Annotated in this window: 49 protein-coding genes (2 of these 49 running past the window's edge); 27 read left to right on the forward strand and 22 right to left on the reverse strand. The window is 67.4% G+C overall.

Annotated elements, in window-relative coordinates; all coding sequences use genetic code 11:
* A protein-coding gene (locus tag VQ067_RS05270) for an OPT family oligopeptide transporter (protein WP_003132610.1) crosses the window boundary here: on the forward strand, positions 1-510 show its 3' portion. It extends 1,527 nt beyond the left edge of the window; only the last 510 of its 2,037 coding nucleotides appear in the window; its start codon lies off the left edge, out of view; its stop codon occupies positions 508-510.
* A 108-nt stretch (positions 511-618) separates the two neighbouring features.
* On the opposite strand, the gene betT is transcribed toward VQ067_RS05270, so the two are convergent.
* The 3 genes from betT to VQ067_RS05285 all read right to left on the reverse strand — a co-directional run bounded on the left by betT (position 619) and on the right by VQ067_RS05285 (position 4,699).
* Positions 619-2,580 carry a choline BCCT transporter BetT gene (betT, locus tag VQ067_RS05275; protein ID WP_003119234.1) on the reverse strand — a complete coding sequence of 654 codons (1,962 nt, stop codon included), beginning with the start codon at positions 2,578-2,580 and terminating at the stop codon, positions 619-621.
* 189 nt (positions 2,581-2,769) lie between these two features.
* A complete protein-coding gene (locus tag VQ067_RS05280; RefSeq protein WP_010793402.1) occupies positions 2,770-3,744 on the reverse strand; it encodes a sigma 54-interacting transcriptional regulator in 975 nt (324 codons plus the stop codon).
* Positions 3,745-3,919: 175 nt separating this feature from the next.
* The gene (locus VQ067_RS05285; RefSeq protein ID WP_003093057.1) at positions 3,920-4,699 is read right to left on the reverse strand and encodes a MetQ/NlpA family ABC transporter substrate-binding protein; all 780 of its coding nucleotides are present in this window, start codon (positions 4,697-4,699) and stop codon (positions 3,920-3,922) included.
* A 437-nt stretch (positions 4,700-5,136) separates the two neighbouring features.
* Between VQ067_RS05285 and cioA the strand changes: the two genes are divergently transcribed.
* From cioA to VQ067_RS05300, 3 genes are read left to right on the forward strand one after another with little or no spacing between them, the layout of a single operon-like run.
* Positions 5,137-6,603, forward strand: coding sequence for a cyanide-insensitive cytochrome bd quinol oxidase subunit I (gene cioA / locus VQ067_RS05290; protein WP_003093054.1), 1,467 nt, complete (start codon positions 5,137-5,139; stop codon positions 6,601-6,603).
* A gap of 3 nt (positions 6,604-6,606) precedes the next feature.
* Positions 6,607-7,614 carry a cyanide-insensitive cytochrome bd quinol oxidase subunit II gene (gene cioB, locus VQ067_RS05295; RefSeq protein WP_003093053.1) on the forward strand — a complete coding sequence of 336 codons (1,008 nt, stop codon included), beginning with the start codon at positions 6,607-6,609 and terminating at the stop codon, positions 7,612-7,614.
* Positions 7,615-7,627: 13 nt separating this feature from the next.
* Positions 7,628-7,798 (forward strand): DUF2474 domain-containing protein, encoded by a 171-nt coding sequence (locus tag VQ067_RS05300; protein WP_003093052.1) that lies wholly within the window; start codon positions 7,628-7,630, stop codon positions 7,796-7,798.
* Between the two features lie 274 nt (positions 7,799-8,072).
* Here the strand turns inward: VQ067_RS05300 and VQ067_RS05305 are convergent, their stop codons facing one another.
* Positions 8,073-8,861, reverse strand: a complete 789-nt coding sequence (locus VQ067_RS05305; protein ID WP_003137733.1) for an AraC family transcriptional regulator — start codon at positions 8,859-8,861, stop codon at positions 8,073-8,075.
* A 101-nt stretch (positions 8,862-8,962) separates the two neighbouring features.
* Between VQ067_RS05305 and VQ067_RS05310 the strand changes: the two genes are divergently transcribed.
* A complete protein-coding gene (locus tag VQ067_RS05310; RefSeq protein WP_023097246.1) occupies positions 8,963-10,144 on the forward strand; it encodes an MFS transporter in 1,182 nt (393 codons plus the stop codon).
* Positions 10,145-10,200: 56 nt separating this feature from the next.
* Here VQ067_RS05310 and VQ067_RS05315 read toward each other — a convergent pair whose 3' ends face one another.
* Positions 10,201-11,376, reverse strand: coding sequence for an acetyl-CoA C-acyltransferase (locus VQ067_RS05315; protein ID WP_015502389.1), 1,176 nt, complete (start codon positions 11,374-11,376; stop codon positions 10,201-10,203).
* A gap of 181 nt (positions 11,377-11,557) precedes the next feature.
* Between VQ067_RS05315 and VQ067_RS05320 the strand changes: the two genes are divergently transcribed.
* From VQ067_RS05320 to VQ067_RS05335, 4 genes are all read left to right on the forward strand, one after another.
* The gene (locus tag VQ067_RS05320; protein ID WP_003453903.1) at positions 11,558-13,240 is read left to right on the forward strand and encodes a fatty acid--CoA ligase; all 1,683 of its coding nucleotides are present in this window, start codon (positions 11,558-11,560) and stop codon (positions 13,238-13,240) included.
* A gap of 211 nt (positions 13,241-13,451) precedes the next feature.
* Positions 13,452-15,377, forward strand: a complete 1,926-nt coding sequence (locus VQ067_RS05325; protein ID WP_015649519.1) for a DUF1302 domain-containing protein — start codon at positions 13,452-13,454, stop codon at positions 15,375-15,377.
* A gap of 60 nt (positions 15,378-15,437) precedes the next feature.
* Positions 15,438-16,805 (forward strand): DUF1329 domain-containing protein, encoded by a 1,368-nt coding sequence (locus VQ067_RS05330; protein ID WP_003103009.1) that lies wholly within the window; start codon positions 15,438-15,440, stop codon positions 16,803-16,805.
* Positions 16,806-17,137: 332 nt separating this feature from the next.
* Positions 17,138-19,858 carry a LuxR C-terminal-related transcriptional regulator gene (locus VQ067_RS05335; protein ID WP_033991738.1) on the forward strand — a complete coding sequence of 907 codons (2,721 nt, stop codon included), beginning with the start codon at positions 17,138-17,140 and terminating at the stop codon, positions 19,856-19,858.
* 31 nt (positions 19,859-19,889) lie between these two features.
* On the opposite strand, the gene copA1 is transcribed toward VQ067_RS05335, so the two are convergent.
* Positions 19,890-22,268, reverse strand: coding sequence for a copper-translocating P-type ATPase CopA1 (gene copA1, locus VQ067_RS05340; protein WP_023132483.1), 2,379 nt, complete (start codon positions 22,266-22,268; stop codon positions 19,890-19,892).
* Between the two features lie 503 nt (positions 22,269-22,771).
* Between copA1 and VQ067_RS05345 the strand changes: the two genes are divergently transcribed.
* Complete coding sequence (locus VQ067_RS05345) at positions 22,772-24,163, forward strand: PhoH family protein (RefSeq protein ID WP_003093038.1); 1,392 nt, start codon at positions 22,772-22,774, stop codon at positions 24,161-24,163.
* A 116-nt stretch (positions 24,164-24,279) separates the two neighbouring features.
* The gene (locus VQ067_RS05350) at positions 24,280-25,056 is read left to right on the forward strand and encodes a CHAD domain-containing protein (RefSeq protein WP_033991333.1); all 777 of its coding nucleotides are present in this window, start codon (positions 24,280-24,282) and stop codon (positions 25,054-25,056) included.
* Between the two features lie 9 nt (positions 25,057-25,065).
* On the opposite strand, the gene VQ067_RS05355 is transcribed toward VQ067_RS05350, so the two are convergent.
* A complete protein-coding gene (locus VQ067_RS05355) occupies positions 25,066-25,248 on the reverse strand; it encodes a hypothetical protein (protein ID WP_003159363.1) in 183 nt (60 codons plus the stop codon).
* Between the two features lie 162 nt (positions 25,249-25,410).
* Positions 25,411-25,839 carry an arsenate reductase ArsC gene (locus tag VQ067_RS05360; protein WP_003093032.1) on the reverse strand — a complete coding sequence of 143 codons (429 nt, stop codon included), beginning with the start codon at positions 25,837-25,839 and terminating at the stop codon, positions 25,411-25,413.
* Between the two features lie 217 nt (positions 25,840-26,056).
* On the opposite strand from VQ067_RS05360, the gene moaC reads away from it, so the two are divergent.
* The 10 genes from moaC to VQ067_RS05410 all read left to right on the forward strand — a co-directional run bounded on the left by moaC (position 26,057) and on the right by VQ067_RS05410 (position 35,836).
* Positions 26,057-26,539: a cyclic pyranopterin monophosphate synthase MoaC gene (gene moaC, locus VQ067_RS05365; protein WP_003093030.1), complete on the forward strand. Its 483-nt coding sequence runs from the start codon at positions 26,057-26,059 to the stop codon at positions 26,537-26,539.
* The gene (gene moaD / locus VQ067_RS05370) at positions 26,536-26,787 is read left to right on the forward strand and encodes a molybdopterin converting factor subunit 1 (RefSeq protein ID WP_003093027.1); all 252 of its coding nucleotides are present in this window, start codon (positions 26,536-26,538) and stop codon (positions 26,785-26,787) included. Before moaC ends, moaD begins: the two co-directional genes overlap by 4 nt.
* 4 nt (positions 26,788-26,791) lie before the next feature.
* Entirely contained in the window at positions 26,792-27,244 is a 453-nt protein-coding gene (moaE, locus tag VQ067_RS05375) for a molybdopterin synthase catalytic subunit MoaE (RefSeq protein ID WP_003093025.1), read from the forward strand.
* A 100-nt stretch (positions 27,245-27,344) separates the two neighbouring features.
* Positions 27,345-27,902 carry a molybdenum cofactor biosynthesis protein B gene (moaB, locus tag VQ067_RS05380; RefSeq protein WP_015502392.1) on the forward strand — a complete coding sequence of 186 codons (558 nt, stop codon included), beginning with the start codon at positions 27,345-27,347 and terminating at the stop codon, positions 27,900-27,902.
* Complete coding sequence (locus VQ067_RS05385; RefSeq protein WP_003114306.1) at positions 27,899-29,122, forward strand: molybdopterin molybdotransferase MoeA; 1,224 nt, start codon at positions 27,899-27,901, stop codon at positions 29,120-29,122. The genes moaB and VQ067_RS05385 overlap by 4 nt, the downstream gene beginning before the upstream one ends.
* Before the next feature lie 114 nt (positions 29,123-29,236).
* Positions 29,237-30,232, forward strand: a complete 996-nt coding sequence (gene ubiU / locus VQ067_RS05390) for a ubiquinone anaerobic biosynthesis protein UbiU (protein ID WP_031685393.1) — start codon at positions 29,237-29,239, stop codon at positions 30,230-30,232.
* Between the two features lie 11 nt (positions 30,233-30,243).
* On the forward strand, positions 30,244-31,134 hold the full coding sequence (locus tag VQ067_RS05395) for a U32 family peptidase (RefSeq protein WP_003132621.1): 891 nt from the start codon (positions 30,244-30,246) through the stop codon (positions 31,132-31,134).
* Positions 31,128-31,643, forward strand: a complete 516-nt coding sequence (ubiT, locus tag VQ067_RS05400; RefSeq protein ID WP_003137750.1) for a ubiquinone anaerobic biosynthesis accessory factor UbiT — start codon at positions 31,128-31,130, stop codon at positions 31,641-31,643. Before VQ067_RS05395 ends, ubiT begins: the two co-directional genes overlap by 7 nt.
* A gap of 251 nt (positions 31,644-31,894) precedes the next feature.
* Positions 31,895-33,457: an alkaline phosphatase D family protein gene (locus VQ067_RS05405; RefSeq protein ID WP_021265235.1), complete on the forward strand. Its 1,563-nt coding sequence runs from the start codon at positions 31,895-31,897 to the stop codon at positions 33,455-33,457.
* A gap of 36 nt (positions 33,458-33,493) precedes the next feature.
* The gene (locus tag VQ067_RS05410) at positions 33,494-35,836 is read left to right on the forward strand and encodes an endonuclease/exonuclease/phosphatase family protein (RefSeq protein WP_034019494.1); all 2,343 of its coding nucleotides are present in this window, start codon (positions 33,494-33,496) and stop codon (positions 35,834-35,836) included.
* Positions 35,837-36,026: 190 nt separating this feature from the next.
* Here VQ067_RS05410 and tsiT read toward each other — a convergent pair whose 3' ends face one another.
* From tsiT to VQ067_RS05440, 6 genes are all read right to left on the reverse strand, one after another.
* Positions 36,027-36,746, reverse strand: a complete 720-nt coding sequence (gene tsiT, locus VQ067_RS05415) for a type VI secretion system immunity protein TsiT (RefSeq protein WP_033991328.1) — start codon at positions 36,744-36,746, stop codon at positions 36,027-36,029.
* Positions 36,743-37,528: a type VI secretion system effector protein TseT gene (gene tseT / locus VQ067_RS05420; RefSeq protein WP_003143063.1), complete on the reverse strand. Its 786-nt coding sequence runs from the start codon at positions 37,526-37,528 to the stop codon at positions 36,743-36,745. The genes tsiT and tseT overlap by 4 nt, the downstream gene beginning before the upstream one ends.
* Positions 37,525-37,908, reverse strand: a complete 384-nt coding sequence (locus tag VQ067_RS05425) for a hypothetical protein (protein WP_022579765.1) — start codon at positions 37,906-37,908, stop codon at positions 37,525-37,527. The genes tseT and VQ067_RS05425 overlap by 4 nt, the downstream gene beginning before the upstream one ends.
* Complete coding sequence (locus VQ067_RS05430; protein ID WP_003110911.1) at positions 37,901-38,428, reverse strand: DUF4123 domain-containing protein; 528 nt, start codon at positions 38,426-38,428, stop codon at positions 37,901-37,903. Before VQ067_RS05430 ends, VQ067_RS05425 begins: the two co-directional genes overlap by 8 nt.
* Positions 38,425-38,820 carry a PAAR domain-containing protein gene (locus VQ067_RS05435; protein WP_003093006.1) on the reverse strand — a complete coding sequence of 132 codons (396 nt, stop codon included), beginning with the start codon at positions 38,818-38,820 and terminating at the stop codon, positions 38,425-38,427. The genes VQ067_RS05430 and VQ067_RS05435 overlap by 4 nt, the downstream gene beginning before the upstream one ends.
* A 384-nt stretch (positions 38,821-39,204) precedes the next feature.
* Positions 39,205-40,788: a peptide chain release factor 3 gene (locus tag VQ067_RS05440; RefSeq protein ID WP_003093004.1), complete on the reverse strand. Its 1,584-nt coding sequence runs from the start codon at positions 40,786-40,788 to the stop codon at positions 39,205-39,207.
* 220 nt (positions 40,789-41,008) lie between these two features.
* Between VQ067_RS05440 and ivy the strand changes: the two genes are divergently transcribed.
* Complete coding sequence (gene ivy, locus VQ067_RS05445) at positions 41,009-41,470, forward strand: lysozyme inhibitor Ivy (protein ID WP_003093002.1); 462 nt, start codon at positions 41,009-41,011, stop codon at positions 41,468-41,470.
* Positions 41,471-41,565: 95 nt separating this feature from the next.
* Here the strand turns inward: ivy and fecA are convergent, their stop codons facing one another.
* The 4 genes from fecA to mdrR1 all read right to left on the reverse strand — a co-directional run bounded on the left by fecA (position 41,566) and on the right by mdrR1 (position 46,456).
* Complete coding sequence (gene fecA / locus VQ067_RS05450; protein WP_019484967.1) at positions 41,566-43,920, reverse strand: TonB-dependent Fe(3+) dicitrate receptor FecA; 2,355 nt, start codon at positions 43,918-43,920, stop codon at positions 41,566-41,568.
* A gap of 94 nt (positions 43,921-44,014) precedes the next feature.
* Positions 44,015-44,968 carry a FecR domain-containing protein gene (locus VQ067_RS05455; protein WP_003110908.1) on the reverse strand — a complete coding sequence of 318 codons (954 nt, stop codon included), beginning with the start codon at positions 44,966-44,968 and terminating at the stop codon, positions 44,015-44,017.
* Complete coding sequence (locus VQ067_RS05460) at positions 44,965-45,474, reverse strand: sigma-70 family RNA polymerase sigma factor (protein ID WP_003092999.1); 510 nt, start codon at positions 45,472-45,474, stop codon at positions 44,965-44,967. Before VQ067_RS05460 ends, VQ067_RS05455 begins: the two co-directional genes overlap by 4 nt.
* Positions 45,475-45,574: 100 nt before the next feature.
* Positions 45,575-46,456, reverse strand: coding sequence for a transcriptional regulator MdrR1 (mdrR1, locus tag VQ067_RS05465; protein ID WP_003132628.1), 882 nt, complete (start codon positions 46,454-46,456; stop codon positions 45,575-45,577).
* Between the two features lie 125 nt (positions 46,457-46,581).
* On the opposite strand from mdrR1, the gene VQ067_RS05470 reads away from it, so the two are divergent.
* The gene (locus VQ067_RS05470) at positions 46,582-47,484 is read left to right on the forward strand and encodes a DMT family transporter (protein ID WP_003132629.1); all 903 of its coding nucleotides are present in this window, start codon (positions 46,582-46,584) and stop codon (positions 47,482-47,484) included.
* A gap of 16 nt (positions 47,485-47,500) precedes the next feature.
* Here the strand turns inward: VQ067_RS05470 and VQ067_RS05475 are convergent, their stop codons facing one another.
* Both VQ067_RS05475 and VQ067_RS05480 read right to left on the reverse strand, forming a co-directional pair.
* Positions 47,501-48,478 carry a 2-hydroxyacid dehydrogenase gene (locus VQ067_RS05475; protein ID WP_003092995.1) on the reverse strand — a complete coding sequence of 326 codons (978 nt, stop codon included), beginning with the start codon at positions 48,476-48,478 and terminating at the stop codon, positions 47,501-47,503.
* A gap of 94 nt (positions 48,479-48,572) precedes the next feature.
* Positions 48,573-49,526 carry a LysR family transcriptional regulator gene (locus VQ067_RS05480; protein WP_003092994.1) on the reverse strand — a complete coding sequence of 318 codons (954 nt, stop codon included), beginning with the start codon at positions 49,524-49,526 and terminating at the stop codon, positions 48,573-48,575.
* 245 nt (positions 49,527-49,771) lie between these two features.
* Between VQ067_RS05480 and VQ067_RS05485 the strand changes: the two genes are divergently transcribed.
* From VQ067_RS05485 to VQ067_RS05500, 4 genes are read left to right on the forward strand one after another with little or no spacing between them, the layout of a single operon-like run.
* Entirely contained in the window at positions 49,772-51,262 is a 1,491-nt protein-coding gene (locus VQ067_RS05485; protein WP_031655928.1) for an efflux transporter outer membrane subunit, read from the forward strand.
* Positions 51,259-53,454 carry an FUSC family protein gene (locus VQ067_RS05490; RefSeq protein WP_003119252.1) on the forward strand — a complete coding sequence of 732 codons (2,196 nt, stop codon included), beginning with the start codon at positions 51,259-51,261 and terminating at the stop codon, positions 53,452-53,454. Before VQ067_RS05485 ends, VQ067_RS05490 begins: the two co-directional genes overlap by 4 nt.
* On the forward strand, positions 53,444-53,644 hold the full coding sequence (locus VQ067_RS05495) for a DUF1656 domain-containing protein (RefSeq protein WP_003082823.1): 201 nt from the start codon (positions 53,444-53,446) through the stop codon (positions 53,642-53,644). The genes VQ067_RS05490 and VQ067_RS05495 overlap by 11 nt, the downstream gene beginning before the upstream one ends.
* Before the next feature lie 36 nt (positions 53,645-53,680).
* A complete protein-coding gene (locus VQ067_RS05500; protein WP_003113767.1) occupies positions 53,681-54,589 on the forward strand; it encodes an efflux RND transporter periplasmic adaptor subunit in 909 nt (302 codons plus the stop codon).
* 127 nt (positions 54,590-54,716) lie between these two features.
* Here the strand turns inward: VQ067_RS05500 and VQ067_RS05505 are convergent, their stop codons facing one another.
* Both VQ067_RS05505 and VQ067_RS05510 read right to left on the reverse strand, forming a co-directional pair.
* The gene (locus tag VQ067_RS05505; RefSeq protein WP_003113768.1) at positions 54,717-55,880 is read right to left on the reverse strand and encodes an osmoprotectant ABC transporter ATP-binding protein OsmV; all 1,164 of its coding nucleotides are present in this window, start codon (positions 55,878-55,880) and stop codon (positions 54,717-54,719) included.
* Between the two features lie 12 nt (positions 55,881-55,892).
* Positions 55,893-56,048, reverse strand: partial view of an ABC transporter permease gene (locus VQ067_RS05510; RefSeq protein WP_033991326.1) — the 3' end only. The gene runs 507 nt beyond the window's last position; the window shows 156 of its 663 coding nt (coding positions 508-663); the start codon falls outside the window, past its right edge; its stop codon occupies positions 55,893-55,895.

Raw genomic sequence — 56,048 nt, forward strand, 5'->3', positions numbered from 1 at the left:
GCCGCGCCGCAGGCGACCCTGATGACGGCGATCGCCAGCGGGATTTTCCACGACGCGCTGAACTGGAACATGATTCTCATCGGCGTCGCCCTGGGCATCGCCCTGATCCTCGTCGACCTGCTCCTGCGCCGTACCGGCAAGGCCTGCCTGCCGGTGCTGGCGGTGGGCCTGGGGATCTACCTGCCGCCGACCATCGGCATGACCCTGGTGGTCGGCGCGCTGATTTCCTGGCTGCTGGAAAATGCCCTGAAGAAGCGCGCGGCGGCAGCCGGGGTCGACGAAGAGACCTATGCCGAAGAGCCGAAGCGACGCGGCGTGCTGCTGGCCTCGGGGCTGATCGTCGGCGAGAGCCTGATGGGCATCCTGCTCGCCGGGGTGATCGGCGCCACCGGCGAGGACGCGCCGCTGGCGCTGGCCGGCGCCGGCTTCGCGGGCATCGCCCAATGGCTGGGACTGGTGGTATTCGTCGCGATCTGCGTGCTGTTCTACCGGCGAGTGCTGGCGCGCTGAGGGATTCGTGGCTGCACGGGGAGGGGATGTTGCCGCTAGCGTCATTCCCTGCGGTCAGGGACGGAAGATGAGGGAAGGGGCGCCCTGCGCGCGCCCCTTTTCCTGCGCTCAACGCACCAGGTGCAGGAACTGCAGGTGCCGCTCGTACTGGTCGAGCATGTCGTTGATGATCTGCTCCTTGGTGTAGCCCATCAGATCGTAGTCCTGGCTACCTTCGGCGAGATGCACCTCGGCACGGAAGTAGCGGCGATTCTTCAGGTGCAGGCCGCCCATGCCGGCACGCGCGAAGGACGGCGTGAAGTAGCCGCGCATCAGCACCTGGTAGAGGAACCGATGCTGCTCGCCATGACCGATCTCCAGGCTCAGCGAGGCGTTGCCCGGGTCGAGCTGGGCGTCCACCGCCAGGCCCTTCTCGCGGAACACCTCGGAAACCTCGCTGATCGCCGGGCGCACCACATCGTTCATGAAGCGGTACACCTCGTCCCGCGAGGGGAAGTGCACGGCCTGCGACAGGCGTCGCTTCCAGCCGCCGGAGCGCTTGCCGTTGCCGCTCATCAGCGGCGCCAGGGAGTGGCTCCGCGCCCGCTGGCGCTGCGACTCCATGTAGAAGGCCTTGTGCAGGCCCCACATCATCAATAGCAGGATCAGCGAGAAAGGCAGGGAGGTCAGCACCACCGCCGACTTCAGCGCGTCGATGCTGCCGGCGAACAGCAGCCCTCCGGTGACCAGCGCGGTGACCGAGCCCCAGAACACCCGCAGCCACTTCGGTCCGTCGTCGTCGGCGCTGCCGCCGTGGGCGGAGAGGGTGGAGAGGACCACGGTGCCGGAGTCCGCCGAGGTGACGAAGAAGACGAAGCTGACCAGCACAGTGACGGTGATCACCGCGCGGCTCCAGGGGTAGTTCTGGAGCATCTGGTAGAGGGCCATCGACGGCTGCTCGATGGCCACCCGGCCGAGTTCGCTGGCGCCGCCGAGGGCCTGCTCCAGGGCGCTGTTGCCGAAGATCGACATCCACGCCAGGGTGAAGCCGAGCGGGATGAACAGCACGCCGAAGACGAATTCGCGGATCGTCCGGCCGCGCGAGATGCGCGCGATGAACAGGCCAACGAAGGGCGCCCAGGCGATCCACCAGGCCCAGTAGAACACCGTCCACGAGCCCAGCCAGTCGCTGGGACCGCCGTAGGCGTAGAGGTCGAAGCTCTTGCCCGGCAGGTGGCCGAGGTAGTCGCCGACGTTCTGCACCAGGGTGTTGAGCAGGTGCTGGGTCGGACCGGCGAACAGCACGAACAGCAGCAGGCTGCAGGCCAGCAGCATGTTGATGTCGGAGAGGATGCGGATGCCCTTGTCGACCCCGGAGACCGCCACCGAGATCGCCGCGCCCATCATCAGCACGATGAGCGCCATCTGCACCGGGTGGGTATGCGGGATGGCGTACAGGTAGTCCAGCCCGGAGTTCAGCTGGAGCACGCCGAAGCCCATGTCGGCGCCGAGGCCGAACACCGTGGCGATGATGCCGAAGCAGTCCACCGTGTAGCCGATCGGCCCGTTGATGCGCTTGCCGATCAACGGGTAGAGCGCCGAGCGCAGGGCCAGTGGCAGGTTGTGGCGGTAGGCGAAGTAGGCCAGGGCCATCGCCACCAGGGCGAACACGCCCCAGCCGTGCAGGCCCCAGTGCAGGAACAGCAGTTCCATGGCCTGCCGCGCGGCTTCCTGGGTACCGGCCTCGCCTTGCGGCGGCTGGAGGAAGTGGGTCAGCGGTTCGGATACGCAGAAGAAGAACAGGGTGATGCTGATGCCGGCGGCGAACAGCATGCCGGCCCAGGACAGATAGCTGAATTCCGGCTCGTCGTGGTCGGCACCGAGCTTGATCTTGCCGTAGCCGGAAAGCGCGGTGACCACCACGAAGATCAGGTACAGCGTCATCGCCAGCAGGTAGTACCAGCCGACGGTCTGCGAGGCCCAGGTCTGCGCGGCCAGCAGCCATTCGCCGGCGCGCTGGGGGAAGCCGATGACCACTGCTGCGAACAGCAGGATCAGGATCGCCGCACCGTAGAACACCGGGGGATTCATGCGGATGGGCGTGGGGGTGGAGGGGGTGGCGGAGGGCGATTGTGCGTCAGTCAAAACAGGCTGGTCTCCTCGTCCTTAATTTGATCAAGCGTTCAATATAAACACGATCGAGGGCCCGGGAGCCAATCCTTCGGACGTATGGAAGCCTTCGGCGCCGCGCTTTTCCCGCACGTTCGCCGAAGGATTCCTTCAGTTCGCCGCCAGTCCCAGGCGCCGCCTTCCCGCCTCCTCGTCGCCGCCTGCCTGCTCGGTGGCCAGTTGCAGGAGCAGGGCCTGTACCTGCTCCAGCGACGGCGCTCCGGCTTGGCCGAGCAGGCGCCGCAGACCGGCCAGCGATGGGTCTGGCGTTGCCCCGCCAAAATTCAGATGCTGCGGCAGGATTTCTTCCTTGTCGCTGACCAGCAGGGCGAAGTGGACGACGTTTTCCAGCTCGCGGATGTTGCCTGGCCAGGGATAGCTCTCGAGGATCCGCTGGGTCTCCACGCCGATGGCCGGCACCGGCAGGTCCAGGCGCTGGGCATAGACACCGACGAAGTATTCCGCCAGCGGCAGGATGTCTCCCGGACGTTCGCGCAATGGCGGCAGGCTCAGGCGGCCGTCGTGCAGGTACTGCTGCAGGCCGGCCAGGAACTTGCCGGCGCGCACCGCCTGGTCCAGGTCGACGCTGGTGGCGGTGACCAGGCGCACGTCATGTGGAATCGGCTGCTGCGCGCCGACCCGCAGCACCTCGCGTTCCTCCAGCGCCTGCAGCAGCCTGGCCTGCAACGTCAGCGGCAGGTCGCCGATCTCGTCCAGGTACAGGGTGCCGCCATTGGCCGAACCGAACCAGCCGGCGCGGCTGCCGACCGGGCCGTTGTGGGCGCCGGGGGCGTAGCCGAACAGCTCGGCTTCGGCGTGGTTGCGACTGAGGGCGCTGCAACTGACCGCGACGAACAGACCGGCGCGTTCGCTGTGGCGGTGGATCTGCCGGGCGAGCAGCTCCTTGCCGGTGCCGGTCTCGCCTTCGATCAGCACCGGCTGGCCCTGCGGCGCGAGGCGCTCGAGTTCTTCGCGGACCCGGTGCGAGCGTGGGTCGAAGAACACCAGGGCCTTGGCGCGGATGCTCAGCGGACTGCGGTCGGCGTCGGGGAAGGTCAACGGCGCGGGGCGTGGTTTCTCGCTCATGGGTAACTCCTTGACGGCACGGGGCGCCTCCAGCGCCTGCGCCGCGACGACGGACCGGGACGGCTGCGGGCGGGGGCCGTTGCGGAAAAAGAAACGCCGGTGCAAGCCATGCGACACCGGCGTGAACAAGGGGCGCTGCAACGGCGCCCAGCGTGGGAGTCGGGACGGGCTGGGGTCAGAAGGCCGGGACCACCGCGCCGGCATATTTCTTCTCGATGAAGGCTTTCACTTCCGGGCTGGTCAGCGCGGCGGAAAGCTTCTTCAGGGCGTCGCTGTCCTTGTTGTCCGGACGCGCCACCAGGTAGTTCACATAGGGCGAGTCGCGGTCTTCCAGGACCAGCGCGTCCTTGGCCGGGTTGAGCTTGGCCTCCAGCGCGTAGTTGGTGTTGATAAGGTCCAGGTCGACCTGGTCCAGCACGCGCGGCAACAGGGCCGATTCGAGTTCCTTGAACTTCAGGTTCTTCGGGTTCTCGGCGATGTCCTTGGGCGTGGCCAGGGCGTTGTTCGGGTCCTTCAGCTTGAGCAGGCCGGCCTTCTGCAACAGCAGCAGGGCGCGCCCGCTGTTGCTGCCTTCGTTGGGGATGGCGACGGTGGCGCCGTCGGGCAGCTCGGCCAGCGACTTGTATTTCCTCGAATAGCCGCCGAAGGGTTCGACGTGTACGCCGACCACGGTGACCAGGTTGGTGCCCTTGCCTTTGTTGAAGTTCTCCAGGTACGGCAGGGTCTGGAAGTAGTTGGCGTCCAGACGCTTCTCGGCGACCTGCACGTTGGGCTGCACGTAGTCGGTGAACACCTTGATCTGCAGGTCGACGCCTTCCTTCGCCAGGGTCGGCTTGATGAGTTCGAGGATTTCCGCGTGAGGGATCGGCGTGGCGGCGACGATGAGCTTTTCCGCGGCGCTGGCGGAAACGCTGATGACGGAGGCCAGGGCAGTCAGCAGGAGCAGTTTTTTCATTCTTCGATCCTTGTAGGGCGATGTCCGCCGCTGCGCGCAGGGCGGTGAAGGAGGGGCGCCAACACGCGAGGGGCGGCTTGAAGGGGAGAGTAGCGACTCTTTTTATTCCATAAAAATATTATTTGTTTATTTTTATATTCTATTAATGAATATGCGAGAGCTGAGGCAATTTGTCTCGCGACAACCGACCACAGCAGGACGGTCTAGGCTAACGGGTAAGATTTTCGTACCGAATTGCTCTGCATCAAGGCGGGTGGTCCGGGAATCTGCTTGCGACCCTTCCCGCATTCCTGCCATCCAGGGCTGCGGTCGCTTTCCAATGACAAGAACGATAGCTGAAGGATGTGTTCCAAAACCTTGCGTAGCGTTGCGCGTGAGGAAGCACGGCCGAATCCGCACGTAAGCCGGAAGGGCCGAGAACCTGAAGAGGAGTTGCCATGTTCGGATTGGAGGCTATCGACCTTGCCCGCATCCAGTTCGCGTTCACCGTGTCCTTCCACATCATCTTCCCGGCGATCACCATCGGGTTGGCCAGCTACCTGGCCGTACTGGAAGGCCTCTGGCTGAAAACGAACGAAGAGGTCTACCGCGACCTCTATCATTTCTGGTCGAAGATTTTCGCGGTCAACTTCGGCATGGGCGTGGTGTCCGGGCTGGTCATGGCGTACCAGTTCGGCACCAACTGGAGCCATTTCTCCGACTTCGCCGGGTCCATCACCGGTCCGCTGCTGACCTACGAGGTGCTCACCGCGTTCTTCCTCGAGGCCGGTTTCCTCGGCGTCATGCTGTTCGGCTGGAACCGCGTGGGACCGGGCCTGCATTTCTTCGCCACGGTGATGGTGGCGATCGGCACGCTGATCTCGACGTTCTGGATCCTCGCTTCCAACAGCTGGATGCAGACCCCGCAGGGCTTCGAGATCGTCGACGGTCGGGTGATCCCGGTGGACTGGGTGGCGGTGATCTTCAACCCGTCGTTCCCCTACCGCCTGCTGCACATGTCGGTCGCCGCGTTCCTCGCCACCGCCTTCTTCGTCGGCGCCTCGGCCGCCTGGCACCTGCTGCGCGGGCGCGACAACCCGGCGATCCGCAAGATGCTCTCGATGGCCATGTGGATGGCGCTGATCGTCGCCCCGGTACAGGCGCTGATCGGCGACGCCCATGGCCTCAACACCCTGGAGCACCAGCCGGCGAAGATCGCCGCGATGGAAGGCCACTGGGACAACAGCAGCGGCGAGCCGACCCCGCTGATCCTGTTCGGCTGGCCGGACATGCAGCGCGAGGAAACCCGCTTCAAGGTGGAGATCCCGGTGCTCGGCAGCCTGATCCTCAAGCACAGCCTGACCGAGCCGATCCCGGCGCTGAAGGACTTCCCGCCGGAAGACCGGCCGAACTCCACCGTGGTGTTCTGGTCGTTCCGGATCATGGCCGGCCTCGGCATGCTGATGATCCTGGTCGGCGTCTGGAGCCTGTGGCTGCGCTGGCGCGGCCAGGACAAGCTGTTCAACTCGAAGGCCTTCCTGCGCCTGACCCTGCTGATGGGACCGTCCGGCCTGATCGCGATCCTCGCCGGCTGGTTCACCACTGAGATGGGCCGCCAGCCCTGGGTGGTCTACGGGCTGATGCGCACCGCCGACGCCTCCTCGGCGCAGAGCGTGACGCAGATGAGCCTGACCCTGCTGACCTTCGTGGTGGTGTACTTCTCGCTGTTCGGCGTCGGTATCGGCTACATGATGCGCCTGGTGCGCAAGGGCCCGGTCACCCATGAGGGACGCGAGACCAACCCGGGAGGCGCCGGGCAAAAGCGCACGCCGGCGCGGCCGTTGTCGGCCGCCGGCGAAGGTTTCGACGAAGAGCACGACGGCCACGCGCAAGCGGCCGACCGCGACCAGGACAAGAGGAACTGAGACATGGGTATCGATCTTCCCCTCATCTGGGCGGTCATCATCATCTTCGGCATCATGATGTACGTGGTGATGGACGGCTTCGACCTGGGCATCGGCATGCTCTATCCGTTCTTCAAGGACAGCGGCGACCGCGATGTGATGATGAACACCGTGGCGCCAGTCTGGGACGGCAACGAGACCTGGCTGGTGCTGGGCGGCGCGGCGCTGTTCGGGGCCTTCCCGCTGGCCTACGCGGTGGTCCTGTCGGCGCTCTACCTGCCGTTGATCTTCATGCTCGTCGGGCTGATCTTCCGCGGCGTCGCCTTCGAGTTCCGCTTCAAGGCCAAGCCGGCCAAGCAGCACATCTGGGACAAGGCGTTCATCGGCGGTTCGCTGGTGGCGACCTTCTTCCAGGGCGTGGCGCTGGGCGCCTTCATCGAAGGCATCCCGGTGGAGAACCGCAGCTTCGCCGGCGGTTCGCTGGACTGGATCGCGCCGTTCCCGCTGTTCTGCGGCCTGGCCCTGATCGTCGCCTACACCCTGCTCGGCTGCACCTGGCTGATCATGAAGACCGAAGGCCGCCTGCAGGAGCGCATGCACGACCTGGCGCGCCCGCTGGCGCTGGTGCTGCTGGCGATCATCGGGGTGGTCAGCCTGTGGACGCCGCTGGCCCATGCCGAGATCGCCGCACGCTGGTTCAGCCTGCCGAACCTGTTCTGGTTCCTGCCGGTGCCGATCCTGGTCCTGGTGACCTTCTATGCGCTGCTGCGCTCGGTGGCCAACAACGACCACGTGAAGCCGTTCGTGCTCACCCTGGTGTTGATCTTCCTCGGCTACAGCGGCCTGGGGATCAGCCTGTGGCCGAACATCATCCCGCCGGCGGTGAGCATCTGGGAGGCCTCGGCGCCGCCGCAGAGCCAGGGCTTCATGCTGGTCGGCGCGCTGTTCATCATTCCCTTCATCCTCGGCTACACCGCCTGGAGCTACTACGTGTTCCGCGGCAAGGTGAAGCACGGCGATGGCTATCACTGAGGAGGCGCCGCATATGGTCCGTACGCCGAGTCATCCCGAACGAGATAGCGCGGCCAAGCCACCGCTCTGGCGACGCCTGGCCTGGCTGGCGGGTATCTGGACCGCCAGCGTGCTGGCCCTGGGCGTCGCCGCCTGGCTGATGCGCCTGTTCATGAGCGCGGCGGGGCTGGGCGTCCCGCACTGATCGACGATCCCATCCGGGCGCTCCGGCGCCCTTTTCCGAGAGCCCTCCGCTGGAGGGCTTCTTTTTGTCCGCCGATCCGCCAGTGCTCGGTGTTGCGCCGTAGGGCGTCAATCCTCGCGTTCCCGCCTTGCACCATGGCGGATAACCGCGCTGCGGTTATGCGCCCTACGGGAGCCTTGGCGGCGGATGCGCCCTAGCGGCGCCTTGGTAGGGCGGATAACGACGCAGGCGTTATCCGCCGAATTGCCATGGCTTGGCGTTGCGCCGTGGGGCATCAGTCCTCGCGGCCCCTGACCCGTGCCAGTTGCTCCAGTCGCCCCAGGTAGTCGCGCGGGGTTTCGCCGAGCAGGCGGCGGAACATGCTGCTGAAGGCCCGCGTACTGCCATAGCCGAGGTCGCGGGCGACCACCTGCACGCTGTCGCCGGCCAGCAGGCGCGGCAGGGCTTCGGTCAGGCGCAGTTGCTGGCGCCACTCATGGAAGCTCATCTGCAATTCCTGGGCGAACAGCCGCGCCAGGGTGCGCGAGCTGGCGCCAACCCGCAGGCCCCAGTCATCGAGGGTCAGCCCCAGTTCCGGCTGTTTCAGCAATGCCTGGCAGATCGCCTGCAAGCGGCGGTCGCGGGGCATCGGCAGGTACAGCGGCATCCGTTCGAGGTTGGCGATCTCGCTGAGGATCAGCCCTTGCAGGCGCTGGCGGAAGTCGTCCAGGCGCGGCTGGCTCTCGAGGTGGATGGCGCGCAGGATCATTTCCCGCAGCAGCGGCGTCACCGCCAGTACGCAACAGTCGCTTAGCGGTGTCGGCGTTTCGGGTTGCTCGATGAACAGGGTGCGCATGTGCACCTCGCCGGACATGAATATCTCGTGCTCCACCCGGGGCGGAATCCATACCGCGCGGGTCGGCGGGATCACCCAGGCGCCGTGGTGGGTGGCCAGGCGCATCAGGCCGCGAGCGGCGTAGAGGAACTGCGCCTGCGGGTGGAAATGCCGCCCCAGGTGATGGCTGTCGGGGAAGTCGAGGGAGATGGCGGCCAGCAGGCCGTCCGGGCGGTGCTCGATCAGCATGCCCGTTTCGATGACCTCGCTGTCCTGTCTGCGCTTTTCGGTCAACCTATCATGCCCGGGTCATGACGCCCATTCCTCACCGACCATTCAGACCGCACGCCATGAACCGACCTCGAACCGTTATCCGCTTCATCAACGCCGCGCATGTCATCGACCACATGTTCATGCTGATCTTCCCCGCCGCCGTGCTCGGCATGGCCGGCAGCTTCGACCTCGACTACGCCGGTCTGATCGGCCTGTCGCTGGGCGGTTTCATCGCCTTCGGCGCCTGTTCGCTGCCGGCCGGCTGGCTGGGCGATACCTGGAGCCGGCGGCGGATGATGCTGCTGTTCTTCTTCGGTATCGGCGCCGCCGCACTGCTCACCGGGCTGGCCGGCAGCGTACCGATGCTGGTGACCGGGCTGACCCTGATCGGGGTATTCGCCGCGATCTACCACCCGGTCGGCACCGCGATGCTGGTGGCACACGCGGAGAACCGCGGCCGCGAGATCGGCATCAACGGCATGTGGGGTAACCTCGGGGTCGCCTTCGCCGCGCTGCTTACCGGCTTTCTCACCGCGCACTTCGGTTGGCGTGCGGCGTTCATCCTGCCCGGCGGGGTGGCCGTCCTGCTCGGCATCGGCTTTTTCTTCTGCGTGCGCGAGGAGCCATCGCCGCACCTGTCGGCCAAGGCCGCGGCGCGTGGCGAGGACAGCGAGGGTCTGTCGATGCGCCGGGTGTTCGGCGTGCTGGCGCTGGTCACCGCCACCGGCGGGGTGGTGTTCAACGCCAGCACCGTGACCTACCCGAAGCTGTTCCAGGAGCGCCTGAGCGACTTGCTGGCGTCGCCGCAGACCCTCGGCGTGGTGGTCAGCCTGGCCTATGCCTTCGGCGCGGTGGCGCAACTGATCATGGGCCGCCTGATCGATCGCCTGAACCTGAAGTTGCCGTTCGTCTTCCTCACCTTCTGCCAGGTGCCGCTGCTGCTGGCCCTGGCCTACGGCCACGGCAGCGCGGTGGTGCTGTTCGGCGCGCTGTTCATGTTCGCGGTGTTCGGCCAGGTGACGGTGAACGACGCGATGGTCGCCCACTTCGTCGCGCCGCAGTGGCAGGCGCGGGTCTTCGCCCTGCGCTATTTCCTGTCGTTCGGCGCCAGCGCGGCGGCGATCCCGATGATCGCCTACCTGGAGCCACGGCAGGGGCTGCTGGGGTTGTACCTGGTGCTGGCGGGCTTCGCCGCGCTGACCTTCGCCGCGGCGCTGGTGTTTCCGCGTCCGGCGCGCAGCGCCGCGGTGGGCACCTGAGGAAGAGGGCGCCCGGACAGTGCGAGCCGGCCGGGCGCCGATGGCTCAACGCCGTATCAGAGCAGTTCGAGCGCCACGGCGGTGGCTTCGCCGCCGCCGATGCACAGCGAGGCGACGCCGCGCTTGCCGCCTTTCTGGCGCAGGGCGTTGATCAGGGTGAGGATGATCCGCGAGCCGGTGGAGCCGACCGGATGGCCCTGGGCGCAGGCGCCGCCATAGACATTGACCTTGGCATGATCGAGGCCGTGTTCGCGCATGGCGAGCATGGTGACCATGGCGAAGGCTTCGTTGATCTCGAACAGGTCGACGTCGTCCTTGTTCCAGCCGGTCCTGGCGAACAGGTTGGTCATCGCGCCGATCGGCGCCAGGGTGAACTCGCTCGGGTCCTGGCTCTGGGTGGCATGGCCGACGATTCGCGCCAGCGGCTTCAGGCCACGGCGCTGGGCTTCCTCGGCGGTCATCAGGACCAGCGCGGAGGCGCCGTCGGAGATCGAGCTGGCATTGGCGGCGGTGATGGTACCGTCCTTGCGGAACGCCGGCCTGAGGCTCGGGATCTTCTCCAGGTTGGCGGTCAGCGGTTGCTCGTCGTCCTTCACCACGCTCTCGCCCTTGCGGCTGGTGACGGTGACCGGGACGATTTCCGCCGCCAGCGAGCCATCGGCGATGGCGGCCTGGGCGCGCTTGAGCGATTCGATGGCATAGGCGTCCATCTCCTCGCGGGTCACGCCGTACTTGTCGGCGGTCTCCTGGGCGAACGAACCCATCAAACGGCCGGTACGGGCGTCCTCCAGGCCGTCGAGGAACATGTGGTCCTTGATCTCGCCGTGGCCCATGCGCAGGCCGCTGCGGGCTTTCTCCAGGACATAGGGCGCGTTGGACATGCTTTCCATGCCACCGGCGACCATCACCTGGTTGGTGCCAGCCTTGAGCAGGTCGTGGGCCAGCATCACCGCCTTCATCCCCGAGCCGCACAGCTTGTTGATGGTGGTGCAGCCGGTGGCGGCGGGCAGGCCGGCCGCCAGCGCGGCCTGGCGGGCCGGGCCTTGCTTCAGGCCGGCGGGCAGGACGCAACCCATGATCACTTCCTGTACGTCCTCGGCGGCGATGCCGGCGCGCTGCACCGCTTCGCGGATCACGACGGCACCCAGGTCGACCGCGGAAACGCCGGCCAGGCTGCCCTGGAAGCCGCCCATGGGAGTACGGGCGCCGGCGACGATGACGATATCGGACATGGAACGTTACCTCTTGTTCTGGATAGGGTCTGAACGATTCAGTGGGCGGATTCTATCTTGTGACCGGGAGGCTCCGAAAGGTCACGGGGCAAATCACTCTTTTGACTGATGAACAAAGCCCGCCGACGGCTCTAGAGTCGGCCTCATCCTGACAACGAACCCGCTCCCAGGTGTACGCCCCATGCTGAAGACCCGTCTCATCCCGGCCGCCGCCGGCGCTTATCAGTATCCGTTGCTGATCAAGAGCCTGATGCTTTCCGGCCGTCGTTACGAAAAGAGTCATGAAATCGTCTACCGCGACCAGGTGCGCTACAGCTACGCCACCTTCAACGAGCGCGTCGCGCGCCTGGCCAACGTACTCAGCGAGGCCGGGGTGAAGGCCGGCGACACGGTGGCGGTGATGGACTGGGACAGCCATCGCTACCTGGAATGCATGTTCGCCATCCCGATGATCGGGGCGGTGCTGCATACCATCAATATCCGCCTCTCCCCGGAGCAGATCCTCTACACCATGAACCACGCCGAGGATCGCTTCGTGCTGGTGAACAGCGAGTTCGTCCCGCTCTACCAGGCGGTGGCGGGGCAGCTGGCCACGGTGGAGCGGACCATCCTGCTCACCGACGGCACGGAGAAGAGCGCGGAACTGCCCGGCCTGGTCGGCGAATACGAGTCGCTGCTGGCCGCGGCCAGCCCGCGCTACGACTTCCCCGATTTCGACGAGAACTCCATCGCCACCACCTTCTACACCACCGGCACCACCGGCAATCCGAAAGGTGTGTATTTCAGCCACCGGCAACTGGTCCTGCACACCCTGGCGATGGCTTCGACCATCGGCAGCCTGGACAGCATCCGCCTGCTCGGTACCAGCGACGTGTACATGCCGATCACCCCGATGTTCCATGTCCACGCCTGGGGCACTCCGTACGTGGCGACCATGCTCGGGGTCAAGCAGGTCTATCCCGGGCGTTACGATCCGGAACTGCTGGTCGAACTGTGGAAGCGCGAGAAGGTCACCTTCTCCCACTGCGTGCCGACCATCCTGCAGATGGTGATGAACGCCAGGGCTGCCCAGGGCGTGGACTTCAAGGGCTGGAAGGTGATCATCGGCGGGAGCGCGCTGAACCGCTCGCTCTACGAGGCGGCCAAGGCGCGCGGCATCCAGCTGACCGCCGCCTACGGCATGTCGGAGACCTGTCCGCTGATTTCCTGCGCCTACCTCAACGACGAACTGCTGGCCGGAAGCGAGGACGAGCGCACCACCTACCGGATCAAGGCCGGCGTGCCGGTGCCGCTGGTGGATGCGGCGATCATGGACGAACAGGGCCGCTTCCTCCCGGCCGACGGCGAGTCCCAGGGCGAGCTGGTGTTGCGCTCGCCATGGCTGACCCAGGGGTATTTCCGCGAACCCGAGCGCGGCGAGGAGTTGTGGCGCGGCGGCTGGATGCATACCGGCGACGTGGCGACCCTGGACGGCATGGGCTTCATCGAGATCCGCGACCGCATCAAGGACGTGATCAAGACCGGCGGCGAGTGGCTGTCCTCCCTGGAGCTGGAAGACCTGATCAGCCGCCATCCGGCGGTACGCGAAGTGGCGGTGGTCGGGGTGCCCGATCCGCAATGGGGCGAGCGCCCGTTCGCCCTGCTGGTGGTGCGCGAGGGCCAGCAACTGGACGCCCGTGGCCTGAAGGAGCACCTCAAGCCTTTCGTCGAGCAGGGCAACATCAACAAGTGGGCGATCCCCTCGCAGATCGCGGTTGTTACCGATATTCCCAAGACCAGCGTCGGCAAGCTGGACAAGAAGCGCATCCGTATCGAGATCGCCCAGTGGCAGGAAGCCGGCAGCGCCTTCCTGTCGACCGTCTGACGGGGCTTTCCTACACCGCTGAAACGCCCGGAGGCCAAGCAAACGCTTGGTCTCCGCGTTTTCGCGACCGCCCGGTCATTCTCCATCCGCCGCAAAGGCGCGAGCCAGAGTGGTTGCGCCGCGCAAATCACACTTTCGAGGGATCAAGCGGCAGGCAGCGCTAGCTATAGTCCACGCACTCATAACAAAAAACACACATGGAGTAGCGTCGATGACAACCCGTAATCCGTTCTCGCGTCGGGCCCGGTTGCCGTTGGCCGTCAGCCTGGCTTCCTCGCTGGCGGCTCCGGCCTTTGGGGTGACCTTCAACATCGGGGAAATCGAAGGTTCCTTCGACTCGGCGTTGTCGGTCGGGGCCAGCTGGTCGACCGCCAAGCCGAACAAGAACCTGATCGGTGTGAACAACGGCGGCAAGGGACTTTCCCAGACCTCCGACGACAGCCACTTGAACTTCAAGCGTGGGGAAACGTTCTCGAAGGTCTTCAAGGGCATCCATGACCTCGAGCTGAAGTACGGCGATACCGGTGTGTTCCTGCGCGGCAAGTACTGGTACGACTTCGAACTGAAGGACGAGCACCGCGAGTTCAAGGACATCGACGACAGCGGCCGCAAGACCCTGGCCAAGTCCTCCGGCGCCGAACTGCTCGACGCCTTCATCTACCACAACTATGCCATCGGTGACCTGCCGGGCAGCGTGCGCCTGGGCAAGCAGGTGGTGAACTGGGGCGAGAGCACCTTCATCCAGAACGGCATCAGCGCCATCAACCCGATCGACGTCACCGCCTTCCGCCGGCCCGGCTCGGAGATCAAGGAAGGCCTGATCCCGGTGAACATGTTCTACCTGTCGCAGAACCTCACCGACAACCTGTCCGCCGAAGGCTTCTACCAGATCGAGTGGGACCAGACGGTGGTCGACAACTGCGGCACCTTCTTCTCCCAGCCGGACGTGGTGGCCGATGGCTGCGACCAGAACCTGGCGGTGCTGACCAACAACAAGGCGTCCATCAATCTGCTCAACAGCCTGTTGTCCGGAGCAGGTCTGGGAATCACTCCGTCTCCCTGGAACGAAGGTATCGTAGTGCAGCGTGGTCCGGATCGTGACGCTCGTGACAGTGGCCAGTACGGCTTCGCCCTGCGCTACTTCGCCGACGAACTGAACACCGAGTTCGGCGCCTACTACATGAATTACCACAGCCGCCTGCCGATCTTTAGTGGTCAGGGACCGTCCGCCGCGAAGATGGCGGCCATCAACAACTTTGCGACCAATATCGCTGCTATCAGTCCCAGCCTGGCTGCTCAGGCAGCGGCGGCAGCCACTGCGGGCAACTCCAATTACTTCATCGAGTATCCAGAAGACATTCGCATGTTCGGGCTGAGTTTCTCAACCACGCTGCCCAATGGTACCGCCTGGAGCGGTGAGGTCAGCTATCGGCCGAATGCTCCCGTACAACTGAACACCACCGATATTCTCTACTCCGCTCTGGACCCCGTGAATATCGGTGGTAGCCGGCCTTATGAGAACGCATCGTTGCTGAACGGTCGGCCGGGTGAGGACATGCATGGCTATCGGCGCAAGGAAATCACCCAACTGCAGACCACCCTGACGCACTTCTTTGACCAGGTCATGGGTGCCGAGCGCTTGACAGTGGTAGGTGAGATCGGCTGGACCCATGTCGGCGGGCTGGAAAGCAGTTCCGTCGTTCGTTACGGGCGTGATCCGTCATTTGGCTCCGGCCCGATGGAGGGAACGTTAAATGGCCTGAGCACTTGTTCAGGCTTAGCCGCAAGTGTGACGGGAAATCCGAACGCCAATAACGTCACTCGCTATTGTGAAAAAGACGGCTACACCACGACCGACGCATGGGGTTATCGCGCCCGTGCGATCTGGGACTACAACGACGTGTTCATGGGCGTGAACCTCAAGCCCAGCGTGGCCTGGTCGCACGACGTCGATGGCTATTCGCCCGGCCCCGGCGCCAACTTCGAGGAAGGCCGCAAGGCGGTCAGCCTGGGGGTGGACGCGGAGTACCAGAACACCTACACCGCGAGCCTCTCCTACACCAACTTCTTCGACGGCAAGTACACCACCGTGGACGATCGCGACTTCGTCGCGCTCAGCTTCGGCATGAACTTCTGATGTACGCCGGCCCGGTGCGAACCGGGCCGGCGAGCAGGACTTAACGAGGACGACGAGCGAATGAAAACAACGAAGATTCTTCTGCATACCGGTGTACTGGCCCTGAGCCTGCTGGCCACCCAGGTGATGGCGGCGGTATCCGCCGACGAGGCGGCCAAGCTCGGCACCAGCCTGACTCCGTTGGGGGCGGAGAAGGCCGGCAACGCCGACGGCAGCATCCCCGCCTGGGATGGCGGCCTGGCGACCAACGCCGGCAGCGTCGACAGCCGTGGCTTCCTCGCCAACCCCTATGCCAGCGAGCAACCGCTGTTCACCATCACCGCGCAGAACGTCGACCAGTACAAGGACAAGCTGACTCCCGGCCAACTGGCCATGTTCAAGCGCTACCCGGATACCTACAAGATCCCGGTATACAAGACCCACCGCAGCGCCACCGTCCCGGCGGCGGTGCAGGAGGCGGCCAAGCGCAACGCCACCACCACCAAGCTGGTGGAAGGCGGCAACGGCCTGGAGAACTTCGATACCGCCAACCCGTTCCCGATCCCGCAGAACGGCCTGGAGGTGATCTGGAACCACATCACCCGCTATCGCGGCGGCAGCGTCCGGCGCCTGGTGACCCAGGCCACTCCGCAGGTCAACGGCTCCTACCAGCTGGTCTACTTCCAGGATGCCTTCACCTTCCGTACCAACCTGAAGGACTACAACCCGAACAAGCCGAGCAACGTGCTGTTCTACTTCAAGCAGCGGGTCACCGCGCCCTCGCGCCTGGCCGGTAACGTGCTGCTGGTCCACGAGACCCTCAACCAGGTCAAGGAGCCGCGCCTGGCGTGGCTCTACAACGCCGGCCAGCGCCGCGTGCGGCGGGCTCCGCAGGTGTCCTACGACGGTCCCGGCACCGCCGCCGACGGCCTGCGCACCTCGGACAACTTCGACATGTACAACGGTGCGCCGGACCGCTACGACTGGAAGCTGGAAGGCAAGAAGGAAATCTACATTCCCTACAACAGCTACAAGCTCGACGATCCGAAGATCAAGTACAGCGAAATCGTCAAGGCCGGCCACATCAACCAGGACCTGACCCGCTACGAGCTGCACCGCGTCTGGCATGTGGTCGCGACCCTGAAGCCGGGCGAGCGGCACATCTACGCCAAGCGTGACTTCTACATCGACGAGGATACCTGGCAGGCCGCCGAGATCGACCATTACGACGGTCGCGGCACTCTGTGGCGCGTGGCCGAGGCGCATGCCGAGCAGTACTACGACAAGCAGGTGCCCTGGTACGCGGTGGAAACCCTCTACGACCTGCTCTCCGGCCGCTACCTGGCGCTGGGCATGAAGAACGAGGAGAAACAGGCCTACGACTTCAACTACAGCGCTTCGGAAAGCGACTACACCCCGGCGGCGCTGCGCCAGGAAGGGGTACGCTGAGAAACGGCGTTCCTAGCCACGAAGAAACCGGCCTTGTGCCGGTTTCTTCGTTTTCGCGGGCGGCGTGCCGCTCCGGCGGTCAATTCATTACAAAGTGTTTTCCCGCCTCGCCCGCGGATTCCGTCGTCGCCATCCTCCCGGCGGGCACCTGTGTGGCCGGGAAACGTTTGCCGCGCCTGGACCGCGCCGGGAAACCGGTCTTTCCTTGGTTATCGAGCTGAAGCGCCGGTGCGCTATTTCGTCCGAGCCGATGGATAGTGCTTCAAATAGCCATCACTTGTGGTTAGTCTCCGGAGCGTTCACGCCCCATACATAAACCAAGAAACCGGGTGATGACTGACTTCTCGCGTACCTTCTCGGGCACTCCATCCGCCGTCCTGCCGACGGCCAACCGCTTTTTCCGCCCCCCGCTGCCGTCGGCCCATGTGGCGCGCCCGCGTCTTTGCCGTCGACTGCGCGACGGACTGGACGGTCGCCTGCTGCTGATCGCTGCGCCCGCCGGATTCGGCAAGAGTTCCCTGGCCATCGAGTTCTGCGAAAGCCTCGACCCGCGCTGGCAGAGCCTCTGGCTGGGACTGAGCAGCCGCGAGAGCGATCCCGGACGTTTCCTCGAACGCCTGCTCGATGGCTTGCGACAGTACCACCCGACCCTGGGCGAAGAGGCCCTCGGCCTGCTGAAGATGCGCCAGCGCCACCAGCCGTTCGCCTTCGAGACCTGGCTCGACGACCTGCTCGACGAACTCGGCCCCTGCCTGGACCCGCAGCGTCCCCTGCTGCTGGTGCTGGACGACTACCACCTGGCCCAGGGCGCGGTGCTCGACCGCTGCCTGCAATTCCTCCTCAACCACCTGCCCGAAGGCCTGGTGCTGCTGGTCACCAGCCGGCAGCGGCCGGACTGGCACCTGGCGCGCCTGCGCCTGTCGCGGCAATTGCTCGAACTCAGCGAACAGGACCTGCGCCTGACCGCCGAGGAGAGCGGGGCGCTGATGGCCGCCAGCGGCCTCGAACTCGACGAGGACGCGCTGGACGCGCTGCTCGAGCGCAGCGAAGGCTGGGTCGCCGGGCTGCGCCTCTGGCTGCTGGCGCGCGGCGATCCAGAGGAGCAGGTCAGTCCCGGGGTACACGGCGCCGACGAGCTGATCCGCGACTACCTGCTGGAGGAGGTGATCGAGCGGCAGCCGCCCGAGGTCCAGGCGTTCCTCGCCCAGACCGCACGCTTCGAGCGCTTCTGCGCCGAACTCTGCGATACCGTGCGCGAGGCCGGCGACAGCGCGGCGATCCTCGACCACCTGCAGCAGCACCAGGTTTTCCTCGTGCCGCTGGACGAAAACGGCCAGTGGTTCCGCTACCACCACCTGTTCTCCGACCTGCTGCTGGCGCGTCCCTTGCCCGACTTCGGTCCGTCCGCCGGCTCCCTGCACCTGCGCGCCTGCGGCTGGTTCAGCCGCCATGGCCTGCTCGACCAGGCGGTGGAACAGGCGCTGCGCGCCGGCCAGCCGGACGTGGCGGCGAGCCTGGTGCAGAACCTGTCGGAAGAGCAACTGCTGGCGGAGCAGAACATCGCCACCCTGCTGCGCTGGAAGATGGACCTGCCGGACAGCCTCCTGGCGAGCACGCCGCGCCTGATCCTGCTGTACGGCTGGGCGCTGGCGCTGGCCTGCCAGCTGGATGCCGCGGAAGAGCTGGCCGGCCAACTGGCGCGTTTCCTGCCGGCGCCGGACGAGTCCGAGCAACGCGACCTGCTGGCCCAGTGGCAGGCCCTGAGCGGGGTGATCGCGCGCGGCCGCGGCGACATCGACAAGGCCGAGGCGCACTGCCGCGAGGCCTTGCAGGACCTCGCCGGGGAGCGCTACGGCACCCGCCTGCAATGCCTGTCGACGCTGAGCAACCTGGCGGTGACCCGTGGCGACTTCTGGCAGGCGCGCAACTACAACCGCGACGCCCTGGAGTTCGCCCAGCGCTACGGCAACCCGCTGTTCGAGGCACTGGTCCATTACGACCGCGCCCGCGTCCTCCAGGCGCGCGGCGAGGTGGCGCGCGCCGAGGAGGAGGTGCGCCAGGGCCTGGAACGCCTCCAGCACCTGCCGGCGCAACGCCGCTACGCGGTGCGCGGGCGGCTCCTGCTGTACCGCGGCTACCTGCGCAGCCTGGCGCTGCAGCCGGACGAAGCGCGCAAATGGATCAAGCAGGGAATCGAGGAAACCCGCAGCTGCCGGGATGTCAGCCTGGTGATCGGCTATTGCGTCCTGGCCAGCCTGGAAGGGCGCCTGGGCAACTACGCGGCGGCGTTCGCCCGGCTTGGCGACGTCGAGCGGCTGATGCATGCCTGGGATATCCCGCCGATCTACTACCTGGCGGCGATCACCCTGATCAAGTGCGAACTCTGGCTGGCCCAGGGCCAGACCGAACTGGCCGGCGTCTGGCTACAGCGCCTGGGCGGCACCTACGGCGGGCAGGCGGCCACGCCGCCGGAATGCAGTCCGCTGCTGCCGCTGCATGTGGAGTTGCTCCAGGCCGGCCTGGAGCGCCGCGAAGGACGCCCGGAGGAGGCCGCCCGGCGCCTGGATCGGCTGGCCCGCTCGACGCGGGAGAACGGCGCGTTGCTGCCGGCTCGCCTGGCCCTCGGCCAACTGGCCGCGCTGCACCTGGAGCAGGGCCGCGAGCGCGAGGCGCTGGCGACCCTGCAACAAGCCATGGAGGGCGCAGTCGGCGGAGCCTTGCTGCCGCTCCACGAATTGCTCGTGCAGCAGCCGGAATGGTTGCGCGAACAGTTGCAGCGCTTCCCTGCCTGTCCCGGCGCCCAGCGCATGCGCGCGCTGTTGCCGGAGCCGCCCGCCGAGCCCGCGGGCAGTGCGGGCGAGGTGCTCAGCGGGCGCGAACTGGCGGTGCTGGAGCTGATCGCCCAGGGGTTGTCCAACCAGGAGATCAGCGAGCGGCTGTTCATCTCGCTGCATACGGTGAAGAGCCACGCCCGCCATATCAACGACAAGCTCGGCGTCGAGCGCCGCACCCAGGCGGTGGCGCGGGCCAAGCACATGGGGTTGTTGCGCTAGGCGCGCCACCCCATGTGCCTGGCGTGCTGGCTCAGGGCTTCCAGCGTCGCAGGAGCAGGGCGTTGCCGACTACGCTGACGCTGGAGAAGGCCATCGCCGCGCCCGCCACCATCGGGTTGAGCAGGCCGAAGGCCGCCAGCGGGATGCCGATCACGTTGTAGATGAAGGCCCAGAACAGGTTCTGGCGGATCTTCGCGTAGGTCCGCCGCGAGATATCCAGCGCCGCCGGCACCAGGCGCGGGTCGCCGCGCATCAGGGTGATGCCGGCGGCGTGCATGGCCACGTCGGTGCCGCCACCCATGGCGATGCCGACGTCGGCGGCGGCCAGCGCCGGGGCGTCGTTGATGCCGTCGCCGACCATCGCCACCACTCGGCCCCGGCCTTTCAGCTCGGCGACCGTGGCGGCCTTGTCCGCCGGCAGCACTTCCGCGTGTACGTCGTCGATGCCCAGGGCCTTGGCCACCACCGCCGCGCTGCCGCGGTTGTCGCCGGTGATCAGGTGGCTGTGGATATCCCGTCCGCGCAGGGCCTCCACCGCTTCGGCGGCGCCGTCCTTGAGGCTGTCGCCGAAGGCGAACAGGCCGAGCACGCGTTTCTCTGGAGCCAGTTCCAGCAGCCAGGACAGGGTGCGGCCCTCGGCCTCCCAGTCCGCGGCGGCACTCGCCAGCGCGCCGGGCTTGAGTTCCTGTTCGTCGAGCAGGCGGCGGTTGCCCAGGGCCAGCCGGCGACCCTCGACCTCGCCCTGGATGCCGCGACCGCTGAGGGCCTGGCTGGCGTTCACCGGCGGAACCTCCAGGTCGCGCTCGGCGCAGCGCTCGAGCACGGCCTTGGCCAGCGGGTGCTCGCTGCCGCGTTGCAGGGCGCCGGCGAGCCTGAGCAGTTGCTCCTGATCGTCGCCGCCGAGGTGGATGATCTGCGGTCGCCCGGAGGTCAGGGTGCCGGTCTTGTCGAAGGCCACGCTGGTGACCGCATGGGCGACTTCCAGGGACTCGGCGTCCTTGATCAGGATGCCGTGGCGTGCGGCCACGCCGGTGCCGGCCATGATCGCGGTCGGGGTGGCCAGGCCGAGGGCGCAGGGGCAGGCGATCACCAGCACCGCCACGGCGTTCACCAGGGCCTGCTCCAGGCCGACCCCGGCGACCAGCCAGGCGCCGAGGGTGACCAGTGCGATGAGGATCACCACCGGGACGAAGACCTGGCTGACCTTGTCCACCAGCTTCTGGATCGGCGCCTTGGCGGCCTGGGCGTCTTCCACCAGGCGGATGATCTTCGCCAGCACCGTTTCCCCGCCGAGCGCGGTGGTGCGCAGGAGCAGGCGGCCTTCGCCGTTGATCGCGCCGCCGGTGACCTTGTCGCCGGGAGCCTTGGGCACCGGCAGGCTCTCGCCGGTGATCAGCGCCTCGTCGGCGTGGCTGCTGCCGTCGAGCACCTCGCCGTCCACCGGGAAGCGTTCGCCGGGACGCACCACCACCTCGTCGCCGAGGCGCAACTCGGCGATCGCCACCTCTTCCTCGCGACCGTCGCGCAGGCGCACCGCGCGCTCCGGGCGCAACGCCTCGAGGGCGCGGATGGCGCTGGCGGTCTGGCGCTTGGCGCGGCTTTCCAGGTACTTGCCGAGGAGGATCAGGGCGATCACCACGGTCGAGGCTTCGAAGTAGAGGTGCGGCATGTGGCCGGGCGGGGCGGTCAGCCAGAGGTAGACGCTGAGGCCGTAGCCGGCGCTGGTGCCGAGGGCGACCAGCAGGTCCATGTTGCCGGCACCGGCTTTCACCGCGCGCCAGGCGGAGACATAGAAGCGCGCGCCGATGACGAACTGCACCGGGGTCGCCAGGAGGAACTGCGCCCACGGCGGCAGCATCCAGTGCAGGCCGGCCCATTCCACCAGCATCGGCAGCACCAGCGGCAACGCCAGCAACAGCGCGGCGATCACCCACCAGCGTTCGCGGCGCAGGCGGCGCTCGGCATCGTCCTGGCGTGGTTGCCCCGCGTCGAGCAGGCGGGCCTTGTAGCCGGCCTGTTCCACCGCCTGCAGCAAGGCCTGGCTGTCCACGGCGCCGAGCAGGTCGAGGTGGGCGCGCTCGCTGGCCAGGTTGACGCTGACCTCGCGTACGCCGGGCACCTTCTTCAGCGCCCGCTCGACCCGGCCGACGCAACTGGCGCAGGTCATGCCCTCGATGGACAGTTCCAGGCTGCGCGCCGGAACCTGGTAGCCGGCCTGCTCGACCGCCGCCACCAGGGCCGGCAGGCTGTCCGCCGGGGCCTGTACGCGGGCCTGCTCGCTGGCCAGGTTGACCGAGGCGGCCGCGACCCCGGGCACTTTCTTCAGGGCTCGTTCGACACGGCCGGCGCAGGACGCGCAAGTCATGCCGCTGACCGGCAGATCGAGCTCGGTTAGCGTGGCGCTGTTCATGAGTCCTCCTTGGAATGGACAGAAGTGGCACCGCAGACGCCCTGGGAGGCGCCGGTGAGATCTGTCGCCAGGTTCAGCCTTGACATCGTGTCAAGGTCAAGCCCCGGATTCATACAGGAAGGCGGCGCAGGGCGCAGTGGCGGCTTTATGTCGCAGGGGCAGGGGGGAGGGGGAATGGCGCTGGAAAACCGTTGCGGCACGGAAAAGCGCAGGGTTTTCACAGGGGTGGGACCGATAACACTAGACCTCGCGAAGGGCTGCGCCAAGGTATTTCGTCGCTTGCGGAAAAAAAACCTGCTGATGACGAAAAGTACTTTTTACCGTCATATTTTTTGCGGTATTTGTGGAACCGTAGACCGCCGAACCCTGCAGCACAGGTGGCGGCCCCGGCCCTCACCTCTGCTGTCAGGCTCTCCCCACCGGAAGAGAGAAGGCGGCTCGCCCCCCGGCGGAGCGCCGACCCGGCATTCCGTCGCCAGGCCCTTAGCAGAAGGTGATCGCGTATGGATGACCACGGACGTTCCCGCCCCACCCAGCCCACCCTGTACGTCCTCGATACCAATGTCCTGATCCACGATCCGAATGCCCTGTTGAACTTCCAGGAACACCGCGTCGCGATCCCGATGACGGTGCTCGAAGAGCTGGACAAGCTGAAGACCGGAAAGCACACCATCGCCGCCGAGTGCCGCCAGGCCATCCGCCTGATCGACCAGGTACTCGGCGAGGCCACGCCCGAGCAGGTCGAGGGAGGGGTACCGATCCAGCGTGGCAAGAACGGCCCCAGCGGCAGCCTGTCGATCCTCATGAGCAAGCGTGCCGAGCCCATCACCTGGCTGCCGGAGCACCTCAACGACAACAAGATCATCAACCAGTTGGTCGAGCTGAAGAGCCGCCACAGCGGCGTACGCGTGGTGCTGGTGACCAAGGACATCAACATGCGCCTGAAGGCGCGCGCCTGCGGGGTGGACGCGGAGGACTACCACACCGACCAGCTGATCGACGACGTGGCCCTGCTGTCGCGCGGCTACCATTCCCTCGCCGGCTCTTTCTGGGACCGCGTGAGCAAGGTCGAGACCCGCCAGGACCACGGCCGTACCTGGCATCGCGTGCAGCTCACCGACAACCTGCCGGCGGTGCACATCAACGAGTTCATCGTCGACGAACAGGGCTTCGTCGGCTGGATCAAGGGCATCCAGCAGGACGAGCTGACCATCCTCGACCTGCACCAGGAGCCGCTCCTGCACCAGGAAGCCTGGGGCCTGCGGCCACGCGACGTGTACCAGTCGCTGGCGCTGTACGCGCTGCTCGACCCGGACATCCACCTGGTCAACCTGTCCGGTGCCGCCGGTTCCGGCAAGACCATCCTGGCGCTCGCCGCGGCCATCGAGCAGACCATGGTCAGCAAGCGCTACCGGCGCATCATCGCCACCCGCAGCGTGCAGGGCCTGGACGAGGACATCGGCTTCCTGCCCGGCACCGAGGCGGAAAAGATGGAGCCCTGGCTCGGCGCCATCACCGACAACCTCGAAGCGCTGCACATGGACGACGAATGCACCCACGGCAGCGTCGACTACATCCTCAGCAAGGTGCCGTTGCAGTTCAAGTCGCTGAACTACATCCGCGGTCGCAGCTTCCAGCAGAGCCTGATTCTCATCGACGAATGCCAGAACCTCACGCCGCACCAGATGAAGACCATCATCACCCGCGCCGGCAGCGGTTCGAAGGTGATCTGCCTGGGCAACCTGGCGCAGATCGACACGCCCTACCTGTCCGCCACCAGCTCCGGCCTGACCTACCTCACCGAACGCTTCAAGGACTTCCCCCACGGCGTGCACGTGACCCTGCAAGGGGTGCCGCGCTCGGTGCTGGCGGAGTACGCCGAGGCGCATATGTAACCACGCGGCGTCGCAGGCGTTGCGCTGCGCCCGGCCTCGAGCCGGGCGCAGCGGCTGGCGTTCACGGATCTGCAACATGTCCTAGACTTCGGGCCCCAGTTCCGGGAGTCCGCCGTATGGCTTTCGCCGCATCCGTGATTCGCACCGTTTCCGGCCTCGAAGTCGAGGTCATGCATGCCTATGCCAGGATCGTCGAGGGCACCGACCCGGAAGCGCTGCACGATCTGCGCGTCGCCGCCAGGCGCCTGCGCAGCCTGTTGAAACCGTTGCGCCTGGGGGCTCTGGCCGAGGACCTGGATCGCGCGGCGAAAGCCCTCGGGCAGGCCACCAATCCGATCCGCGACATGGAAGTGATGGCGGCCGAGCTGGAGCGCCATGGCCTGCTGATTCCGGCTTCGCTGCGCAGGCAGGCGGTGCTCCGCTGGTATCGGCAGGCAGGGAGCAGTCCACAGATCAAGGATTTGCTGGACGCGCTGGACGCCTGGCCGGACGGTGTCCGGCGGGCGATGACGGAAGGTCGCCTCGACGATCTCGAGGCGGAGGCGAGCAAGCGAATCAGGCACCAGTTGCGCAAGCTGCTGGCGGCGCTCGACGATCCCGGACACGATCTTCACGACATCCGCCTGTTGGTGAAGCGCGCACGTTATTCGCAGGAGGCCTACCCGGACCTCTGCCCCCTGCCGGGAAAGGTGCTCGACACGCTGAAAACGCTACAGACCATGCTGGGGGATTGGCACGACCACCAGCAATGGTGCCTCAGGGCCGATGAGCAGGCCGACCTGCGCCCCCTGAGCGCGGAATGGCGCAGGTCCGAGGCCGCCGCCCTGGACCGGGCCGACGAATCCGTTCGGCGCCTTGCCAGGTTGCTGGGGAAAGCCATCGGCCGCACCTGAGCGGGTCGGCTACCTGGCCTGGCGGATTATCCGGGGCTTGGGCGAACCGGGCAGCGCGTGGGGGGCTTCGATCCGCTCGCGCAGTTTGCGCAGATATTCCCGACCTTCCCGTTCGGTATGGAAGGGGATGCGATAGGCGCCGACCTGGACGATCCATCCGCCCTTGGTCGAAGGGGGCATTCGCAGTTGCATGGGGCACCTCCCTGTGGGCCCTGTCCAGCGCTCCCGGCGCGGTATAGGTATTGACCAACGCTAGTCGAGCTTTCTCGACGTCGTCATCAAACCTTCATCTACCTGTCAGGACTGGCAGGTCGCCGGGAGGCACGGCGACTGGGGCGTCGCTGGTGGCGCGGCTCAGGAGCGTTCCCCATGGGGGCGGTTCTTCACTGCCAGGAACAGCCGGACCCGGTCGTTCAGCTCCTGCAGGACATGGCTGAATCCTTCCAGGCCTTCCTGGAGGGTCGGGTCGCTGCAGCTCCAGGCGAGGGTCTGGGCGGAGTGCGGCAACTGTGCGAGTTCGTCGGTGTCTTTGTCGCAGAGGTCGATGAGATAGTCGAAGGACTCCCCGGCGAAGGTCTCCAGCGGCTTGCTACTCAACCCTTGGGTCGGGATGCCGGCGTGTTCGAGCACGCTCAGGGTGCGCGGGTCGACGCCAGCGGGGCGCACGCCGGCGCTGAACGCGGCGAAATGTTCGCCGTCGGTGTGCCGCAGGATGGCCTCGGCGATCAGGGAGCGGGCGTCATTGGCGATACAGACGAAGAGTACGCGCAGTCGGTCCGTCATCTTTCCGTTCTCCGGAGCGGGAAGCCTGTTGCGATCTTAGTCCGATCGTCACGGACCGGCAGGGCTGTCAGGAAAATTTCACCGGGTGGTCATTCGCCAACGAGGGCATACCTCTTTCTGTATACAATCATTCCCCTTCAGAATCCGGCCAAACCATCCCCGCTCGCGTCCCAGGGCTTACAATGACTGGCCAGTACCTTCCATCAGGAGCACCCACGTGCTGACCCATCTCGATTCCCAGGGCCGCGCCAACATGGTCGACGTCACGGAAAAGGCCGTGACCTCCCGTGAAGCCACGGCCGAGGCCGTGGTGCGCATGCGCCCGGAAACCCTGCAACTGATCCAGGACGGCGGCCATCCCAAGGGCGACGTCTTCGCCGTGGCGCGGATCGCCGGCATCCAGGCGGCCAAGCGCACCCACGAACTGATCCCGCTGTGCCATCCGCTGCTGCTCACCAGCGTCAAGCTCGAACTGCAGGCCGAGGCGCCGGACGCCGTGCGCATCCGCGCGCGTTGCCGGCTGGCCGGGCAGACCGGCGTGGAGATGGAGGCGCTCACCGCCGCCAGCGTCGCGGCCCTGACCATCTACGACATGTGCAAGGCGGTGGACCGCGGGATGGTCATCGAGCAGGTCCAGTTGCTGGAGAAGCTCGGCGGCAAGAGCGGCCACTACCGCAAAGAGGAGGAAGGGCAGGCATGATCCGCGTGCAGTATTTCGCCCGTTACCGCGAAGCCCTCGGCATCGACGGCGAGCAGTTGAACTGGGACGCCGGGCTGGCGACCCTCGGCGCCTTGCGCCAGCTCCTGGTGGAGCGCGGCGGGGCCTGGGAGCGTACCCTCGGCGAGCAGAACCTGATGTGCGCGCGCAATCAGGAACTGTGCGGCCTCGACGAGCCGTTGCAGGACGGCGACGAAGTCGCCTTCTTCCCCACCGTCACCGGAGGTTGAACCCATGGCCATCCGCGTCCAGCAGGCCGCTTTCGATCCGGGGCAGGAGCTTAACGCCCTGCATGCGCAGAACGTCGGCATCGGCGCGGTGGTCGGCTTCGTCGGCTACGTGCGCGACTTCAACGACGGTCGCGAGGTCGGCGGGATGTTCCTCGAACATTATCCGGGCATGACCGAGAAGGCCCTCGGCAAGATCGCCGCCGAGGCCGGGCAGCGCTGGCCGCTGCTGCGCCTGGAGATCCTCCACCGCATCGGCCGCCTGGAGCCGGGCGAGCCGATCGTCTTCGTCGGTTGCGCCAGCGCCCACCGGCAGGCGGCGTTCGACGCCTGCAACTTCGTCATGGACTACCTGAAGACCCGCGCGCCGTTCTGGAAGAAGGAAGACACCGCCGAAGGCCCGCGCTGGGTCGAAGGCCGCTGCAGCGACCAGGCCGCCGCGCAGCGCTGGGAGGAGTGACGTCTACCTCCTCGCGCCGCCGGCTTACCTCTTCGGAGGAATAGCCAGCCGGGGGCCCGCGGTTCAGGCTGAGGCATCGCCCGTTCCTAGGACCCCTTCCATGAGCCACCTGGCCACCTCCACCTTCCAGCCGCTGAACATCGCCATCCTCACCGTCAGCGACACCCGTACCCTGGAAACCGATACTTCCGGCCAGACCCTCGCCGACGCGCTGCTGGCCGCCGGTCATCGCCTGCACCAGCGGAGCCTGAAGTCCGATGACATCTACCAGATCCGCGCGGTGGTCTCGGCCTGGATCGCCGACCCCGAGGTACAGGTCGGCCTGATCACCGGCGGCACCGGTTTCACCGCGCGGGACAACACCCCGCAGGCGGTCGGGCCGCTGTTCGAGCGCGAGGTCGAGGGCTTCGGCGAACTGTTCCGGCAGGTCTCGCAGCGCGAGATCGGCACTTCCACCATCCAGTCGCGGGCGCTGGCCGGGCTCAGCAACGGTACCCTGGTGTGCTGCCTGCCCGGCTCGCCGGGCGCCTGTCGCACCGCCTGGAACGAGATTCTCCTGGCGCAACTGGACAGCCGCACCCGCCCGTGCAATTTCGTCCCGCACCTGAAGACCCCGCCAGCCGTGGCGCCGGTGGCCGGCTGCGGGTGCCGCTCGTGAGCGCTTGCGCCTGCGATGGCGGCCAACTGCGCCCGCTCGACGAGGCGCTGGCCGAACTGCTGGCGCGCGCGCCGCGCCCGCCAGCCTGCGAGAGCCTGGCCCTGGAGCGGGCGCTGGGACGAGTGCTCGGCGAGGACCTGCTGGCGCCGATGGACCTGCCGCATTGGGACAACAGTGCGATGGACGGCTACGCCTTGTGCTCCGCCGACCTGCCGCGCAGCGGCGGCAGCCTGACGGTCGGCGCGCGGATCGCCGCCGGCGACACCCGCGGCATGAGCCTGCCGCTGGGCCAGGCGGCGCGGATCTTCACCGGCGCGCCGCTGCCGACCGGCGCCGACTGCGTGGTGCCGCAGGAACTCTGCGTGGTCGACGGCGAGCGCGTGCAGTTGCCGCCGGTGAGCGCCGGCCAGCATGTGCGCCGGCGCGGCGAGGAGTTGCGCCGCGGCGCGCCGGTGCTGCGTGCCGGACAGCGCTTGCGCCCGCAGGAACTCGGCCTGCTGGCGAGTCTCGGCGTCGCCACGGTCTCGGTGCGTCGGCGCTTGCGCATCGGCCTGCTGAGCAGCGGCGACGAATTGCGCGAGCCCGGCCAGACACTGTTGGCCGGGCAGATCTACAACGCCAACCGTTACTGCATCGGCGCCTTGCTGCGCGGTCTCGGCTTCGAGGTGCACGACGAGGAAGTGCTCGCCGACGAACTGGTGGCCAGCCGCGATGCGCTCAGCCTGGCGGCCTCCGAATGGGACGCGCTGGTCACCAGCGGCGGTGTCTCGGTAGGCGAGGAAGACCACCTCAAGCGCGCCATCGCCGAGCTTGGCGAGGTCAACCTGTGGCGCCTGGCGATCCAGCCGGGCAAGCCGTTCGCCTTCGGCTCCGTGGCCGGCAAGCCCTGGCTGGGGCTGCCCGGCAACCCTGCGGCGGCGCTGGTCACCGCATTGCTGGTGGCGCGTCCGTTCCTGCTTCGCCAGCAGGGACTGTTCGACGTAGTGCCGCGGCCGCTGGCGCTGCCGGCGGCCTTCGACTGGCCGCAACCGCGGGCGCGTCGCCAGTACCTGCGGGCGCGGCTCGATGAACGGGGGCGGGTGGAAATCCACCCGCAGCAGGGCTCGGCGATGCTGCTTGCCGCCAGTTGGGCGGACGGGCTGGCGGTGATCGAGCGCGGCGCCACCCTGGGCGTGGGTGATGCGATCGACTTTCTGCCGTTCTCCGCACTGATGGCCTGAGGCCTTCTTGATCCCGGTCAAGCGCCGACCGGGAGCGTCTTTCTAGAGTGTGGCGCCTGTGCCCCGGGGTTGCCCACTGCCGCGGAGCGCGTTTTTCGCCAGAGGAGCAACCCCATGCAACTGGTCTGTCCGGCGGGCAGCCTGCCCGCCTTGAAGTCGGCCCTGCGACAGGGCGCCGACGCCATCTACGTCGGTTTCCGCGACGACACCAACGCCCGCCATTTCGCCGGCCTCAACCTTGACGAACGCCAGTTGCAGGAAGGCCTGCGGCGAGTCCACGAGGCCGGGCGGCAGCTCTACGTAGCGGTCAACACCTATTCCAGCGCGCAGGGCTGGGAGCGCTGGCAGCGCGCGGTGGACCAGGCCGCCGACCTCGGCGTCGATGCGTTGATCGCCGCCGACGTGGCAGTGCTCGGCTACGCCGCGAAGCGTTATCCGCGGCTCAACCTGCATCTGTCGGTGCAGGGCTCGGCAACCAATGCCGCGGCCCTGGCCCTCTATCACGAACGCTATGGCATCCGTCGCGCGGTCCTGCCCCGCGTGCTATCGCTGGCGCAGGTACGCCAGGTGGCGGCCGGCAGCCCGGTGCCGGTGGAGGTGTTCGCCTTCGGCAGCCTGTGCATCATGGCCGAGGGCCGCTGCCACCTGTCCTCCTACGTCACCGGCGAGTCGCCGAACCTCTGCGGCGTCTGTTCGCCGGCCAGGGCGGTGCGCTGGAGCGAGGAACCGGAGGGATTGACCTCGCGCCTCAACGAAGTGCTCATCGACCGCTACGCCGCCGGCGAGGCGGCCGGCTACCCGACCCTCTGCAAGGGCCGTTTCCTGGTCAATGGCCAGCGCTTCCATGCGCTGGAGGAACCGACCAGCCTGAACACCCTGGACCTGGTCCCGCAACTGGCGGAAATCGGCGTGGCGGCGGTGAAGATCGAAGGCCGCCAGCGCAGCCCGGCCTACGTCGAGCAGGTCACCCGGGTCTGGCGCCAGGCGCTGGACAGCTACGCCAGCGCGCCGGGCGCCTATAGCGTGCAGCCGCAATGGCAGCGCGCGCTGGCCGGACTTTCCGAAGGGCACCAGACCACCCTGGGCGCCTATCACCGTTCCTGGCAGTGAGGACCGCCGCGATGAAACTGAGCCTGGGACCGCTGCTGTTCTACTGGGACAAGCGGCAGATATTCGATTTCTACGCCGAGATGGCCGGCCAGCCGCTCGACGTCATCTACCTCGGCGAGACCGTCTGCGCCAAGCGCCGGGCGCTGTCCCTGAACGATTGGCAGGCGCTGGCCCGCGAGCTGGCGCAGGCGACCCGTGCCGAGCTGGTGCTCTCCGGGCTGGCGCTGATCGAGGCCGCTTCGGAGCTGTCCAGCCTGCGCCGGCTATGCGAGAACGGCGAACTCCGGGTCGAGGCCAACGACATGGCCGCCGTCTATTACCTCAGCCAGCGCGGCGTGCCCTTTGTCGGCGGTCCGGCGCTGAACCTCTACAACGGTCATGCCCTGGCCGAACTGTATTCCTGGGGCATGCGCCGCTGGATTCCGCCGGTGGAAGTCTCCGGCAAGCTGCTGCGCGGGGTGCTCGACCAGGCTGCGCAGCTGGGCCTGGAGCAATTGCAGACCGAGGTTTTCGCCTACGGTCACCTGCCGCTGGCCTACTCGGCGCGCTGCTTCACCGCGCGGGCGGAGAACCGGCCCAAGGACGACTGCCAGTTCTGCTGCCAGCAGTATCCCGAAGGTATCCCGCTGCTCAGCCAGGAGGGCGAGGCGCTGTTCACCCTCAACGGCATCCAGACCATGTCCGGCAAGGTCAGCAACCTGCTGGCCGACTACCGCTCGCTGGAACATAGCGGCGCCGACCTGCTACGCCTGAGCCCTCGGGCGCAGGGCATGGCCGAGGTGATCGCGGCCTTCGACCGGGTACGCCAGGGTGCCGCTCCGCCGCTCGCCGTGGAAGGCTGCAACGGCTACTGGCACGGCCGGCCGGGGATGCTGCGGGCAGAGGAGGCGGGGCTATGCTGAACCGCCAACGCCTGCTCCTCGGCGTCGCCGGACGCCTGTTGCCGCTGGCGGCGAAGGTTCCGCGCGGGCTCCAGCACCTGGTCCTGCAACGGGTCGCCAACCGGCTGTTCGCCCAGCCGCTGGAGGAGGGCGCCTTCGACCTGCTGGAAGGTCGCTGGCTGCGCCTGGAAGTCAGGGACCTCGGCGTCGGCTGGTGCGTCACCCGGGTACCCGGCGGCCTGCGCCTGGTCGAACGGCCACGGGCCAGCGTGACCATCCGCGGCGACTGGCGCGACTTCCTGCTGCTGGCCAGCCGGCATGAGGACCCGGATACCCTGTTCTTCCGCCGCCGCCTGGTGATCGAGGGCGACACCGAGCTGGGCCTGGCGGTCAAGAACCTCCTCGACAGCCTCGATCCGGAGCACCTGCCGCCCTGGTTGTGGAGCGCCGTGGAACGGGCCGGGCGGGCCGTGCAGGAGGAGCGCGGCGAGGCGCCCCAGGGGCCGGTCCAGGGGGCGCGGGGCGGCTGAGGTCGGTGGAAAGGGGCGTATAGCGACGCCAATGTCGCTGGGCGCGCCCCTCCGATTGGGTGTATTCCCTGAAGCCTGAAACTCACTGAGGCTCTTTTCAGCGAGGCAACGCCCGGTTCGTTGCCGCATGGGCGGCGCGGAGCGAATGGGCGTTTCCCCTGACCAAACGGATAGCCTGTCTGTCCCCGTAACGCCCCTGTCAACTTGCCCCGGTAAACCGGACCTTCGTGAAGCCTGCGGAGAACTCCGGTATGAGTGGGATGGACCTCAAGCGCCGCCGCGTCGTGCAAGGCCTGGGCGCTGGACTGCTGTTGCCGGCGCTGGGCGCGCCGGCGGTGATCGCCTCGCCCAGGGCGCGGCCGAAGCTGACCGATGGCGTGCAATCCGGCGATGTGCAGGGCGACCGCGCGCTGGTCTGGAGCCGCACCGACCGCCCGGCGCGGATGATCGTCGAATGGGACACCCGTAGCGTCTTCAGCGAGCCGCGCCGGCTGGTCTCGCCGGTCACCGACGAGCGCCTCGACTACACCGCGCGCATCGACCTGCGTGGCCTGCCAGCCGACCAGTCGATCTTCTACCGGGTGCGCTTCGAGGATGCCCGCGACGGCAGCCTGAGCAAGCCCTGGTTCGGCCACCTGCGCAGTGCGCCGAGCGAGACGCGCAATATCCGTTTCGTCTGGAGCGGCGACACCTGCGGGCAAGGTTTCGGGATCAATCCGGATATCGGCGGCATGCGTATCTACGAAGCCATGCGCCGGCGCCAGCCGGATTTCTTCCTGCACAGCGGCGATACCATCTATGCCGATGGGCCGATCCCCGAACGCATCGAGACCGAGAGCGGGCGCATCTGGCGCAACCGGGTGACCGAGGCCAAGAGCAAGGTCGCCGAGACCCTCGACGAGTTCCGCGGCAACTACCGCTACAACCTGCTCGACGACAACCTGCGCCGCTTCAACGCCGAGGTGCCGCAGATCTGGCAATGGGACGACCACGAGACCACCAACAACTGGTCCTCCAGCAAGCAGCTCGACGAGCGCTACCAGGTGAAGGACATCGACGTGCTGGCGGCCCGCGCGCGCCAGGCGTTCCTCGAATACGCGCCGCTGCGCTTCCAGCGCCAGGGGCGCGACGGGCGGATCTACCGCAAGGTCGCCTACGGCCCTTTGCTCGACGTGTTCGTCCTCGACATGCGCAGCTACCGCGGCGGCAACAGCGCCAACCTGCAGGCGCGGCGCAGCGCCGCCACCGATTTCCTCGGCCGTGAACAGTTGCAATGGCTCAAGCGCGAGTTGCGCGGTTCGCGCGCGCAGTGGAAGGTGATCGCCGCCGACATGCCGATCGGCCTCTGCGTGCCCGATGGCAAGGACGCCCAGGGGCGCGACCGCTGGGAGGCCATCGCCAATGGCAACGACGGTGCCGCCCTCGGCCGCGAGCTGGAGATCGCCGACCTGCTGCGCTTCGTCCAGCGCGCCGGGGTGCGCAACACCGTCTGGCTGACCGCCGACGTGCATTACTGCGCAGCCCACCACTACAGCCCGGAGCGCGCCGCGTTCAAGGACTTCGCGCCGTTCTGGGAGTTCGTCGCCGGGCCTCTCAATGCCGGTAGTTTCGGACCCAACGCGCTGGATGGCACGTTCGGCCCGCAGGTGATGTTCCAGAAGGCCCCGCTGGTCCAGAACAGTTCCCCCTTCGCCGGCTACCAGTTCTTCGGCGAGGTGGAGATCGATGCGCAAAGCCGCGCGCTCACCGTCACCCTGCGCGACCTCGACGGCGAGCCGGTGTTTTCCCAGGAACTGCAGCCCGACGGCGCCTGAGCCGCGGCTACCCCATTCCGATAAAGGAGTATCCCGATGCACCCCTTGCGTAACGCCGCCCTGCTGGGCGGCCTGGCCCTGCTGGGGCTGCCGGTGGCCAACGCCGCCGAGCTGATCATCTCCGAGTATGTCGAAGGCAGCGGCAACAACAAGGCGCTGGAGTTCTACAACAGCGGCAGCCAAGTCCTCGACCTCTCCGCCTACCGCGTCGAGTTCTATTTCAACGGCGCCAGCGCGGCGGGCCGCAGCATCGACCTGAGCGGCAGCCTGGCGCCGGGCAAGACCTTCGTCCTTGCCAACGGCGTGGCCGACCCGGCGTTGCTGGCGCTGGCCAGCCAGCGGGTGGAAGGCAACTGGTTCAATGGCAACGACGCGGTGCTGCTGCGCCGGCGCAGCGGCGAGATCCTCGACAGCCTCGGCCAGGTCGGCTTCAACCCCGGCACGACCTGGGGCAGCGGCGATGTGCAGACCCTCGACCGGAGCCTGGTGCGCAAGGCCGACATCCGCGACGGCGACAGCGATCCCAGCGACGCCTTCGACCCGGCGGCGCAATGGCTGGGCTACCCGCGCGACACCTTCGCCAACCTCGGCCAGCATGGCGCTGGTGAGCCCGGCGGCGGCGAGGAGGCCGGCCTGCGACCGATCCACGAGGTGCAGGGCGCCGGCGCTGAAAGTCCGCTGGTGAACCAGCGGGTCGCCATCGAGGGCGTGGTGGTCGGCGACTTCCAGAACGCCAGCGAGCTGAAGGGCTTCTACGTGCAGCAGGAAGATGCCACGGTGGACGGCGACCCGGCGACCTCCGAAGGCATCTTCGTCTACGACGGCGGCAACGGCAGCGACGTCAAGCTCGGCGACCGCGTCCGGGTGACCGGCCAGGTCCGCGAGTTCAACGGCCTCACCGAGCTGGTCGGGCCACTGCAGGTCAGCGTCCTGGCGAGCGGCGTGGCCTTGCCGACGCCGGCCGGCATCAGCCTGCCGCTGGCCAGCGCCGATGCGCTGGAGCGCTACGAAGGCATGCGCGTGCAGCTCCGCCAGACGCTGACCGTCAACGAGGTCTACAACCTCGGCCGCTACGGCGAGGTCCTGCTGTCCTCCGGCGGCCGCCAGATGACTCCGACCAACGTGGTGGCTCCCGGCGAACAGGCCAAGGCCATGCAGGCGCGCAACGACCTCGACCGGATTCTCCTCGACGACGGCCGCAGCGGGCAGAACCCCGACCCGATCCGCTACCCGGCGCCGGAACTGAGCGCCTACAACAGCCTGCGCGTCGGCGATCGCACCAGCGCCATCGACGGCGTGCTCGACTACTCGGCCGGCAGCTACCGTATCCAGCCGTTGCAGACGCCGACCTTCGAGGCGGCCAATCCGCGTCCGGCCCAGCCGGCGGTGGAAGGGCGCCTGCGGGTGGCCAGCTTCAACGTGCTCAACTACTTCAACGGCGATGGCAAGGGCGGCGGTTTCCCCACCTCGCGCGGAGCCAACACGGCCGAGGAGTTCCAGCGGCAGAAAGCGAAGATCGTCGCGGCGATCCTCGCCTCGAAGGCGGACATCGTCGGCCTGATGGAGATCGAGAACGACGGCTACGGCGAGTTCAGCGCCATCGCCGACCTGGTCAACGGCCTCAACGCCAGCCTGCCTCAGGGCCAGCGCTATGCCTTCGTCAACCCGAACCGGGCGAAGCTGGGCAGCGACGAGATTGCCGTGGGGCTGATCTATCGCGGCGACAAGGTCCGCACCTATCGATCCGCGGCGGTGCTCGACAGTTCGGTGAACCCGGAGTTCGACGACACCCGTAACCGTCCGACCCTGGCCCAGACCTTCCAGGAGATCAATGGCGGCGAACGCCTGACCATCGCGGTGAACCACCTGAAGTCGAAGGGCTCGGCCTGCGACAGCGACCCGGACACCGGCGACGGCCAGGGCAACTGCAACCTGACCCGGGCGCGCGCCGCCCAGGCCCTGGTGGACTGGCTGGCGGGCGATCCGACGGGCGCCAAGGAACCTGACCGCCTGATCATCGGCGACCTCAATTCCTATGCCAAGGAAGACCCGGTGAACGTCATCCGCGGCGCCGGCTACACCGACCTGGTGGCGCGTCAGGCGGGCGCAGGAAAGGGCTACTCCTACGTGTTCTCCGGGCAGTCCGGCTACCTCGACCACGCCCTCGCCAACGCCAGCCTGGCGCGCCAGGTACGCGGCGCAGTGGAGTGGCACATCAACGCCGACGAGCCCCGGGTGCTGGACTACAACGTCGAGTTCAAGACCCCTCGGCAGCAGGACAGCCTGTACAACGCCGAGCCGTACCGGGCCTCCGACCACGACCCGGTGGTGATCGGTATCGACCTGCGCCGGGTGGCGATGAAGAAGCACCGCAGGTAGGCAGCGGATAGCGCCCGTGGCGTTGGTCGCCATGCAGAAAGGCCACCCTCGGGTGGCCTTTCTGCATGGCACGTGGGCCTGTAGGGCGAATAACCGCTTGCGGTTATCCGCCGTTGCGGCGGATGCCGGCGGATAACGCCGGTGGCGTATTCGCCCTACGGAACGCAGGCGGCTTTTGCTTCGTACGTCGTCAACCGCGCAGCGGCGGCAGGTAGCCCAGTTCCATCAGCTTGATGTCCGCTTCGCCGACGCGCTCGAAATGTTCGCGACGGGTTTCGTCCATCGGTTCGCGGCCGTTCAGCAGCAGGGTGCCACGGCCGGGAATGTCGACCAGCTCCGTAGCCGCCGGGAAGTCCGTGGCCCTTAGCGGATGCGGGCAGAAGCCGATCCAGCCGATGCTGCGGCGGTCCGGGAAGGTCCGCTGGTGTACGAAATACGTATGCGGAGCGAGCATGCCCCAGGTCGTTTCGGGCCAGATTTTCAGCGCCGCGAGGAAGATCGCGACGAAGGAGGAAGCCGGTGCGTCGGACACCTGCAGCAGGCTGCCGGCATCTTCCAACTGGAGCCTGGTCGAGACGGCCCTGCCGCTGGCCTCGTAGTCCAGCGACAACCCGCCCTTGAACGGATCCTCCTCGCCGTTCCATAGCACCAGTTCCACCGCCCGGGTGCGCCGGTCACGCGACAGGGCCTTGGCGAGATCCTGGCGGTGCTCGGTGACGTTGTGGCTGAGGGCGTCGCGCAGGGAGTCGCCGCACAGGTACCAGTTCTCCAGCACCGGATGGAGGGGCGCGAGGGCATCGAGGAAGCGCTCTATCCGTTGCAGGTGCTGGTCGTCGTCCAGTTCGAGGAGCCGTGCCGGATCGAAGTACAGCTCGAATATGTAGCGCCTGAAAGCCTTGGCGTCCGTCATGCGCAATACCCCGGGTTCTCTTCGCAAAACCTTTTCATCTCTTCCTGTTCCTTCGCGCGGGTTTCCTGGTAGTCGTCGTGCTCGTCCGTTCCCGGCATCGGATTCCAGAATGCCTTCAGGTTGGCCAGTCCCATGCGCAGGTACTCCGCGGCGCAGTACTCGTAGACGATCCGCTGCAGGAAGTGCCATTCGACGAACACCGGCGGGGTCGGTCGGGCCTTGTCGCTGTGGACCTCGGCCTTCTGCAGCAGGTCCGACTTCACCTTGGCCCGCGCCCAGGGCCTGGGCACGCCGAGCAGCGGGACGAACAGGAAGGCGTAGTTGGCCTTCGCCTCCAGCAGGGTGCAGCGCGGCTCGTCGAAGCCGTCCCACCAGGTGCCGCTCCAGAACCATTCGTGGGGAAACGGGAAATTGGTCACCCACTGCTGGTAGCGCGCGGACAGGTCCGACATGCTGTGGCCCTTGCCGTTATTGGCGATGGCCATTTCGCCCTGGGACGGCGGGCACTCCACGCAGTCCTTGTCGCGGCCCTGGCTCTTGCTGCAATCGCGCTCGGCTTCCCGGGTCCGGTCGCGGCTCAGCGTGCCGGTCTCGGTCCTGGGCAGGGTCTGCGGAACCGGCATCGGACGCGGTACCGGCCTGGGCAGCGCGCCGGGGGCCGGTCGCGGCAGCGGGCGCGGCGCCGGCATCGGCAAGTGCGGCCGGGGCGGCGCGGGTAGCTCGAAGGGCAGCCGCGGGCCCATGCGGGGCAGCGGTCGGAAAAGCGCGCCTATGCCGCTCATGCCGGTCTCCCCGAGGTTTCGTACGCGCGCCATTTCTGGCTGGCCAGGCGAAACTCGACGATCCGTTCGTAGTCCTGGAAGCGTTGTTCCGGGCTGTCCGCCAGCGGCCGGCGCATGTGTGCGAGAAACGCCGGCGTGTCCTGGAAAGCGGGGAAGGCCAGGCCGTGCAGAAGAAAGCGTTCGATCGTCCCGGGCTCTTCGATACCCAGTTCCAGCGCCGTCGTGCGCAGCTCGCCGAGTTGCCGGATGGCGGGCAGCAGGCCGCGTCGTTCGAGCCAGGCGGGAGCCTCCCGGCGTACCTCCAGCAGGACCCGCTCGATGACTTCGTCGTCGCGGACCCGTTGCAGGCGATCCAGTTGGCCGGCATCCAGTTCAAGCATCGGCGGTCCGCTCCGTTTCCCGGTCATAGACGAGATAGCCGCCCTGCAGGGGCTGCCAGACCTGCCAACGCTCCAGCGGCGCCATCACTTGCGTCCATTGCCGCGCGGTCATGACCTGTTCCAGCGCCCGGCGCACTTCCGGGCTGTAGTAGCGCAACAGCGCCCGGCGGCCGTCGGGCATGCGGGTGAAGAGCAGCCCGGCGAAGTGTTTCGCGAGGTTTTCGAAGGACGCCCGGCTCCACAGCCAGGAGGCCATGGGCGAGCGGCGGTCCCAGTCGCGCAGCCAGCCGAGGAACTCGCCCGATGACGAAAGCGGGGCGCTGTCCATGAATTCGATCAGGACCGGCCCGGCATGGGCGATTTCGTCCAGCTCGCTCCCGGCCAGCAGCCAGCGCGAGCTGATTTCCCCCGCGGCCTTTTCCAGGCGGGTGTCCAGGGTCAGGTAGCGGGCGCCGTCCGCCAGGGCGAACAGGCGGCTGTCCGGCGTAGGCGCCGCGAGCGCCGGCTGGAGCCGGCTCACGGTGCGCCGCCGAGGCTTTCCAGGGGCACCAGGGCCTGGTTGCGGCGTGCCGCCAGCAGCAGGCATTGCAGGCACAGCTTCGGTGGGGCGAGGGCGAGAGCGGGTGCGCCGCCGCCGCTGTTGCCGATCAGCACCGTGCCCGCGCCGCCGACCACCAGGTTGCCGTGGGTGCCGACGCTACCTACCACGGTGGCGGGCTTGCCGTTGATCAGTACGTTGGCGATGACGTTGGCGCTGAGGGTGGCGCCGCAGGCGGTGGCGTCGCCCTGGCGGGCGGCGGACCGATGGTCGAAGAAGACGTCGGGCGAGCCGCCGACGATCGGGTTGCTGCCGTGGCCCGGCAGCGGACACGCGGTCGGATCGCCCAGGCGCGCAGCGGGTTTGCCGCTCATGCTCAAGTCCCTATGAGATAAACCCTGGCACTCTGCCGTGCCACTCGGGGGCGGACAACCTATCTGAACTGCTCAGGAGGCACCTTCGGAAACGGCTTGGGCAACCGCGTCCTTGCCTGGTTGCGCTTGAAGGGATTTCCTACCTGGAAGTCTCGTCACCCGCCTGCGAAAGGCGCAGGCGTACGGAGCGATGGCGCGATGGGGAGGGGAGCCTGGGAGGAGGGAAGGAGGCGTTTCGCGCAGCGTCGCGTTCGCTTTGCCTGCGCAGGGGCTGTCCGCCGATACCGCGCTGGAGCGACGGATAGCCGCGATAGGGTTATCCGCCCTGCGCCGAGACCGCCGCGGGAGGAGACAGGGAGGCTGTTCCTGGCTCCTCCCGTGCGATCAGTGATGCTCGCGCGTCGCGCGGAAGCGGATGTCCGGCCAGCGTTCTTCCATCAGGCTGAGGTTGACGCGGGTCGGCGCCAGGTAGGTGAGGTGCCCGCCGCCGTCCACGGAGAGGTTCTCGAAGGCCTTGTCCTTGAACTCCTTGAGCTTCTTCTCGTCGTCGCACTCGATCCAGCGTGCCGACCAGACGTTGATCGCCTCGTAGGCGCACTCGACCTTGTATTCCTCCTTCAGGCGGCTGGCGACCACGTCGAACTGCAGCACGCCCACCGCACCGAGGATGATGTCGTTGTTGCGCTCGGGGAAGAACACCTGGGTCGCACCTTCCTCGGCCAGTTCCTGCAGGCCCTGGCGCAACTGCTTGGACTTCAGCGGGTCTTTCAGGCGCACGCGGCGGAACAGTTCCGGGGCGAAGTGCGGGATGCCGGTGAAACCGAAGTTCTCGCCTTCGCTGAAGGTGTCGCCGATCTGGATGGTGCCGTGGTTGTGCAGGCCGATGATGTCGCCGGCATAGGCCTCTTCCAGCTGCTCGCGCTCGGAGGAGAAGAAGGTCAGCGCGTCGGCGATCTTCACGTCCTTGCCCAGGCGCACGTGGCGCATCTTCATGCCTTTCTCGTACTTGCCCGAGCAGATGCGCATGAAGGCGATGCGGTCGCGGTGCTTGGGATCCATGTTCGCCTGGATCTTGAACACGAAGCCGGAGAACTTCTCCTCGGTCGGCTCCACGCTGCGTTCGTGGGTGGCGCGCGACAGCGGCTGCGGCGCCCAGTCGACGATGCAGTCGAGGACCTGGTCGACGCCGAAGTTGCCCAGCGCGGTGCCGAAGAACACCGGGGTCATCTCGCCCTTGAGGAAGGCGTCCTTGTCGAATTCGTGGCAGGCGCCCTGCACCAGCTCCAGCTCCTCGACGAAATTGTCGTAGAGATCGCCGAGGTGGGCGCGGGCTTCGTCGGAGTCGAGCTTTTCGATGACCTTGGTCTCGATGCGCTCGTGGCCGTGGCCCGGGACGTAGACGATGATCCTGTCGTCGGCCAGGTGGTAGACGCCCTTGAAGTCCTTGTAGCAGCCGATCGGCCAGGTGATCGGCGCGGCCTTGATCTTCAGCACCGCCTCGATCTCGTCGAGCAGTTCGATGGGGTCGCGGATGTCGCGGTCGAGCTTGTTGATGAAGCTGACGATGGGTGTGTCGCGCAGCCGGCAGACTTCCATCAGGGCGATGGTCCGCGGTTCGACGCCCTTGCCGCCGTCGAGCACCATCAGCGCCGAGTCCACCGCGGTCAGGGTGCGGTAGGTGTCTTCGGAGAAGTCTTCGTGGCCGGGGGTGTCGAGCAGGTTGATCATGTGCTCGCGGTAGGGGAACTGCATCACCGAGGTGGTGATGGAGATGCCGCGCTGCTTTTCCATCTCCATCCAGTCAGACGTGGCGTGGCGGTCGGACTTGCGCGACTTCACGGTACCGGCGACGGCGATCGCCTTGCCCATCAGCAGGAGCTTCTCGGTGATGGTGGTCTTACCGGCGTCGGGGTGGGAAATGATCGCGAAGGTACGGCGCTTCGCGACTTCGGCGGCCTGAGTGGTCATGGATGCGTGCCTGCTGGAATCCGTTGGCGTGGGCGCGGGACGGCCCGGAAAAACGCGGGATTATAGCGGTAAAACGCGGCGCGTCGGGATGCCTGTCATCCGGCGATCGATGGAATTGCCGGTGGACAGCGAACTTGTCGCAGTCGTGCCGTTCCAAGCAGCCAGCGGCGGCCACCGCCGGATAGACTGCTTTCATTTCACCCGATCGAAGGAAATCACCATGAACGGAGTATCCAGACTGCTCTCCCTGGCGTTGCTGGGCGCGGCGCTGCACTGGGCGCCGGCGCAGGCCGAGGAGCAGCCGCGGCTGTTCGAACTGCTCGGCCAGCCCGGCTACAAGGCCACCTGGCACGCCATGTTCAAGGGCGAGAGCGACGTGCCGAAATGGGTTTCCGACGCCAGCGGCCCGAGTTCCCCGTCCACCAGCCTGAGCCTGGAGGGCCAGCCCTACGTCCTGGCCAACAGTTGCAAACCCCACGATTGCGGCAACAACCGCCTGCTGGTGGCGTTCCGTGGCGACAAGAGTGCCGCCTACGGGCTGCAGGTGAGCCTGCCGGACGAGCCCGCCGAAGTCATGCAGACGCCGAGCAAGTACGCCACCTATCGCTGGTACGGCGAACCCTCCAGGCAGGTCCGCGAGCTGCTGATGAAACAGTTGGAGAGCGATCCGAACTGGAAGTGACGCCGGGCCTGAGGGGGACCAGGCCCGGCGGCGGGAAGGGCGGATGATCGCTGGCGATCGTCCGCCGTTGCGCCATGCGCTCCCGCGGTCTTCCTTCAGAAACCGACCGAGGCCTGTACGTACAGGGTGCGCGGCTGGCCGACGTAGAGGCCCTTGTTGTTGTCGTCGAACGAGCGGGTGTAGTAGCGGCGATCGAACAGGTTCTTCACCCCCAGGCCGAGCTTGAGGTCGTTCAGTTGCGGGCCGAAGTCGTAGGTGCCGCGCGCGCTCCAGACCATCCAGCCGGCGATCCGCCCGGTGCTGCCGTCGGCGCTTTCGCTCTCGGTGTTGGCGTTGTCGGCGTACTGGCTGGTCTGGAAGCTGCCGTCGAGGTTGTAGCTCCAGGCACCGGTGCGGTAGTTGGCGCCAAGGGTGCCCTTGTGCTTCGAGGAGAACGGCACCTGGTTGCCCTTGTTCGGCCCGTCCTCGCGAATGCTCGCGTCGACGTAGGCGTAGCTGGCATAGACGTCGAAGCCGGAGAGCAGCGGGTCGAGATCGGCCAGGTCGTAGGCGATCGCCGCCTCGATGCCCTTGTGCCGGGTCTTGCCGCGGGCGGTCACGCTGTCGGTCTGCTGGTTGCTCTCGTACTGGTTGTCGAAGTTGATCAGGAAGGCGCCCAGTTCGGCGCGCAGGATGCCGTCGTCGTAGCGGCTGCCGAGTTCCCAGGTGCGGGCCTTCTCCGGCTCGATGTCGCCGCTCTGCACTGCCTTGCCCATCTGGCTGTACTGCACGGTGCCGAACGAGCCCTCGGTGTTGGCGTAGAGGTTCCAGCTCGGCGTGAGGTGGTAGATCACGTTGAGCGCCGGCAGCGAGGCGTTGTAGCGGCCGCTGTCCTTGCTGTTCTTCAGCAGGTTCTTCTGTTCGGAGTCGATCTTCTCGTAGCGGATGCCAGGGGTGATGGTCCAGTTGCCGATGTCGATGCGATCGTCGATGTAGAACGCGTTGGCTTCGGTGCTGCCGCGGGTGTCGCGGTCGTTGCGGCTGCCGGTGCTGGGTAGCTGGCCGCTGTCGGCGCGGGTCCAGTAGCGCAGCTCGTGGCTGGCTTCGTTGACGTAGCGGTGGCCGATGCCCACTTCGTGGCGACTTTCGCCCAGCTCGAAGCCCTGGCTGAAGCGGGTTTCCAGGCCTCGCACCCAGTATTCGCGCGGCGACAGGGTGAGGTTGCGGCCCTGGTCGAGGTAGCCGCTGCGCAGGGTCTTGGTGAAGAAGCCGGTGACGTTGAGCTTCTGGCTGGCGTTGGGGGTGTATTCGTAGCTGGCGCTGGCCAGGGTACGGCGGCCCCAGAACTTGTCGTAGGGACGGGTCGACTGGTACGGATCGTCGCGGTAGGCCGCGGCGCTGAGGCCGCCGGGCATGTCGGCCTCGCCGTCGTAGTACTGGGTCATCGCCGAAAACGCGTGTTCGTCGCTGGGCTGGAAGCGGCCCTTGAGAATCAGGTCGTCGATCCGCGTATCGCTGTGCTCGCGCCAATCGCCGCCGCGGGTGCCGGAGTAGAGCAGGGCGCCGCCGAGGCCGTTGGCGCCGGTGCCGCCGATCAGCACGTTGTGGGTGGTCTTCAGGCCGTCCTGGCTGGAGCTGGGGCTGAGTTCGCTGTGCACGTCGAGCTTGGTGGCGAAGTCCTCGGGGATCGCACGGGTCACGAAGTTGACGATGCCGCCGACGTTCTGCGGCCCGTAGCGCACCGCGCCGCCGCCGCGAACCACGTCCACCGCGTCCATGTTGCCGATGGACACCGGCGCCAGCGACAACTGTGGCTGGCCGTAGGGGGCGAAGGGCACCGGGATGCCGTCCATCAGCACCGTCGAGCGCGACGCCAGGCGCGGGTTGAGGCCGCGAATGCCGAAGTTCAATGCCAGGTCGTGGCTGCCGGTGCCGTTGTTGAGCGGCGCGCTGACCCCGGGAATGCGCTCCAGCACTTCGCGGGTGCTGGCCGCGCCTTGGGCCTGGAACTGCTCGCGGCGGACCACGTCGCGCGCACCGGGATGCTCGAAGACGTCGGCGGCGCTGGCGTCGGCCAGCCAGTCGCCGACCACGGTGAGCGCCTGCAGGTTGGCCGGGTCTTCCACCGGCAGCGCCTCCAGGGTATAGGCGCCGTCGCCGCGGGCGCGCGCCTCCAGGCCGGAGCCGGCGAGCAGGGCGGCCAGGGCTTCCTCCAGGGTGTACTCGCCGTCCAGCGCCTGGCTGCGCCGCGCGGCGGTCTGTTCCGGGCTGAAGGCGATCAGCACGCCGGCCTGGCGGCCTAGGTGGTTCAGCGCCTGCTCCAGCGGCTCGGCAGGCAGGCGGTAGTACTGGCGGGCATCGGTGCGGATCTCGGCGGCGCAGGCACTGCCGGCGGAAACCAGGACGGGACCGCCGAGGCAGGCGAGGAGCAGGGCGCGGCTGAGCGGCGACAGGGCGCGTGACGGGGACATGAGGGACACTCCAGTGGATCGTTCGAGGTTGGCTTTCCTCCTCTGTCACGCGAGGTGGGGAAAAAGGCTCAGGTACGCGGAAATATCTTTCCGCTCATTCGCGCGGGTGCACGCCGACCCAGTAGCGGGTGACGCGCCGTACCTCCACAGGCAGCACCGCCGGCAGGGTGGCGAGGATCCGCTCGCTATCGTCCAGCGGATAGCTGCCGGAAATCCGCAGGCCGCCGATGCGCGGGTCGCAGCCCAGCCGGCCGGGGCGGTAGCGCGCGACTTCGGCGAGGAATTCGTCCAGGCGCATGCCGGCGGCCACCAGCATGCCGTCGGTCCAGGCGCCGCTGCCGACCGGCAACGGCTGCGGAACGCCGAGTCGCTCGCGGTCGAAGTCCAGCTGCCGGCCGCTGGGCAGCAGCAGGCCTTGGCCGGCGTGGTTCTCCACCTGCACCGCGCCTTCGTGGACGGCGACGCGGGTGCGTCCGGCGAACTGGCGCACGTCGAACCGGGTGCCCACCGGTCGCAGCCGGCCTTCCGCGCTGTACACGTGCAGCGGGCGCGGGTCGTGGCCGGTGCTGAGCTGGATTTCCCCGCGCAGCAGGAGCAGGCGCCGTTCGCCGGCATCGAAGCGGACATCCACCGCCGTGTCGCTGTTCAGCTCGAGGCGACTGCCGTCGGCCAGGGCCAGGCGCCGGCGTTCGCCGACGCCGGTGGCATAGTCGGCGCTCCAGCGCTGCAGGCTGCCGCTCTCGCGCAGGCCCCAGGCGCTGCCGCCGGCGGCCAGGACCAGCAGCAGGGTCTTCAGCGCGCGCCGGCGTTGCGGCGAATGCGGTGCGTTGATGGCGGCCAGGGCCAGTGGCGTGCCTATCCCGGCCAGGCGCTGGTTGACCGCCTCGATGTGGCGCCAGGCCTGCTCGTGTTCCGGGGCCGCCTGGCGCCAGCGCTGCCAGGCCTGGCGCAGGCGTTCGTCGTCGGCGCCGCCCTGCAGCTCGACCAGCCAGCGCACGGCCTGTTCAGCCACCTGCGGCGGCACCTTGGGTGCGGCGGGCAGGCTCATGGCAGCTCGGCGAAGTAGCAGCGTTGCGCAGCCTTGAGCATGTAGCGCTTGACGCTGCTCAGGGAGATGCCCAGCTGCGTGGCGATCTCGGCGTAGCCCAGGCCGTCGAGCTGGGCCAGCAGGAAGGTCTCCTTGGCCAGCGGCGGTAGGCCGTCGAGCAGGCGGTCCAGCTCGACCAGGGTCTCCAGGACGATGGCGCGGGTCTCTTCGCTGGGGACTTCCCGCTCGGGCAGGCTGGCCAGGGCTTCCAGGTAGGCGCGCTCGACGTCCTGGCGGCGGTAGTGGTTGCACAGCACGCGGCGGGCGATGGTGGTGAGGAAGGCGCGCGGTTCGTCGATGCGCGCGGCCTGGCGCGAAACCAGGACCTTGACGAAGGTGTCCTGGGCCAGGTCGGCGGCGTTCTGCGGGCAGCCGAGGCGGCGCCGCAGCCAGCCCGTGAGCCAGTGGTGGTGGTCGCTGTAGAGGGTATGCAACGCGGCCGCGTGGGCGAGGTCGGCGCTCGACACCTGGACATTCCCGGAGCAGAAGGATTAACGAATGATAATAGTTATCATTTTATGCTGCGGGAATGCCTGCCTACAACCGCAGGCTGTCGGCGCCTGGCTTTCAGGAGGCTTTCAGGGCGGCGCGGTACTGCCCCGGGGTGGCGCCATGGGCTTCGCGGAAGCGCCGGTTGAAATGGCTCGGACTGGCGAAGCCGCAGGCCAGCGAGACCTCCTGGAGCGACTGCGCGGAGTACGCCAGCAGGTCGCGGGCCCGCGCCAGGCGTCGTTCCAGCACGTAGCGGTGCGGCGGCAGGCCGAAGGAGACGCGGAACATGCGCGCGAAGTGGTACTCGGAGAGCGCCGCCAGCTCCGCCAGCGACCCCAGTTCCAGCGGCTGCTCCAGGTGGCTTTCGATGTAGTCGGCCAGGCGCCGCCGCACGTGCGCGGCCAGCCCGCCCTGCCAGCGTACGTCGGTACGCCTGCCGCACCCGGTGAGCAGCAGGTGGTCCACCGCCTGGTGGGCGAGGCTGGTGCATAGCAGGCGCTCGCCGGGTTCGTTCCAGTCCTGTCGTTCCAGGGTCCGGCACAGGGCGGCCAGCGGCTCGTCCTGGATGTAGGTGCGCTCCTCCAGTTGCAGGCTGCGTGGTTCGCAATCGAGGGTGCGTACCGCCGCGCCGGCCAGGCGTTCCGGGCTGATGTACAGGTGCATGAAGCCCAGGCCGCGTGTCACCGCCCAGTCGGAGTGGTGTTCGGCCGGCATCACGCAGAAGCGGTCGGGGCCGCCATAGAGCCCGGGACGATCGCGGCGGAAGGTCTGCCAGCCGCCCTGCAGGTAGAGCGACAGGGTGTGATGGCCGGGGTCGCTGTAGCCGAGGATCTCCGCTTCGTCGCGGTACCAATGGGCGAGCGCCAGGCCGTCGCTGAGCGTGCTGCTGCGCAGCAGGCGCGCATTGGAGGTCCGGTCGAGGGTGCGGAATACCTGGAAATCGCTGGGTTGGTGCATGCCGGCCATGCTACCCGCGCCCGGACGCTGCCGCGAGAGGCGGCGGATGAAAAGCGCAAGAATGGACAATGGTCGCGCCCGGCTTCGCCCGCAGACTGACGGCATCCTGTCGTTGCGGAGTCGCCATGAATCTTTCGCTGTACCTGCTCACCGTGCTCATCTGGGGCACCACCTGGATCGCCATCAAGCTGCAGATGGGTCCGGTGGCGATCACCCTGTCGATCGCCTACCGCTTCGCCCTGGCGGCGCTGGTGCTGTTCGCCGTGCTGCTGCTCGGCCGCCGCCTGCAAAGGCTGGACGCGCGGGGCCAACGCCTGTGCATGGCCCAGGGCGTATGCCTGTTCTGCCTGAATTTCATCTGCTTCTATACCGCCAGCCAGTGGATTCCCAGCGGCCTGGTGGCCGTGGTGTTCTCCACCGCCACCCTGTGGAATGCGCTGAACGCCCGCCTGTGGTTCGGCCAGCGCATCGCGTCGAACGTGATGGCCGGTGGCGGTCTCGGCCTGATCGGCCTGGGGCTGCTGTTCTGGCCGGAACTGGTGGGTCACCAGGCCACCCCGGAAACCTTCTACGGCCTCGGCCTGGCCCTGCTCGGCACGCTGTGCTTCTCCACCGGCAACATGCTTTCCAGCCTGCAACAGAAGGCCGGCATCCGCCCGCTCACCGGCAATGCTTGGAGCATGCTCTATGGCACCCTGATCCTCCTGGCGCTGTGCCTGTTCCAGGGCGTGCCGCTGAATTTCGACTGGAGCGCGCGCTACGTCGGCTCGCTGCTGTACCTGGCGATCCCCGGCTCGGTGATCGGCTTCACCGCCTACCTGACCCTGGTCGGGCGCATGGGCCCGGATCGCGCCGCCTACTGCACCGTGCTGTTCCCGGTGGTGGCGTTGAACATCTCGGCCTTCGCCGAGGGCTACCGCTGGACCGCACCGGCGCTGGCCGGGCTGGTCCTGGTGATGCTCGGCAACGTCTTGGTGTTCCGCAAGCCGAAGGCGCCGGCGCTGGCCGGGCCGGCGCGTTCGACCTAGCGGAGAGGTGGCGCGCTCAGCCGCGTCGCCACACCTGTGGATTGACCAGGTCCAGCGGCCGCTCGCCGCGCAGGGCCGCCTCGAAGTTCTGCAGCGCCCGCTCGGCCATGGCCCGGCGGGTCTCGTGGGTGGCCGAGCCGATGTGCGGCAGGGTCACCACGTTGTCCAGGGCGAACAGCGGCGATTCGGCCAGCGGTTCCTTCTCGTAGACATCCAGGCCGGCGCCGAGGATGCGTTTCTCCCGCAGGGCGGCGACCAGCGCGGCCTCGTCGACCACCTGGCCTCGGGCGACGTTGACCAGGATCGCCGAGGGCTTCATCAGGCCCAGTTCGCGCGCGCCGATCAACTGCCGGGTCTGCGCTCCCAGCGGCACCACCACGCAGACGAAGTCGGCCTCGCCGAGCAGTTCGTCGAAGCCGAGGAAGCGCGCGCCGAGTTCCTGTTCCAGTTCCGGCTTGCGGTTGTTGCCGTGGTAGAGCACCTGCATGCCGAAGCCGAAACGGCCGCGCCGGGCGATGGCCGCGCCGATCCGGCCGAGGCCGAGGATGCCGAGTTTCTTGCCATGCACGTCGGTGCCGAACTGCGGGGCGTCGACGGTGCGCTTCCAGTTCCCGGCCTTGACCCAGGCGTCCAGCTCGGCGACCCGTCGCGCGGCGCTGATCAGCAGGGCGAAGCCGAGGTCGGCGGTGGTCTCGGTGAGGACGTCGGGCGTGTTGGTGAGGGCGATGCCGCGGCGGTTCAGGTAGTCCAGGTCATAGTTGTCGTAGCCGACCGAGACGCTGGAGATGACTTCCAGTTGCTTCGCCTGTTCCAGTTGCCTGGCGCCGAGCGGCCGGCCGACGCCGATCATGCCGTGGGTATCGGGCAGGGCGGCGGCGTACTGGGCGTCGATGTCGCCCTGTTTCGGTTCGAGCACGCGGACGTTGAACTGGCGTTGCAGGCGTTCGAGATGCTCGGGGGCGAGGCGACTGAAGACGAAGACGTTCTTTTTCATGACGGGACTCTGCAAGCGGGAGCGAAAGCGCCGACCATACCACCGCCATCGAAGCGGCGGGCAGGGGCCCGCCACTGGGCGGGCGATTATCGGCTCAGGAGGGTCTTCCGAGTTCCAGGCCCAGCTCCACCAGCGCCGCTTCGTCGCGCTGGAGCAGGCCGGGCAGGCTTTCCTTGAGGTATTCCACCCAGGTCTTGATCTTCGCGTCGAGATACTGCCGCGAAGGGTACAGCGCATAGACGTTGAGCTGTTGCAGGCGGTGTTGCGGCAGGACCCGCACCAGGGTGCCCTTGCCCAGGTCCTCGATGGCCGAATACACCGGCAGGATGCCGATGCCCAGCCCGGAGCGGATTGCCTCGGTCATGGCGTCGCCGACATTGACCTGGAACGGCGAGGCGCCGATGGAGACCATTTCCTGGCCGTTGGGACCGTCGAACAGCCAGCGATCCAGCGGCACCACCGGGCTGACCAGCCGTAGGCAATCGTGGCTGGCCAGCTCCGAAGGCTCGCTCGGCGTGCCGTTCAGGCGCAGGTACTCCGGCGAGGCGCAAAGAATGCTGTAGGTCTCGCCGATGCGCTGGGAAATGAAGCCGGAATCGGGCAGCTCGGAGGCCACCACGATGGCCACGTCGAAGCCCTCGTCGAGCAGGTCCGGCACGCGGTTGGCCATGGTCAGGTCGAAGGTCACGTCGCGGTACTGCTGGCGGTAGCCGGCGATGGCGCGGATCACGTAGTGCTGGCCGATGCCGGTCATCGAATGCAGCTTCAGCTTGCCGGCGGGACGGGCATGGGCGTCGCTGGCTTCGGCCTCGGCTTCCTCGACGTAGGCGAGGATCTGCTCGCAGCGCAGCAGGTAGCGCTGGCCGGCTTCGGTGAGGGCGATGCGACGAGTGGTACGGTTGAGCAGGCGGGTGCGCAGGTGCGTCTCGAGGTTGGCCACCGCCCGCGAAACATAGGCGGTGGTGGTGTTGAGCTGCTGGGACGCCGCGGTGAAGCTTCCGGTTTCCGCCACGCAGACGAAGGCTCGCATGTTTTGCAGGGTGTCCATCGACGGGGCCTCCTAGGCACGCGCAGAAGTGTGTCAGATTGTTGCGAAGGCGGATTATTTCACATTACGCAATAAACAATCGCACTTGAGCCAGCTTATCAGCAGCCGCCAGCCTCTTAAAATTCATCGGCCCCCGAGCGCACGAACGCTCGAGCGGGTTGAACGGCGCCCGTACCGTTCAAATTCCGTGCTTCGCCCCTCCAGGATCAGACAACGTGCCGCGTGCTCTCAGGAAGGAACTGACCTTGGTCGGCTCCTTCGTCGGTTTTCTCGTCGTTTTCTCCGCAATATCCGGTTGTGTCAGTACAGGCGATATCGCCCCCGAGGCCGCCACGCTCGACGCCAACGCCCTGGCCACCGACCATGCGATCCAGGCTGCCGCCCGCGAGGCCGGCTGGCCGCAGGCGCAGTGGTGGAAGGTGTATGCCGATCCGCAGCTGGACGCCTGGATCGAGAAGGCGCTGGACGGCAATCCAGGCCTGGCGGTAGCCCATGCGCGGGTACGCCAGGCGAAGTCCATGGCCGGGCTGGTGGAGTCCATCGAGTCGCCGCAGATCGAGGGCAAGGGCTCGCTGGTCCGCCACCGCTGGCCGGACGACTATTTCTACGGCCCCGGCGACCTGGCGCGGACCACTTCCTGGAACAACTCCACCGAGATCGGCCTGAACTACAAGCTCGATCTCTGGGGGCGCGACCGCAGCGACAGCGAGCGCGCCGTCGACCTGGCCCACATGGCCGCCGCCGAGGCGCGCCAGGCGCAGCTCGAGCTGGAGGGCAACATCGTCCGCGCCTACGTCCAGCTCTCGTTGCAGTACGCCGAGATGGACATCGCCAAGGCCATGCTGCAACAGCAGCGCGACATCCTCGCCCTGGCCCAGCGTCGCCTGCGCGGCGGCATCGGCACGCATTTCGAGGTCAGCCAGGCGGAAGTGCCGCTGCCCGAGACCGAGCGCCGCATCGAGGTGATCGACGAAGAAATCCAGCTCACCCGCAACCTGCTCGCCGCCCTGGCCGGCAAGGGCCCGGGCGAGGGCCGCACGATCCGCCGGCCAAGCCTGAACCTGGCGGCGCAGCCGAGCCTGCCCAGCGCCTTGCCGGCCGAACTGCTCGGTCGCCGCCCGGATGTGGTCGCCCGCCGCTGGCAGGTCGCCGCCCTGGCCAAGGGCGTGGACGTGGCGCGCGCCGACTTCTACCCCAACGTCGACCTGATGGCCTCGGTCGGCTTCAGTGCCGTCGGCGGCGGCATGCTGGAGTTCTTCCGCAGCGCCAAGTACACCTACAGCGCCGGCCCGGCGGTGACCCTGCCGATCTTCGACGGCGGCCGCCTGCGTTCGCAGTTGGGCGAGGCGGCGGCCGGCTACGACGCGGCGGTGGAGCAATACAACCAGACCCTGGTGGATGCGCTGAAGAACATTTCCGACCAGTTGATCCGCCTGCATTCGGTGGACATCCAGAAGGACTTCGCCGCGCAATCGGTGGCTTCCGCGCAGAAGACCTACGATATCGCCACCCTGGCCTACCAGCGCGGCCTCACCGATTACCTCAACGTGCTCAACGCGCAGACCCGGCTGTTCCAGCAGCAACTGGTCCAGGAGCAGGTGCAGGCCGCCCGGCTGGCCGCCCACGCCAGCCTGCTCACCGCCCTCGGCGGCGGCGTCGGGGCCGGCGCCGATACGCCGGCGCAGCGGAAGCTGGCGCCGGAGAACGTCCCGGTCAGAGCGGTGTCTTTGCGATGAGTGGCCGCTCCGCTGGTTTCGCCCTGCCCAGCCGCGACGAGTGGCGGCGCGCGCTGGCCGAGTGGGCGCGCAGCGACGGGGCGACCTGGATCTACGTGTTCAAGGTGCTCTGCGCGGCCTTCCTGACCCTCTGGCTGGCGATGCGCCTGGAATTGCCGCAGCCGAGCACGGCGACCATCACCGTGTTCATCGTCATGCAGCCGCAGAGCGGCCAGGTGTTCGCCAAGAGCTTCTACCGCATCCTCGGCACCCTGGTCGGCCTCAGCGTGATGGTCACCCTGATCGCCCTGTTCGCCCAGGAGCGAGTGCTGTTCCTGCTCAGCTCGGCGATCTGGATCGGCCTCTGCACCGCCGGGGCCGCCCGCTACCGTGACTTCCGCTCCTACGCCTGCGTGCTCGCCGGCTACACCGCGACGCTGATCGGCATCCCCGCCACCAGCCATCCGGAAGGCGCCTTCATGCAGGCGATTTGGCGGGTCCTGGAAATCAGCCTGGCGATTCTCTGCTCGGGGGTGGTCAGCGCGGTGATCATGCCGCAGACCACCAGCGCGGCGATGCGCAATGCGCTGTACGTGCGCTTCGGCCTGTTCGCCGCGTTCGTCCTCGACAGCCTGCGCGGGGTCGGCGGGCGCGAGCGCTTCGAAAGCAGCAACGTGGCCTTCGCCGCCCAGGCGGTGGGCCTGGAGACGATGCGCGCGGCGAGCGCCTTCGAGGATCCGCACATGCGCCTGCGCAATGGCCGGCTGATTCGCCTGAGCAGCGAGTTCATGGCCATGAATACCCGTTTCCACGCCCTCCACCAGTTGCTCGAACGCTTGCGCGCGCAGGGCTCCACCCAGGTGCTGGATGCGTTCGAGCCGTGCCTGGAGGAAATCACCGGGCTGCTCGAGGAGATCCGTGGCCGCGCCGTCACCGACCATGACGCCGAGCGCTTCGCCCAGCGCCTCGCCGACTGCCGCGAACGCCTGATGGCGCGTATCCGCCAGGCGCGCGGCGAGCTGCTGGCGCGGGAGCCGGGTGAAGAGGCGCGGCTGGACTTCAATACCGCCGCCGAGCTGCTCTACCGTTTCGCCGAGGAGATGCACGACTACGCCCTGACCCATGCCTCGCTGGCCGCCCACCGCCACGAGCGCGAGCAGTGGAAGGACGCCTTCACCGCCAAGGCCAACGCGGTGGCGGCGGCAGTGGCGGGGATGCGCACCGGGTTGATGATCCTGCTGTTCGGCTGCTTCTGGATCTACAGCACCTGGCCCAGCGGCGGCACCTTCGCCCTCAATGCGGTGGCGGTCTCGGCGCTGGCCTCGGCGGCGCCGAACCCGAAGAAGGTCGCCATGCAGATGGCCATCGGCACCATGGCGGCGGCGCTGCTCGGCTTCAGCGAGATGTTCTTCGTCTACCCGCACATCGACGGTTTCCCGCTGCTGTGCCTGGTGCTGGCGCCGGTGTTCGCCCTCGGCGCGTTCATCTCCTCGCGGCCGCAGTGGGCCGGCTACGGTCTCGGCCTGCTGGTGTTCTTCTGCTTCGGTTCGGTGCCGGCGAACCTGACCGTCTACGACCCGGCCCACGTGATCAACGAGTACATCGCCCTGATCCTCTCGATGCTGCTCTCGGCCGCGGCCGCCGCGGTCATTCTGCCACCCAACAGCGCCTGGCTGTGGAAGCGCCTCGAGCGCGACCTGCGGATGCGCGTGGTGTTCGCCATCAGCGGCAGGAGCAGGGGGCTTGGCTCGGCCTTCGAAAGCGGCACCCGCGACCTGCTGAACCAGGCCTATGGCGTCGCTGCCGGGCGCCCGGACGTGCAGCGCGGCCTGCTGCGCTGGATGTTCCTGGTGCTCGAGGTCGGCCACGCGATCATCGAGCTGCGTCGCGAGCAGGAGCGCCTGCCGGACGAACCCTGCTACGCCGAGGCCATGCCCTGGCGCCAGGCGATCCGCGCCATGGGGCGGGCCCTGATCCGGCTGTTCGTGCGCCCCGGCGCGGAGAACCTGGAGCGCGCACTGGCGGCCGTCGACCAGGCCATCCACGCGGCCAGGCACACCGACGAACCCTGCGCGCCGCACTTCGACAGCTCGCCGCTACGGCGGGTGCGCAGCTACCTGCACTTCATCCGTTCTTCCTTGCTCGCGCCGACCTCGCCGCTGACCGAACTGGCCGGTCGGACGAGCGGCCAAGGTACCGTCCATGCCTCGTGAAATCGCCATCCATGGGGTCTACATGCCGACCCTGACGCTGTTGTTCGTGATCGCCGCGGCGCTCACCTGGGGGCTCGACCGGATCTTCGCCTCGGTTGGCCTGTATCGCTTCACCTGGCACCCGGCGCTGTTCCGGGTCAGCCTGTTCGCCTGCCTGTACGGCGGCCTGTCCCTGACCATCTACCGCTGAGGCGGTAGCGCACCTCTTCGTTATCGTGAGCCGACCATGACCTTGAAATCCGTAATCAGCCTGCTGGCGACCCTGCTGATCCTGCTGGTCGCCGTATTCATCGGGCGGACCCTGTGGGTCAACTACATGGACACCCCCTGGACCCGTGACGGTCGCGTGCGCGCCGACGTGATCAATGTCGCCGCCGACGTTTCCGGGATCGTCGTCGACGTCCCGGTGCGCGACAACCAGTTGGTGAAGAAAGGCGACCTGCTGATGCAGATCGACCCCGACCACTACCGCATCGCGGTGAAGCAGGCCGAATCGCTGGTCGCCTCGCGCAAGGCGACCCTGGAGATGCGCCAGCTGAACGCCCGGCGGCGCGCGGAAATGGATGAGATGGTGGTCTCCCGCGAAAGCCGCGACGACGCCCACAACACCGCCGCCGCGGCGATGGCCGACTACGAGCAGGCCAAGGCCCAGCTCGACGCCGCGCGCCTGAACCTGGAGCGCACCCGGGTGGTGGCGCAGGTCGACGGCTACGTCACCAACCTCAACGTGCACCGTGGCGACTACGCGCGGGTCGGCGAGGCGAAGATGGCGGTGATCGACAAGAACTCCTACTGGGTCTACGGCTACTTCGAGGAAACCAAGCTGCCGTACATCCGCGAAGGCGACCCGGTGGACATGCAGCTGATGAGCGGCGAACACCTCAAGGGCCACGTGGAAAGCATCGCCCGCGGCATCTACGACCGCGACAACCCGGAAAGCCGCGAGCTGACCGCCGACGTCAACCCCACTTTCAACTGGGTGCGCCTGGCCCAGCGCGTGCCGGTGCGGGTACACATCGACGAAGTGCCGGACGGCGTGCTGCTCTCGGCGGGGATCACCTGCACGGTGATCGTCAAGCCGCAAGGGCGCGACGACCAGGCCTCGGCGGCGCAGGCGCCGGGGCGGGCCGGTTGAGTGGAAGGGGCAGGGAGAAGCCCGGCGGATGCCGGGCTTTTTCGTTTCGGCGGGGCGGAAGAGGGCGCCACTCGCCAGGAATACGCTGCGGTTGGCGGCTGCCGGCGGTGAATATCCACCCGGCGGCCTAGGCCCCGACCTGTTCGGCCGGCGACACGATCAGGCCCTTGCCGCCGCGCGAGCGGCCGGAGCTGAGGTAGTCGGCGATGGATTCCTGGGTGACCTCGCCGAGGAACTGCTGGTCGGGGTCGAGCACCGGCAGCCAGGAGCTGTTGAACTCGTACATCCGCGACAACAGGATGCGCAGGTGCTCGTCGTGGCTGGCGGTGACCCGGAACGGGGTGACGAACGGCGCGCAGGTGCCCTCCTGGCGGCGCAGGTCCTTGCGTCGCACGTAGCCCAGGCCCTTGCCCTGGTCATCCACCACGATCAGGTAGCGCCGGTCGTTCTCGTCCATCAGTTCCAGCGCCTCGGCCACCGGGGTCTGCGGCCGGGCGGTGACCAGGCTGCTGTCGGCGGCGTCTTCGGCGCGCACCAGGAGCAGGCGCTTGAGCGTGCTGTCCTGGCCGGTGAAGGCGCTGACGAACTCGTCCGCCGGGTGCGCCAGCAGGGTGTCCGGGTGGTCGTACTGGAGCAGCCGGCCGCTCTTGAACACCGCCACCTTGTCACCCAGCTTGATGGCTTCGTCGATGTCGTGGCTGACCATGATCACGGTCATGCCGAGCTTGCGCTGCATTTCGAAGAACTCGTTCTGGATCGACTCGCGGTTGATCGGATCGACCGCGCCGAACGGCTCGTCCATCAGCAGCAGCGGCGCGTCCGCCGCCAGCGCGCGGATTACCCCGACGCGCTGCTGCTGGCCGCCGGAGAGTTCGCGCGGGTAGCGTTGCAGGTACTGCTTGGGCTCCAGCTTGACCATGCTCATCAGCTCGCGGGCCTTCTCCTTGCAGCGCGCCTTGTCCCAGCCGAGCAGGCGCGGCACGACCATGATGTTTTCCTCGATGGTCATGTTCGGGAACAGGCCGATCTGCTGGATCACGTAGCCGATGTGGCGGCGCAGGGTGACCTCGTCGAGGTCCGCGGTGTCCTGGCCGTCGATCAGCACGCGGCCGGAGGTCGGCGGGATGATCCGGTTGATCATCTTCAGGGTGGTGGTCTTGCCGCAGCCGGAGGGGCCGAGGAAGACGCAGATCTCGCCTTTCTCCACGGTCAGGCTGACGGAATCGACGGCGCGGAACTCCTTGCCGTTCTTCTGGGTGAAGGTCTTGCTGAGCTTGTCCAGTTCGATCATGTTCGGCTCCTGTCAGTGCGCGCTGGCGCGCAGTCCCTTGGGGGTGAGGATGCGTTGCAGCCATTGCAGCAGCAGGTCGGCGACGATGGCCAGGAGGCTGACCAGTACCGCGCCGACCACCAGCATCGGCATGTTGCTCTGGCTGATGGAAGTGAGGATCAGCACGCC

The sequence above is a fragment of the Pseudomonas sp. KBN12P06040 genome (genome assembly GCF_037574965.1).
GTDB lineage: Bacteria > Pseudomonadota > Gammaproteobacteria > Pseudomonadales > Pseudomonadaceae > Pseudomonas > Pseudomonas aeruginosa.

Excerpts from the sequence above, each read along its gene's own strand:
- VQ067_RS05360 (WP_003093032.1), bottom strand. The coding sequence starts at position 25,839 with ATGACGGACCGACTGCGCGTACTCTTCGTCTGTATCGCCAATGACGCC.
- VQ067_RS05410 (WP_034019494.1), top strand. The coding sequence starts at position 33,494 with ATGCACCCCTTGCGTAACGCCGCCCTGCTGGGCGGCCTGGCCCTGCTG.
- VQ067_RS05395 (WP_003132621.1), top strand. The coding sequence starts at position 30,244 with ATGAAACTGAGCCTGGGACCGCTGCTGTTCTACTGGGACAAGCGGCAG.
- tsiT (WP_033991328.1), bottom strand. The coding sequence starts at position 36,746 with ATGACGGACGCCAAGGCTTTCAGGCGCTACATATTCGAGCTGTACTTC.
- VQ067_RS05490 (WP_003119252.1), top strand. The coding sequence starts at position 51,259 with ATGAGTGGCCGCTCCGCTGGTTTCGCCCTGCCCAGCCGCGACGAGTGG.
- VQ067_RS05355 (WP_003159363.1), bottom strand. The coding sequence starts at position 25,248 with ATGCAACTGCGAATGCCCCCTTCGACCAAGGGCGGATGGATCGTCCAG.
- moaD (WP_003093027.1), top strand. The coding sequence starts at position 26,536 with ATGATCCGCGTGCAGTATTTCGCCCGTTACCGCGAAGCCCTCGGCATC.
- VQ067_RS05500 (WP_003113767.1), top strand. The coding sequence starts at position 53,681 with ATGACCTTGAAATCCGTAATCAGCCTGCTGGCGACCCTGCTGATCCTG.
- VQ067_RS05425 (WP_022579765.1), bottom strand. The coding sequence starts at position 37,908 with ATGCTTGAACTGGATGCCGGCCAACTGGATCGCCTGCAACGGGTCCGC.
- VQ067_RS05310 (WP_023097246.1), top strand. The coding sequence starts at position 8,963 with ATGAACCGACCTCGAACCGTTATCCGCTTCATCAACGCCGCGCATGTC.
- ubiT (WP_003137750.1), top strand. The coding sequence starts at position 31,128 with ATGCTGAACCGCCAACGCCTGCTCCTCGGCGTCGCCGGACGCCTGTTG.
- cioB (WP_003093053.1), top strand. The coding sequence starts at position 6,607 with ATGGGTATCGATCTTCCCCTCATCTGGGCGGTCATCATCATCTTCGGC.
- VQ067_RS05335 (WP_033991738.1), top strand. The coding sequence starts at position 17,138 with ATGACTGACTTCTCGCGTACCTTCTCGGGCACTCCATCCGCCGTCCTG.
- VQ067_RS05455 (WP_003110908.1), bottom strand. The coding sequence starts at position 44,968 with ATGAGCCTGCCCGCCGCACCCAAGGTGCCGCCGCAGGTGGCTGAACAG.
- ivy (WP_003093002.1), top strand. The coding sequence starts at position 41,009 with ATGAACGGAGTATCCAGACTGCTCTCCCTGGCGTTGCTGGGCGCGGCG.
- VQ067_RS05300 (WP_003093052.1), top strand. The coding sequence starts at position 7,628 with ATGGTCCGTACGCCGAGTCATCCCGAACGAGATAGCGCGGCCAAGCCA.
- VQ067_RS05280 (WP_010793402.1), bottom strand. The coding sequence starts at position 3,744 with ATGAGCGAGAAACCACGCCCCGCGCCGTTGACCTTCCCCGACGCCGAC.
- VQ067_RS05475 (WP_003092995.1), bottom strand. The coding sequence starts at position 48,478 with ATGAAAAAGAACGTCTTCGTCTTCAGTCGCCTCGCCCCCGAGCATCTC.
- mdrR1 (WP_003132628.1), bottom strand. The coding sequence starts at position 46,456 with ATGCACCAACCCAGCGATTTCCAGGTATTCCGCACCCTCGACCGGACC.
- VQ067_RS05350 (WP_033991333.1), top strand. The coding sequence starts at position 24,280 with ATGGCTTTCGCCGCATCCGTGATTCGCACCGTTTCCGGCCTCGAAGTC.
- VQ067_RS05285 (WP_003093057.1), bottom strand. The coding sequence starts at position 4,699 with ATGAAAAAACTGCTCCTGCTGACTGCCCTGGCCTCCGTCATCAGCGTT.
- copA1 (WP_023132483.1), bottom strand. The coding sequence starts at position 22,268 with ATGAACAGCGCCACGCTAACCGAGCTCGATCTGCCGGTCAGCGGCATG.
- VQ067_RS05315 (WP_015502389.1), bottom strand. The coding sequence starts at position 11,376 with ATGTCCGATATCGTCATCGTCGCCGGCGCCCGTACTCCCATGGGCGGC.
- VQ067_RS05480 (WP_003092994.1), bottom strand. The coding sequence starts at position 49,526 with ATGGACACCCTGCAAAACATGCGAGCCTTCGTCTGCGTGGCGGAAACC.
- cioA (WP_003093054.1), top strand. The coding sequence starts at position 5,137 with ATGTTCGGATTGGAGGCTATCGACCTTGCCCGCATCCAGTTCGCGTTC.
- VQ067_RS05435 (WP_003093006.1), bottom strand. The coding sequence starts at position 38,820 with ATGAGCGGCAAACCCGCTGCGCGCCTGGGCGATCCGACCGCGTGTCCG.
- VQ067_RS05470 (WP_003132629.1), top strand. The coding sequence starts at position 46,582 with ATGAATCTTTCGCTGTACCTGCTCACCGTGCTCATCTGGGGCACCACC.
- VQ067_RS05325 (WP_015649519.1), top strand. The coding sequence starts at position 13,452 with ATGACAACCCGTAATCCGTTCTCGCGTCGGGCCCGGTTGCCGTTGGCC.
- VQ067_RS05345 (WP_003093038.1), top strand. The coding sequence starts at position 22,772 with ATGGATGACCACGGACGTTCCCGCCCCACCCAGCCCACCCTGTACGTC.
- moaB (WP_015502392.1), top strand. The coding sequence starts at position 27,345 with ATGAGCCACCTGGCCACCTCCACCTTCCAGCCGCTGAACATCGCCATC.
- VQ067_RS05495 (WP_003082823.1), top strand. The coding sequence starts at position 53,444 with ATGCCTCGTGAAATCGCCATCCATGGGGTCTACATGCCGACCCTGACG.
- VQ067_RS05505 (WP_003113768.1), bottom strand. The coding sequence starts at position 55,880 with ATGATCGAACTGGACAAGCTCAGCAAGACCTTCACCCAGAAGAACGGC.
- ubiU (WP_031685393.1), top strand. The coding sequence starts at position 29,237 with ATGCAACTGGTCTGTCCGGCGGGCAGCCTGCCCGCCTTGAAGTCGGCC.
- VQ067_RS05405 (WP_021265235.1), top strand. The coding sequence starts at position 31,895 with ATGAGTGGGATGGACCTCAAGCGCCGCCGCGTCGTGCAAGGCCTGGGC.
- tseT (WP_003143063.1), bottom strand. The coding sequence starts at position 37,528 with ATGAGCGGCATAGGCGCGCTTTTCCGACCGCTGCCCCGCATGGGCCCG.
- VQ067_RS05320 (WP_003453903.1), top strand. The coding sequence starts at position 11,558 with ATGCTGAAGACCCGTCTCATCCCGGCCGCCGCCGGCGCTTATCAGTAT.
- betT (WP_003119234.1), bottom strand. The coding sequence starts at position 2,580 with ATGAATCCCCCGGTGTTCTACGGTGCGGCGATCCTGATCCTGCTGTTC.
- VQ067_RS05305 (WP_003137733.1), bottom strand. The coding sequence starts at position 8,861 with ATGCTGATCGAGCACCGCCCGGACGGCCTGCTGGCCGCCATCTCCCTC.
- VQ067_RS05440 (WP_003093004.1), bottom strand. The coding sequence starts at position 40,788 with ATGACCACTCAGGCCGCCGAAGTCGCGAAGCGCCGTACCTTCGCGATC.
- fecA (WP_019484967.1), bottom strand. The coding sequence starts at position 43,920 with ATGTCCCCGTCACGCGCCCTGTCGCCGCTCAGCCGCGCCCTGCTCCTC.
- moaE (WP_003093025.1), top strand. The coding sequence starts at position 26,792 with ATGGCCATCCGCGTCCAGCAGGCCGCTTTCGATCCGGGGCAGGAGCTT.
- VQ067_RS05330 (WP_003103009.1), top strand. The coding sequence starts at position 15,438 with ATGAAAACAACGAAGATTCTTCTGCATACCGGTGTACTGGCCCTGAGC.